The 57,671-nt window shown below is 59.4% G+C and carries 52 protein-coding genes and 1 tRNA gene (1 of these 53 running past the window's edge); 33 read left to right on the forward strand and 20 right to left on the reverse strand.

All coding sequences use genetic code 11. From position 1 onward, the window contains the following. Positions 1-1,323 (forward strand): chromosomal replication initiator protein DnaA, encoded by a 1,323-nt coding sequence (dnaA, locus tag I5P96_RS00005; RefSeq protein ID WP_005929139.1) that lies wholly within the window; start codon positions 1-3, stop codon positions 1,321-1,323. Positions 1,324-1,543: 220 nt separating this feature from the next. On the opposite strand, the gene I5P96_RS14155 is transcribed toward dnaA, so the two are convergent. After that, positions 1,544-1,675: a hypothetical protein gene (locus tag I5P96_RS14155; protein ID WP_255535672.1), complete on the reverse strand. Its 132-nt coding sequence runs from the start codon at positions 1,673-1,675 to the stop codon at positions 1,544-1,546. A 49-nt stretch (positions 1,676-1,724) separates the two neighbouring features. On the opposite strand from I5P96_RS14155, the gene dnaN reads away from it, so the two are divergent. The 8 genes from dnaN to I5P96_RS00045 all read left to right on the forward strand — a co-directional run bounded on the left by dnaN (position 1,725) and on the right by I5P96_RS00045 (position 11,201). Then, positions 1,725-2,831: a DNA polymerase III subunit beta gene (dnaN, locus tag I5P96_RS00010; RefSeq protein WP_097791276.1), complete on the forward strand. Its 1,107-nt coding sequence runs from the start codon at positions 1,725-1,727 to the stop codon at positions 2,829-2,831. A 10-nt stretch (positions 2,832-2,841) separates the two neighbouring features. Further along, a complete protein-coding gene (locus tag I5P96_RS00015) occupies positions 2,842-3,057 on the forward strand; it encodes an RNA-binding S4 domain-containing protein (protein ID WP_097791275.1) in 216 nt (71 codons plus the stop codon). A 3-nt stretch (positions 3,058-3,060) separates the two neighbouring features. Beyond that, on the forward strand, positions 3,061-4,182 hold the full coding sequence (gene recF, locus I5P96_RS00020; protein ID WP_223382644.1) for a DNA replication/repair protein RecF: 1,122 nt from the start codon (positions 3,061-3,063) through the stop codon (positions 4,180-4,182). Between the two features lie 45 nt (positions 4,183-4,227). Next, the gene (gene remB, locus I5P96_RS00025) at positions 4,228-4,479 is read left to right on the forward strand and encodes an extracellular matrix regulator RemB (RefSeq protein ID WP_223382645.1); all 252 of its coding nucleotides are present in this window, start codon (positions 4,228-4,230) and stop codon (positions 4,477-4,479) included. Positions 4,480-4,623: 144 nt separating this feature from the next. After that, complete coding sequence (gene gyrB, locus I5P96_RS00030) at positions 4,624-6,618, forward strand: DNA topoisomerase (ATP-hydrolyzing) subunit B (RefSeq protein WP_097791272.1); 1,995 nt, start codon at positions 4,624-4,626, stop codon at positions 6,616-6,618. A gap of 157 nt (positions 6,619-6,775) precedes the next feature. Continuing rightward, positions 6,776-9,349 (forward strand): DNA gyrase subunit A, encoded by a 2,574-nt coding sequence (gyrA, locus tag I5P96_RS00035; protein WP_097791271.1) that lies wholly within the window; start codon positions 6,776-6,778, stop codon positions 9,347-9,349. Positions 9,350-9,676: 327 nt separating this feature from the next. After that, positions 9,677-10,258 carry a manganese efflux pump MntP family protein gene (locus tag I5P96_RS00040; RefSeq protein WP_223382646.1) on the forward strand — a complete coding sequence of 194 codons (582 nt, stop codon included), beginning with the start codon at positions 9,677-9,679 and terminating at the stop codon, positions 10,256-10,258. Positions 10,259-10,598: 340 nt separating this feature from the next. After that, a complete protein-coding gene (locus I5P96_RS00045) occupies positions 10,599-11,201 on the forward strand; it encodes a hypothetical protein (RefSeq protein WP_223382647.1) in 603 nt (200 codons plus the stop codon). Positions 11,202-11,319: 118 nt separating this feature from the next. Here I5P96_RS00045 and I5P96_RS00050 read toward each other — a convergent pair whose 3' ends face one another. From I5P96_RS00050 to I5P96_RS00060, 3 genes are all read right to left on the reverse strand, one after another. Next, entirely contained in the window at positions 11,320-12,003 is a 684-nt protein-coding gene (locus tag I5P96_RS00050) for a GntR family transcriptional regulator (protein WP_223382648.1), read from the reverse strand. 85 nt (positions 12,004-12,088) lie between these two features. Next, on the reverse strand, positions 12,089-12,775 hold the full coding sequence (locus tag I5P96_RS00055) for an RluA family pseudouridine synthase (RefSeq protein ID WP_223382649.1): 687 nt from the start codon (positions 12,773-12,775) through the stop codon (positions 12,089-12,091). Next, positions 12,772-13,323, reverse strand: coding sequence for an NUDIX domain-containing protein (locus I5P96_RS00060; RefSeq protein WP_097791266.1), 552 nt, complete (start codon positions 13,321-13,323; stop codon positions 12,772-12,774). The genes I5P96_RS00055 and I5P96_RS00060 overlap by 4 nt, the downstream gene beginning before the upstream one ends. Positions 13,324-13,691: 368 nt before the next feature. Here I5P96_RS00060 and nifJ point away from each other — a divergent pair, with 368 nt between their 5' ends. The 5 genes from nifJ (at position 13,692) to I5P96_RS00085 (ending at position 21,988) form a co-directional block, all read left to right on the forward strand. After that, positions 13,692-17,237, forward strand: a complete 3,546-nt coding sequence (nifJ, locus tag I5P96_RS00065) for a pyruvate:ferredoxin (flavodoxin) oxidoreductase (RefSeq protein WP_223382650.1) — start codon at positions 13,692-13,694, stop codon at positions 17,235-17,237. A gap of 961 nt (positions 17,238-18,198) precedes the next feature. Next, positions 18,199-19,770 carry a magnesium transporter gene (gene mgtE, locus I5P96_RS00070; RefSeq protein WP_223382651.1) on the forward strand — a complete coding sequence of 524 codons (1,572 nt, stop codon included), beginning with the start codon at positions 18,199-18,201 and terminating at the stop codon, positions 19,768-19,770. A 6-nt stretch (positions 19,771-19,776) separates the two neighbouring features. Then, positions 19,777-20,079 (forward strand): hypothetical protein, encoded by a 303-nt coding sequence (locus I5P96_RS00075; RefSeq protein ID WP_223382652.1) that lies wholly within the window; start codon positions 19,777-19,779, stop codon positions 20,077-20,079. A 274-nt stretch (positions 20,080-20,353) separates the two neighbouring features. After that, positions 20,354-20,992: a rhomboid family intramembrane serine protease gene (locus I5P96_RS00080; protein WP_118553910.1), complete on the forward strand. Its 639-nt coding sequence runs from the start codon at positions 20,354-20,356 to the stop codon at positions 20,990-20,992. Between the two features lie 33 nt (positions 20,993-21,025). Further along, positions 21,026-21,988 carry a hypothetical protein gene (locus I5P96_RS00085; RefSeq protein WP_223382653.1) on the forward strand — a complete coding sequence of 321 codons (963 nt, stop codon included), beginning with the start codon at positions 21,026-21,028 and terminating at the stop codon, positions 21,986-21,988. 42 nt (positions 21,989-22,030) lie between these two features. Here the strand turns inward: I5P96_RS00085 and I5P96_RS00090 are convergent, their stop codons facing one another. Beyond that, a complete protein-coding gene (locus I5P96_RS00090) occupies positions 22,031-23,317 on the reverse strand; it encodes a D-alanyl-D-alanine carboxypeptidase family protein (protein WP_223382654.1) in 1,287 nt (428 codons plus the stop codon). A 25-nt stretch (positions 23,318-23,342) separates the two neighbouring features. Beyond that, the gene (locus tag I5P96_RS00095) at positions 23,343-24,317 is read right to left on the reverse strand and encodes a D-alanyl-D-alanine carboxypeptidase family protein (protein WP_223382655.1); all 975 of its coding nucleotides are present in this window, start codon (positions 24,315-24,317) and stop codon (positions 23,343-23,345) included. A 108-nt stretch (positions 24,318-24,425) separates the two neighbouring features. Between I5P96_RS00095 and I5P96_RS00100 the strand changes: the two genes are divergently transcribed. After that, positions 24,426-24,974, forward strand: a complete 549-nt coding sequence (locus I5P96_RS00100) for a gamma carbonic anhydrase family protein (protein ID WP_223382656.1) — start codon at positions 24,426-24,428, stop codon at positions 24,972-24,974. A gap of 303 nt (positions 24,975-25,277) precedes the next feature. Here I5P96_RS00100 and I5P96_RS00105 read toward each other — a convergent pair whose 3' ends face one another. The 6 genes from I5P96_RS00105 to I5P96_RS00130 form a co-directional block, all read right to left on the reverse strand. Then, a complete protein-coding gene (locus tag I5P96_RS00105) occupies positions 25,278-26,045 on the reverse strand; it encodes a biotin--[acetyl-CoA-carboxylase] ligase (protein WP_223382657.1) in 768 nt (255 codons plus the stop codon). Further along, complete coding sequence (locus I5P96_RS00110; RefSeq protein ID WP_223382658.1) at positions 26,042-26,530, reverse strand: YfcE family phosphodiesterase; 489 nt, start codon at positions 26,528-26,530, stop codon at positions 26,042-26,044. Before I5P96_RS00110 ends, I5P96_RS00105 begins: the two co-directional genes overlap by 4 nt. Positions 26,531-26,552: 22 nt before the next feature. Next, complete coding sequence (rsmI, locus tag I5P96_RS00115) at positions 26,553-27,404, reverse strand: 16S rRNA (cytidine(1402)-2'-O)-methyltransferase (protein WP_097791255.1); 852 nt, start codon at positions 27,402-27,404, stop codon at positions 26,553-26,555. An 18-nt stretch (positions 27,405-27,422) separates the two neighbouring features. After that, the gene (locus I5P96_RS00120; protein WP_223382659.1) at positions 27,423-28,100 is read right to left on the reverse strand and encodes a tRNA1(Val) (adenine(37)-N6)-methyltransferase; all 678 of its coding nucleotides are present in this window, start codon (positions 28,098-28,100) and stop codon (positions 27,423-27,425) included. A 134-nt stretch (positions 28,101-28,234) separates the two neighbouring features. Next, positions 28,235-28,405 carry a DUF362 domain-containing protein gene (locus I5P96_RS00125; protein ID WP_097791253.1) on the reverse strand — a complete coding sequence of 57 codons (171 nt, stop codon included), beginning with the start codon at positions 28,403-28,405 and terminating at the stop codon, positions 28,235-28,237. 286 nt (positions 28,406-28,691) lie between these two features. Continuing rightward, positions 28,692-29,630, reverse strand: coding sequence for a stage 0 sporulation family protein (locus tag I5P96_RS00130; RefSeq protein ID WP_118553918.1), 939 nt, complete (start codon positions 29,628-29,630; stop codon positions 28,692-28,694). A gap of 291 nt (positions 29,631-29,921) precedes the next feature. Between I5P96_RS00130 and I5P96_RS00135 the strand changes: the two genes are divergently transcribed. The 6 genes from I5P96_RS00135 (at position 29,922) to I5P96_RS00160 (ending at position 40,335) form a co-directional block, all read left to right on the forward strand. Next, positions 29,922-33,857, forward strand: coding sequence for an efflux RND transporter permease subunit (locus tag I5P96_RS00135; RefSeq protein WP_223382660.1), 3,936 nt, complete (start codon positions 29,922-29,924; stop codon positions 33,855-33,857). Positions 33,858-34,111: 254 nt separating this feature from the next. After that, positions 34,112-35,185, forward strand: coding sequence for an aldose epimerase family protein (locus tag I5P96_RS00140; RefSeq protein ID WP_118553920.1), 1,074 nt, complete (start codon positions 34,112-34,114; stop codon positions 35,183-35,185). 261 nt (positions 35,186-35,446) lie between these two features. After that, positions 35,447-36,472, forward strand: a complete 1,026-nt coding sequence (galE, locus tag I5P96_RS00145; protein ID WP_097791249.1) for a UDP-glucose 4-epimerase GalE — start codon at positions 35,447-35,449, stop codon at positions 36,470-36,472. Between the two features lie 153 nt (positions 36,473-36,625). Next, positions 36,626-38,971 carry a ferrous iron transport protein B gene (gene feoB, locus I5P96_RS00150; RefSeq protein ID WP_223382661.1) on the forward strand — a complete coding sequence of 782 codons (2,346 nt, stop codon included), beginning with the start codon at positions 36,626-36,628 and terminating at the stop codon, positions 38,969-38,971. Positions 38,972-39,110: 139 nt separating this feature from the next. Next, positions 39,111-39,554 carry a MarR family winged helix-turn-helix transcriptional regulator gene (locus I5P96_RS00155; RefSeq protein WP_223382662.1) on the forward strand — a complete coding sequence of 148 codons (444 nt, stop codon included), beginning with the start codon at positions 39,111-39,113 and terminating at the stop codon, positions 39,552-39,554. A 1-nt stretch (position 39,555) separates the two neighbouring features. Further along, positions 39,556-40,335, forward strand: coding sequence for a sulfite exporter TauE/SafE family protein (locus I5P96_RS00160; RefSeq protein WP_223382663.1), 780 nt, complete (start codon positions 39,556-39,558; stop codon positions 40,333-40,335). A gap of 75 nt (positions 40,336-40,410) precedes the next feature. Here the strand turns inward: I5P96_RS00160 and tig are convergent, their stop codons facing one another. Next, on the reverse strand, positions 40,411-41,712 hold the full coding sequence (tig, locus tag I5P96_RS00165; RefSeq protein ID WP_223382664.1) for a trigger factor: 1,302 nt from the start codon (positions 41,710-41,712) through the stop codon (positions 40,411-40,413). A 184-nt stretch (positions 41,713-41,896) separates the two neighbouring features. Here tig and sdaAB point away from each other — a divergent pair, with 184 nt between their 5' ends. The 3 genes from sdaAB (at position 41,897) to I5P96_RS00180 (ending at position 43,663) form a co-directional block, all read left to right on the forward strand. Beyond that, positions 41,897-42,580 (forward strand): L-serine ammonia-lyase, iron-sulfur-dependent subunit beta, encoded by a 684-nt coding sequence (gene sdaAB, locus I5P96_RS00170; protein WP_097791244.1) that lies wholly within the window; start codon positions 41,897-41,899, stop codon positions 42,578-42,580. Between the two features lie 3 nt (positions 42,581-42,583). Continuing rightward, a complete protein-coding gene (gene sdaAA / locus I5P96_RS00175; protein ID WP_223382665.1) occupies positions 42,584-43,459 on the forward strand; it encodes an L-serine ammonia-lyase, iron-sulfur-dependent, subunit alpha in 876 nt (291 codons plus the stop codon). Between the two features lie 127 nt (positions 43,460-43,586). Further along, a tRNA-Arg gene (locus I5P96_RS00180) sits at positions 43,587-43,663 on the forward strand. Between the two features lie 150 nt (positions 43,664-43,813). On the opposite strand, the gene xerC is transcribed toward I5P96_RS00180, so the two are convergent. The 5 genes from xerC to I5P96_RS00205 all read right to left on the reverse strand — a co-directional run bounded on the left by xerC (position 43,814) and on the right by I5P96_RS00205 (position 48,694). Next, positions 43,814-45,202, reverse strand: coding sequence for a tyrosine recombinase XerC (gene xerC, locus I5P96_RS00185; protein WP_223382666.1), 1,389 nt, complete (start codon positions 45,200-45,202; stop codon positions 43,814-43,816). 15 nt (positions 45,203-45,217) lie between these two features. Continuing rightward, positions 45,218-45,511 (reverse strand): helix-turn-helix domain-containing protein, encoded by a 294-nt coding sequence (locus tag I5P96_RS00190; protein ID WP_223383765.1) that lies wholly within the window; start codon positions 45,509-45,511, stop codon positions 45,218-45,220. A gap of 24 nt (positions 45,512-45,535) precedes the next feature. Next, on the reverse strand, positions 45,536-46,510 hold the full coding sequence (mobV, locus tag I5P96_RS00195) for a MobV family relaxase (RefSeq protein WP_223382667.1): 975 nt from the start codon (positions 46,508-46,510) through the stop codon (positions 45,536-45,538). A 191-nt stretch (positions 46,511-46,701) separates the two neighbouring features. Next, on the reverse strand, positions 46,702-48,018 hold the full coding sequence (locus I5P96_RS00200; RefSeq protein WP_223382668.1) for a phage/plasmid primase, P4 family: 1,317 nt from the start codon (positions 48,016-48,018) through the stop codon (positions 46,702-46,704). Between the two features lie 73 nt (positions 48,019-48,091). Then, a complete protein-coding gene (locus I5P96_RS00205; RefSeq protein ID WP_223382669.1) occupies positions 48,092-48,694 on the reverse strand; it encodes a CHC2 zinc finger domain-containing protein in 603 nt (200 codons plus the stop codon). 416 nt (positions 48,695-49,110) lie between these two features. On the opposite strand from I5P96_RS00205, the gene I5P96_RS00210 reads away from it, so the two are divergent. The 9 genes from I5P96_RS00210 (at position 49,111) to I5P96_RS00250 (ending at position 56,612) form a co-directional block, all read left to right on the forward strand. Further along, positions 49,111-49,926 carry a helix-turn-helix domain-containing protein gene (locus tag I5P96_RS00210; RefSeq protein WP_223382670.1) on the forward strand — a complete coding sequence of 272 codons (816 nt, stop codon included), beginning with the start codon at positions 49,111-49,113 and terminating at the stop codon, positions 49,924-49,926. A gap of 439 nt (positions 49,927-50,365) precedes the next feature. Next, on the forward strand, positions 50,366-51,094 hold the full coding sequence (locus tag I5P96_RS00215; RefSeq protein WP_117950076.1) for a GntR family transcriptional regulator: 729 nt from the start codon (positions 50,366-50,368) through the stop codon (positions 51,092-51,094). A 265-nt stretch (positions 51,095-51,359) separates the two neighbouring features. After that, the gene (locus I5P96_RS00220; RefSeq protein ID WP_181966900.1) at positions 51,360-51,782 is read left to right on the forward strand and encodes a PTS sugar transporter subunit IIA; all 423 of its coding nucleotides are present in this window, start codon (positions 51,360-51,362) and stop codon (positions 51,780-51,782) included. Next, positions 51,779-52,246, forward strand: coding sequence for a PTS sugar transporter subunit IIB (locus tag I5P96_RS00225; protein ID WP_117476614.1), 468 nt, complete (start codon positions 51,779-51,781; stop codon positions 52,244-52,246). The genes I5P96_RS00220 and I5P96_RS00225 overlap by 4 nt, the downstream gene beginning before the upstream one ends. 31 nt (positions 52,247-52,277) lie before the next feature. After that, positions 52,278-53,087 (forward strand): PTS mannose/fructose/sorbose/N-acetylgalactosamine transporter subunit IIC, encoded by an 810-nt coding sequence (locus tag I5P96_RS00230; protein WP_117476613.1) that lies wholly within the window; start codon positions 52,278-52,280, stop codon positions 53,085-53,087. Between the two features lie 15 nt (positions 53,088-53,102). Beyond that, positions 53,103-53,939: a PTS system mannose/fructose/sorbose family transporter subunit IID gene (locus I5P96_RS00235; RefSeq protein ID WP_055186627.1), complete on the forward strand. Its 837-nt coding sequence runs from the start codon at positions 53,103-53,105 to the stop codon at positions 53,937-53,939. 87 nt (positions 53,940-54,026) lie between these two features. Further along, positions 54,027-55,010, forward strand: a complete 984-nt coding sequence (locus tag I5P96_RS00240) for an SIS domain-containing protein (RefSeq protein ID WP_015565013.1) — start codon at positions 54,027-54,029, stop codon at positions 55,008-55,010. Positions 55,011-55,090: 80 nt separating this feature from the next. After that, positions 55,091-55,717, forward strand: coding sequence for an HAD family hydrolase (locus I5P96_RS00245; protein ID WP_223382671.1), 627 nt, complete (start codon positions 55,091-55,093; stop codon positions 55,715-55,717). A 1-nt stretch (position 55,718) separates the two neighbouring features. Beyond that, positions 55,719-56,612, forward strand: a complete 894-nt coding sequence (locus I5P96_RS00250; protein WP_117950069.1) for a YitT family protein — start codon at positions 55,719-55,721, stop codon at positions 56,610-56,612. A gap of 212 nt (positions 56,613-56,824) precedes the next feature. On the opposite strand, the gene I5P96_RS00255 is transcribed toward I5P96_RS00250, so the two are convergent. Both I5P96_RS00255 and I5P96_RS00260 read right to left on the reverse strand, forming a co-directional pair. Then, positions 56,825-57,073, reverse strand: coding sequence for a DUF6061 family protein (locus I5P96_RS00255; protein ID WP_223382672.1), 249 nt, complete (start codon positions 57,071-57,073; stop codon positions 56,825-56,827). A gap of 568 nt (positions 57,074-57,641) precedes the next feature. After that, on the reverse strand, positions 57,642-57,671 hold the end of the coding sequence (locus I5P96_RS00260) for a hypothetical protein (protein ID WP_223382673.1). It continues 267 nt past the right edge of the window; the window shows 30 of its 297 coding nt (coding positions 268-297); its start codon lies beyond the right edge, outside the window; it ends in the stop codon at positions 57,642-57,644.

The following is a 57,671-nucleotide window of genomic DNA, read 5'->3' on the forward strand; positions in this document are numbered from 1 at the left end:
ATGGATTCTTTCAAGGACGTTTTAGAGGCCGCGCAGGCGTACTGCAAAACGCAGATGGCCGAGCCGACCTATAATCTCTATATCGATGGCCTGGAGCCCATCAGCTTCGAGGACTCAAGCCACATCACCCTTTCGGTGCGGAACGACTTCATCTGCAAGATCGTGACGGACCGCTACCTCGGCCTGCTCAAGGAAGCCTTCAAGACCGTGCTGGGCTTTGATGTGGACATCACCCTCGTGGTGCCCAGCACCCCGCCGCATGAGGTCGTGCTGGCGCAGCAGTACGAGGCGAACCCCGCCTCCCCGCAGGGCAACTACGAGTTCACCTTCGAAAACTTCATCAAGGGCCCGTCCAACCAGTTTGCGTTTGCTGCTGCGCAAGCGGTCGCGGCCAACCCTTCCGGCGCCTACAACCCGCTGTTCATCTACGGCGGCTCCGGTCTGGGCAAGACCCATCTGCTGACAGCCATCCAGACCGAGATCAAGCGCACCCACCCCGATTTCGTCATCATGTACGTGACCTGTGAGCAGTTCACCAACGAGCTGATCGCCGCCATCCGCGCGGGCAGCACCGAGGACTTCCGGATGAAGTACCGCGTGGCCGACCTGCTGCTGGTGGACGATATCCAGTTCATTGCGGGCAAGGAGTCCACCCAGGAAGAGTTCTTCCACACCTTCAACTCCCTGCACGACGCCCACAAGCAGATCGTCATCGCATCCGACCGCCCGGCCAAGGAGATCAAGAGCCTGGAAGAGCGCCTGCGCACCCGCTTTGAGTGGGGCCTGACCGCCGATGTCCAGCCGCCGGATTTCGAGACCCGCGTGGCCATCGTCAAGCGCAAGGCCGAGCTGCTCCACCTTGACCTGCCCGAAGATGTGGCGGAGTTCATCGCCAACCACCTGAAGAACAACATCCGCCAGCTGGAAGGCGCAGTGAAAAAGCTCAACGCCTACTACATGCTGGAGGGCATCCAGCCCGTCATCAGCGTGGCGCAGAATGCCATCAAGGACATCCTGAACGAGACCCAGCCGGTGCCCGTGACCATCGAGAAGATCGTGGGAGAGGTGTCCCGCACCTTCAACGTCTCCCCCGCCGACATCCGCGGCACCAAGCGGAACGCCAACGTCGCTTCCGCCCGCCGCGTCGCCATCTACATCCTGCGCGAAGTCACCGGCATGAGCATGGAGGAGATCGGCCGCGAGTTCTCCGGCCGGGACCACTCCACCATCGTCTACTCCCTCAAGACCATGGAGCGGGACATGAAGAACGACCAGCACCTGCGCGAGACGGTCAGCGACATCATCAAAAACGTCAAGGCGTAAACCCGAAGAATACTGCAAAAGTCATACTATTTCAGGCGGCAAACCACCAAATAAGGGAGAAAAAGGGGCCTTCCGGGGAAAACTGGAACAAGATGTTGTGGCAAAGGGGCGGATCTTTCCACTCTTTCCACAGAGTTTTCAACATTTAACACCCACAATCCACATCGGATGTGGAAAGAAACCGCCGACCACACGATTCAACACTTCTTCCACGACCCATTCACAACCCCGTGGAAAACCCCTGCCCCGCATGAAACCAGACACTTTCCGACTTTTCAACATCTTCCCCACCCCCTACTACGGTTACTACAACAAGTTCAATATACAGAAGACGGTTTTGCAGCCATTCCATGCGAAAGACTTCCTGAATACACGAATCCAAAATAAGGAGAGACGATAGATTGAACATCATCTGCGATAAGACCCTGCTGAGCGCAGCCATCGACGGCGTTTCCAAAGCCGTCACCCTCCGCTCCACCATCCCCGTGCTCGAAGGCATCCTGCTGAAAGCCGAAGGTTTTCAACTGACTTTGACCGGCTACGACCTCGAAATGGGCATCGTGACCACCATCGAGGCCAATGTCAAGGAGCCCGGCGAGATCGTGCTGAATGCCAAGCTGCTCAGCAGCATGGTCAGCCGGATGCCCTCCGGTCAGATCACGATCCAGTCTGCCGAAAACGGCAAAACCACCATCCAGAGCGGTGTGGCCCAGTTCGAGATCCAGTCCATGTCGGCCACCGATTTCCCGGAGCTGCCCAACACCGGCGCCGAGGAGACCCTGAACATCCCCACCGGCGTACTGCGCGATATGATCGACCGCACCCTCTATGCCGTCAGTCAGGATGAGAAAAAACCTGCGCATACCGGTGAATTATTCGAGATCCTGCCCGATAAACTGACCGTGGTGGCCCTGGACGGCTACCGTCTGGCCATCGTCGAGCGCCCGGTCAAGGCCGTGAAGGACATCCGGATCATCGTGCCCAGCAAGACCATGAACGAGGTCTCCCACCTGCTGGCCAACGACGACGAGGAAGCCGTCCACATCTGTGCCAACCGCCGGTATGTCGTCTTCATGACCGCCGGTTACACCATCATGAGCCGCCTCATCGAGGGCGAATTCCTCAACTATCACAATGTCATCCCGGACGGCAGCCGCACCCGTGTGACGCTGGACACCAAGGAATTTATCGAGACCATCGAGCGCGCGTCCCTGATTATTACAGAGCGTCTAAAAAATCCCCTCCGCATCAGTTTTACAGAGGGTAAAGTCGTGGTCCGCTGCCAGACCAATCTGGGCCGCGTTGTGGACGAGTTCAATGCCAAATGCGAAGGTGACGATGTGGAAATCGGCTTCAACAACCGCTATCTGCTGGATGCGCTGCGGAATGCCCGCACCGAGCAGGTCCGGCTGGAGATCAGCGGCCCGCTGAGCCCGGTCAAGGTCCTGCCCGCCGAGGGGAACGACTTTTTGTACCTCGTCCTGCCCGTCCGTTTCAAGAACGATTGAGAGGCGTAATATGCAAAAAATTCTCATCCATACGGAATTTATCAAGCTGGATGCCCTGCTGAAATATGCGGGCCTGTGCGAGACCGGCGGCGAAGCCAAGGAGCTGGTGCAGAACGGTGCCGTCAAAGTGAACGGCGAAGTCTGCACCATGCGGGGCAAAAAGTGCCGCGCCGGAGATGTCGTCGAACTGGACGGCCAGAGCGTGACCATCGGCCAGGGACAGTAAACCATGCGTCTGCTCTCACTGGAAGTTCAAAATTATCGCAACATCGCCTCGGCCAGCCTGACGCCGGGCCGGGAGCTGACCGTCATCTGCGGCAACAACGGCCAGGGTAAGACCAACCTGCTGGAAGCCATCTGGCTACTGACCGGCGGAAAGAGCTTCCGGGGCGGCAAGGACGCCGAACTGGTGCGGCGGGGCGAACCCTTCGCCGTGCTGGAAGCGTCCACCCTCCGGGCACAGCAGGAAGAGCAGGAACCGGACACGCCGAACCGCGTCCGGATGACCATCGGAATGCCGGATTCCGCCCGGCCGGGGCGGTACGCCGCCGTGAACGGTGCCCCGCCCAAACGGGCGGCGGCATTGGCAGGCAGCTTTCCGGCCGTCGTCTTTGACCCCGGACACCTGAGCCTTGTCAAAGGTGCCCCGGAGGGACGCCGGAAATTTCTGGATGCTGCCTTGTGCCAGCTCTACCCCGGTTACCTGACCATCTACCGCCGCTATGTCCGGGCATTGCAGCAGAAAAATGCGCTGCTGCGCCATTCCAGCACCACGCCGGAACGGCCCTACGCCGAAAAGACGGCCCTGCTGGAAGTGCTCAACACCGAGCTTGCTATGCAGGGCGAGGCCATCCAGCGGCGGCGGCGGGCCTACCTGGAACAGCTGGGCCCCCTCGCCTGCGCCAACTACGCCGAGCTTTCCCATGGAGCGGAGCGGATGGAGCTGCGCTATGCGGCCCAGTTCGAGCCGGGCGGTTTGGCCGCTCTGCTGCGGGCCCGGCAGAACGAGGAACTGCGGGCCGGGCAGAGCCTTTGCGGCCCCCACCGGGAGGACCTGGAACTTCTTCTGGACGGTCAGCCTGCCAAAGTGTTCGCCAGTCAGGGACAGCAACGCAGCGTGGTGCTGAGCCTGAAAATGGCCGAAGCTGCTGCCGCAGCGTCCATCACCGGCGAACACCCGGTGCTCCTGCTGGACGATGTGCTCAGCGAACTGGACGACGGCCGCAAGCAGTATCTGCTGACCCGGATGCGGGAAAAGCAGACCTTCGTCACCAGCTGCGACGATACCGCCTTCCTCAAGACGGACGGCGAGGTCTACCGCATGAACGGCGGGGTGCTGACCAAACTGTAATTGGCACTCTCACAATCACAGTGCTGAAACTGGAGATAATACGAAATGTATATTCATCTGGGGCGCGACTATGTCCTGAACGACCGGGACGTCATCGGCATCTTCAATCTGGAGACGACCACCATCTCCCCCCGCGGGCGGGAATTTCTGAACTACGCCCAGAAGAACGGCGCGGTGGTCAGCCTTTCGGAAGAACTGCCCCAGTGCTATGTGCTGGCCGATGCACCGGTGGATACCGTGTATCTTTCGGAGCTGTCCAGCGCTGCGATGAAAAAGAGAACGGAAGCGCCGTTCTGAACGGCCCGGCTGTGAAAATGAGCCGAAGGCAAAATGAAATCAACGAATCCGGCCTGCCGGAGGCTCCCGCTTTGGGGAGCCGGCATTGCAGTGCAATGCCGGAAAAGCAGGCCATTCAAATCTAACGATAAAGGGAGAAAGGATATGGCAGAGGAAATCATCACCAGCACCAACGCGGAAACCGCAACGGACCACGAGTATAACGCCAGCGAGATCCAGGTCCTGAAGGGCCTGGAGGCTGTGCGCAAGCGCCCCGGCATGTATATCGGCTCGACCGGTGAGCGGGGCCTGCATCATCTGGTCTACGAGATCGTGGACAACGCCATCGACGAGGCTCTGGCCGGTTACTGCGACCACATCGAAGTCAAGATCCTGAAGGACAACATCATCCAGGTCACCGACAACGGCCGCGGCATCCCCGTGGATATCCAGGCGGATACCGGCCTGCCCGCTGTCACCGTCGTCTATACCATCCTCCACGCCGGCGGCAAGTTCGGCGGCGAGAACTCCGGCTACAAGGTGGCCGGCGGCCTGCACGGCGTCGGCGCATCGGTCGTCAACGCCTGCTCTGAGTGGCTGACCGTCAACGTCCGCCGCGACGGCCACGAATATGAGCAGACCTTCCGCCGCGGCGACCCGGACGGCCCCCTGAAGTGCATCGGTACCGTGGAGCCGGGCGTCACCGGCACCCGCGTCACCTTCAAGCCGGACCCGGAGATGTTCAAGGATACCACCGTCTACAACTTCGAGACACTGGAAAAGCGTCTGCGTGAGGAGAGCTTCCTGAACGCCGGTGTCAAGATCACCCTGACCGATGAGCGCGAGCTGTACACCCCCGTTCTGGAGGACGGCCAGGAGGGCGACCCCTGCTACCGCACCGAGGTCATGTGCTACGAGGGCGGCATCAAGAGCTTCGTCACCTACCTGAACGAGAAGCGGAACCTCGAAGTTCTGCATCCCAACGTCATTTATCTCAAGGGGCAGACCGACCGCGGCATGGCCGAGATCGCATTGCAGTACAACTCCAGTTACAACGAGCTGGTGCTGAGCTTTGCGAACAACGTCAACACCCCGGACGGCGGCACCCACGAAGAGGGCTTCCGCACCAGCCTGACCCGTGTCTTCAACGACTACGGCCGCAGCCACGGCCTGCTGAAGGACAAGGATGAGAACCTGTCCGGCTCCGATGTCCGCGAGGGCCTCATCTGCGTCATTTCGGTCAAATTGCAGGAGGCCGAGTTCGAGGGCCAGACCAAGGCGAAGCTTGGCAACACCGAGATCCGCACCCTCGTCTCCAACATGGTCTACACCAAGCTGATGGAGTTCTTTGAGGAGAACCCCGGCGTGGCCAAGGCTATTTTCGAAAAGGCCACCCAGGCCGCCCGCGCCCGCGCCGCTGCCAAAAAGGCACGCGAACTGGTCCGCCGCAAGAGTGCGCTGGAGACCAGCCGGATGCCCGGCAAGCTGGCCGACTGCCGCGAGAAAGACCCCTCCCGCACCGAGATCTTCATCGTCGAGGGCGACTCTGCAGGCGGCTCGGCCAAGATGGGCCGGGACTCGGCCATCCAGGCCATCCTTCCCCTCTGGGGCAAGATGCTGAACGTCGAAAAGGCCCGTGCCGACCGCATCTACGGCAACGATAAGCTGATGCCGGTCGTGCTGGCGCTGGGCTGCGGCATCGGCGAGGAATTTGATATCTCCAAGCTGCGGTATGACAAAGTCTTCATCATGGCCGATGCCGATGTCGATGGTTCGCACATCTGCACCCTGATGCTGACCTTCTTCTTCCGCTATATGCGCCCCCTCATCGAGCAGGGCCATGTCTACGTTGCCCAGCCGCCCCTGTTCAAGGTGCAGAAGGGCAGCACCATCAAGTATGCCTACAACGACGCCGAGATGGCCGTGCTCTCGCAGGAAATGCCGGGCGCAAAGGTCAACCGCTATAAGGGCCTTGGTGAGATGAACCCGGAACAGCTCTGGGAGACCACCATGAACCCCGACAACCGCGTCATCGTGCAGATCACCATTGAGGATGCCGAAAAGGCCGACGAAGCCTTCACCATCCTGATGGGCGACCAGGTCGAGCCCCGCCGCCGCTTCATCGAGGCGAATGCACAGTATGCAAAGCTGGATGTCTGATATCCCTCTCAGGCGCTGACGCGCCAGCTCCCCCTAAGGGGGGGAGCTTATCGGCAAAAGATAAACGTTCCCTTCTCACGCAAAAAAGCTCGCCCTTTGGGAGAGCTGTCAATGCCGCAGGGCATTGACTGAGAGGGTTGATCCTACGGAGGAAAAAATGGAAGAAGATTTTGTGATGATACCGGGCAGCGGTACCAAAAAGATCATCCGCGACGTCAAGAAAGAGATCGAGACGGCGTTCCTGGACTACTCCATGTCGGTCATCGTGTCCCGTGCGCTGCCCGATGTGCGCGACGGTCTGAAGCCGGTCCACCGCCGCATTCTGTACACCATGCACGAGCGCGGCAACGACCCCAGCCATCCCTACCGCAAGTCGGCGGATACCGTCGGTGCGGTGCTGGGCTCCTACCACCCCCACGGCGACGCATCGGTCTACGATGCCATGGTCCGTCTGGCGCAGGATTTCTCGCTGCGCTATCCGCTGGTGGACGGTCAGGGCAACTTCGGTTCCGTGGATGGCGACCCCCCGGCTGCTTACCGTTACACCGAGGCCCGCATGAGCCGGATGGCCGTCGAGATGCTGACCGATATCGACAAGGATACCATCAACTGGGACCCCAACTTCGATGAGACGAAGAAGGAACCCAGCGTTCTGCCCTGCCGCTTCCCGAATCTGCTGGTCAACGGCAGCCAGGGCATCGCGGTCGGCATGGCCACCAACATCCCGCCCCACAACCTGAGCGAGGTCATCGACGGCTGTGTGGCATATATCGAAGACCCGGACATCGACCTGCCCGGCCTGATGGAGCATATCAAAGGCCCGGACTTCCCCACCGCCGGCATCATCATGGGCCGCAGCGGCATCCGTGCTGCCTACGCCACCGGCCGCGGCAAGATCACCCTGCGCGGCCGTGCCACCATCGAGGAAAAGAAGAACGGCCGCGCCCAGATCATCGTGACGGAGATCCCGTACATGGTCAATAAGGCGCGCCTCATCGAGAACATTGCAGACCTCGTTAAGGACAAACGGATCGAGGGCATCAGCGACCTGAACGATGAGACCAACCGCAAGGGAATGCGCATCGTCATCGACGTGCGCAAGGACGCCAATCCCCAGGTCGTCCTGAACCAGCTGTACCAGTACACCCAGCTGCAGGATACCGTGGGCGTCATCATGCTGGCCATCGACCACAAGGTGCCGAAGGTTCTGACCCTGAAGCAGATGATCCAGAAGTACGTCGAGTTCCAGGATGAGGTCGTCCGCCGCCGGACCCAGTATGACCTGAAGAAGGCACGGGAGCGCGCCCACATCCTCGAAGGTCTGAAGAAGGCCACCGACATCGTGGACGAACTGATCGCCACCATCCGCGCCTGCAAGGGCGGCATGAGTGAGGCCAAGACCGCCATCATGGAGCGCTTCGGCTTTGATGACCCGCAGGCCGACGCCATCGTGAAGTTGCAGCTGGGCCGTCTGGCCGGTCTGGAGATCCTGAAGATCGAGGAAGAGCTGGGTGCTTTGCAGGCTAAGATCCGGGATTGGGAGGACATCCTGTCCAATGACGCCCGTGTGCTGGAGATCGTCAAGAATGAGCTGCTGGAGATGAAGAAGCGCTTCGGTGACGAGCGCCGCACCGAGATCGAGACCGTGAACGGCGAAGTGGACATCGAAGACCTCATTGCCGAGGAGCAGTGCGTCTATACCCTGACCGAAGCCGGTTATATCAAGCGCCAGCTCAAGGCCACCTATCAGGCCCAGAAGCGCGGCGGCCGCGGCATTTCCGGCATGACCCGCAAGGAAGAAGACATCGTGCAGGAGATGTTCGTCGGTTCCACCCACGATTATGTCCTGTTCGTCACCGACCGGGGCCGTCTGTTCCGCATCAAGGGCTACACCATCGCCGAGGGCAGCCGCACCAGCAAGGGAACCAACATCGTGAACCTGCTGCAGCTGGCGGAAGGCGAAAAGGTCACGAACATGATCTGCCAGAGCAAGGACGCAGAACAGGAGGGCGGCTTCGTGACGATGGTCACCAAGCAGGGCCTCATCAAGCGCACCCCGCTGGAACAGTACGCCAACATCCGCCGTTCCGGCCTGATCGGCATTGCCCTGAACGAGGGCGATGCGCTGGCCTGGACCCGCCTGACCACCGGCCACGATATGCTCATCGTCGCCACCCGCAACGGCCAGGCCATCCGCTTCAACGAGGAGGATGCCCGCCCGATGGGCCGCAGCGGCCACGGCGTCCGTGCCATCAAGCTGGCCGAGGGCGACGAGGTCGTCGGCGTCTGCATCTGCCGCGAGGGCGCGACTGTCCTGACCGTGACCGAAAACGGCAAGGGCCGCCGCTCCGAGATCGACACCTACCGCATCACGGCCCGCGGCGGCAAGGGCATCCGCAACTACGATGCGTCCAAGGATAAGGTCGCAGCCGTCAAGATCGTCGATGATGTGGACGATATCCTGCTGAGCAGTCAGGAGGGCATCATCATCCGCTTCCATGCCGACTCCATCCCGGTGCAGAGCCGCTATGGCTCCGGCGTCCGCGTCATGCGCCTGGGAGAGAGCGACAAGGTCATGGTCCTGGCCCGTACCGACCACGACGACGAGGCCCAGACCGCAGCCATTGAGGCGGAGGAGGGCGATGAACCCACCGCCGAGCAGCTGGCCGCGATGGAAGCTGCCGACGAGGCCTCGGCTGCGGAGACCCCCGAAGCAGACCCTGAAAATTGAGCACGAAGCCCGGAAGGCTTCGGCCTGAGAGGGAAAGTTAGTCTGGACTTCGCCCAGAACGTGTGATAAAATAACCAAACAATCACAAATCCCATGGGGGAGTAGCAGGCGCTGTTTGCAGACGGCGCAGCAAGTCAACACAATGGCCGCCGGTCGCGGTCTGGCTTGCTTTCATTTGCGAGACTCATGTGTTTTGGTGCGAGTACCACGCCCAACACATGGAGTCCGGAAGTAGAAAATGACCCGGAATCGGACGTGTACGCGCACCGATTCCGGGTTTTGTTTTTGCCGCACCAGATTCCGGTCCGATTTAGGAGGCATGTTTGTATGGAATGGAATTTCTTGTTTTTCTTCAACAGTGTATTGCTGGGCGTGGGCCTTGCCATGGATGCGTTCTCGGTCTCGATGGCGAACGGCCTGCACGACCCCAAAATGTCCGTCAGGAGGATGTGCATCATCGCGGGCACCTTCGGTGTGTTTCAGGCAGTCATGCCCATGACGGGCTGGGTCTGCGTCCACACCATTGTCGAGCTGTTCTCGTCCTTTGAGATGTTCATCCCATGGATCGCCCTCATCCTGCTGGCGTACATCGGCGGCAAGATGCTGTTGGAGGGCATCAGGGGCGAAGAGACCGAGGAGGCCATTGAGCTGAGCGCCGGTGCCCTCTTCGTGCAGGGCGTGGCCACCAGCATCGACGCCCTTTCCGTCGGCTTCACCATCTCGGAGTACGACTGGACGATGGCGCTGGCGGCATCTGTTATCATCGCCGCAGTCACCTTCGTCCTCTGCATGGCCGGTCTGCACATCGGCAAACAATTCGGCACCAAGCTGGCCGGCAAGGCATCCATTCTGGGCGGCGTCATCCTCATCGGCATCGGTCTGGAGATCTTCCTCACCGGCGTCCTTTGACGGAAACGTTTTCACTGAGCCTTGTGTTCGTAAAAAGATCTTTCGCACAGGCGCCGCAGCACGGCCTCCTGCATTTTCGGCACAGTGGCCAAGAAATGCAGGGGGCCTTTGGATGAGCTGCTGTGTTTTTTGCCGGTTCGTGCGCAATTTCTGCGGCTTTGAGAAAACGGCAAAGTTTCTTTGCTGAAATTTCGTACAAAGAAACGCAGCCCGGCCGTTTTTTGGTGCAGATTTCGCTTGCAAAACCTCCGGAGATTTGATATGCTCAGGGCAGAGAACAACATTTCCAACAATGGTTGGAAATGTTGAAATACCAGACCGTTCAAAGGAGGTACCGAATATGGCAACCAATATGAGCCGCCGCGTTTTTCTGAAGTGTGCAGGTGCTGCTGCGCTGGCTGTGACTGCATCCGGCATCTTCGCAGGATGCTCCCCATCGGGCGGGGGATCGAAAGACACCGTATACGGTGTGGGTGAGTCCACACAGATCAATGGAGTGAACGTAAAGCTGCTGGGCTATCGCCAGGATAAGATTTCGGGCATGGTCGGGAACTATGCAGGAAAAACGTTCATCACCGTGTGCATCGGGCTGGAAAATCAGTCGGAGCAGACGGTCAAGATGGGAAATACCACGGAGACCGAACTGGCCGAGGTGCTGAAGGCAATCTATAACAACCAGTATGAGACGCTGGGCAAGAGCGATTTCAAGATGACGTCGGACAGCGGCAAGATCGGCCATGCGGAGATCGGTTATCTGACGGACGAGACCGGCCTGAAGAGCTACGGTGTGCGGGATAACCTGAACCCGAAGGAGACGGGCTGCATCAAGATCTATGCGGTCGTTCCGAGCAACTGGGAGCAGATCGGCATCCAGTATACGCCGTACTTTGCCCAGCACGAGACCCGCAGCTTTGTGCTGAACCGCGCCAACGACAAACTGTAACCATGCCTACGGCCCTTCCCCCAGGGCCAGGCGTTTTCTCCGACCCCACAGAAAAAGGACCCGCGCCGCAGAGTGAATGCCCTGCGGCGCGGGTCCTTTTGTGGTTGAAGCGCAAGTTTTATGGTTCCGGTTCAAAATAGTCGGCGTATTCCTCGGTGAGCTTGGAGCCAAGCCGCCGGATGCCGCCGTAGAGGTGCCGCTCCACCAGCGGCTCAAATGCGGCCATGTCGCAGCGCTCAATGGCGTCGATGAGGTTGGTGTGGTCTGCGATGACCTCGGCCAGCCCGCCGCTGGTGATGGTGTCCAGCATCCGGAACCGGCTGTAGTCGGCGTGGGCGTTCTGCAACGTCCGCCAGAGGTACATCTTCCCCATGGCGGCAAACCAGGTCTCGTGGAGCAGGCGGTCGGCCTCGTACAGACGGTTGAAGTCCGGGTGCTCGGCATGGGCCAGAGCCTCGTAAGCAGCGGCCCGCTTCCGGATGAGCGCCCGCTGTTCCGGAGTGCACCGGGGCGAAAAATCCCGCAGCACACGGGCCTCCACGGCGGTGCGCTCGTAGATCAGCTCCTCCACGATCTCGCGGTTCAGCCGGGTGACGGTGGTGCCCTTGTAGGGCACGATCTTCACCAGCCCGTTTTCCTGCAATTTCTGCAAAACGACCCGGATGAGCGACCGCGGTGCCCCGAACCGGGTGCAGAGCGGGTTCTCGCTCAGCGAGCTTCCGGGGCGGATGGTCAGGTCGATGATCTCCCGCTCCAGCACATCATAGATCGCGGCGTCTGTTTTGTACGTTTGTTGTTCCATAGCTTCGTTCCCCAGACAACAAGGCCCGGCTGTGTTCAAGCCGAAGGCGAAAAAATAGAGTGGACCGACCTGCCAAAGGCGGATGCTAAATGTTCCATGGCGCGGTCTCCGGCTTTTCCAATGCGAACTCCATCGGCTCCCCGGTCTCCGGGTGCAGAAAACAGAGCCGTGCGCTCTGCAGTGCAATGGTTCCCTTGAAATGACTGCCGTATTTGCCGTCGCCCCAGAGCGGATGCCGCCGGGAGGCGAACTGCACCCGGATCTGATGGGTCCGCCCGGTGTGGAGGGTGATGTCTGCAAGGCTCAGGGTTCCGTTCGAGGCGGTGATGCGGTATTCGAGCACGGCTTCCCGCACCCCTTTGCGCGGGCGGCTGACCGGGAAGACCCGGCCCTTCCGGCTGTCCTTGAACAGATAGTCCCGCAGGATGCCGTGTTCCGGCAGCGTTTCGTCCGGTGCTCCGGCAAGGACGGCCCGGTACTGCTTGGTGAAGACCGGTGCGGGCAGCGTATTTTGGGTGGGTGCAGCCCGGCCGTCCAGCACGGCGTAGGCTTCCTGGCTCTGGGTGATCTGCCGTGTCAGCGCGGCGGCGGCCTTCGGAGTCCTGGCACAGACCATCAGGCCGGACACACCGGTGTCCAGCCGGTGCACGATGCCCACATAGGCGTCCGGCTGCCCCCACAGTTCCCGCAGCCGGGCGGGCAGGCCGGCCTCACTGGACAGGCCTGCCGGTTTGTTCACGACCACAAGGGCCGCATCCTGATAGAGGATCACAGTCTGCCCTCGTCCAGCAGGGCCTTCAGCTTGAGCACGCCTGCCACAGTCTTGCCGTCCTTGATCTCGCCGCTCATGACCATCTCATAGGCTTTTTGCAGCGGCACACGGTCGGGCGTCAGGAACTCGTCGGCGTCCAGGTGCATGTGGGTCTCCTTCAGGCCGGTGGCCACCCAGGTGTAGATGACCTCGGTGTCGTAGCCCACGGTGGGGTAAAATTCGCCCAGCGAGGTGTAGTGCTCGGCGGTCAGGCCGCATTCCTCTTCCAGTTCGCGCCTGGCGGCTTCAAAGGGGTCTTCGCCCGCTTCCAGCTTGCCGGCGGGCAGCTCCCACAGCTCCTGCTGCATGGCATAGCGGAACTGGCGCACCATGCAGATGGTGCCGTCCTCAAAGTAAGGCACGATGCAGGCACCGCCGTGGTGATGCACCACTTCGCGGGTGGCGGTCTTCCCGTTCTCCAGCAGGGCGGTGTCCTTAGTCAGGGTGATGACCCGGCCCTCGAAGAGCACCTCGCTGGTCAGTTTCTTCTCAAAATGTGCTGCGTCCATCGTTTCTGCGTCCTTTCTGAACGAGCCGGAGCCTGCTCCGGCCCGGATAAATCACTGGTTCCAGTTTACGGCATTTCCTGTACGATTGTCAATTCAAAATTAAGGAAAAGTTAAGAAAAAATCGCTCCATTGGCCAAAAACTTAAAATTCTGCAAGAATGAATCCCACCAAAAACACAAGCGTAAAAAACCAACAAAAAAAATCGTGAAATTTTGTTGCGTTTTGCCAGTGGGTTTGCGTTTACTTTAGAAGCGGAATTTGTTATTATAGTATACGAGCAATAGTGCCTTTTGGGGTTCTCCGGCCCCGCCGGGGCGCTTATTGCCCCGCGCAAAAGGTACCAAATTCTGAACAATGGAGGAAGAAAAATGCCTAGAGCAAAGCAAACCATGGATGGCAATACCGCTGCCGCTCATGTAGCATATGCCTACACGGACGTGGCTGCCATCTACCCCATTACCCCGTCTTCTCCGATGGCTGACTCTGTGGACCAGTGGTCCGCAGCTGGCCAGAAGAACATCTTCGGCAACCAGGTCAAGGTCGTCGAGATGGAGTCTGAGGCCGGCGCTGCCGGCGCTGTGCACGGCTCTCTGGGTGCAGGTGCTGTTACCACCACCTTCACCGCTTCTCAGGGCCTGCTGCTGATGATCCCCAACATGTACAAGATCGCTGCAGAGCAGCTGCCCTGCGTGTTCGATGTTTCGGCACGTACCGTTGCTACCCAGTCCCTGAACATCTTCGGTGATCACAGCGACGTCATGGCATGCCGCCAGACCGGCTTCGCAATGCTGGTCGAGAGCAGCGTGCAGGAAGTCATGGATCTGTCCCCGGTTGCCCATCTGGCAGCAATCGAGGGCAAGGTCCCCTTCCTGAACTTCTTCGATGGCTTCCGTACTTCTCACGAGTACCAGAAGATCGAGAAGTGGGATTACGCTGATCTGAAGGAAATGTGCAACATGGAGGCTGTTGAGGAGTTCCGCGCCAAGGCACTGAACCCTGAGCACCCCAAGATGCGCGGTTCCCACGAGAACGGCGACGTGTTCTTCCAGCATCGTGAGGCCTGCAACTCTGTCTACGACGCACTGCCCGCAGTCGTCGAGAAGTACATGGCCAAGATCAATGCAAAGCTGGGCACCAACTACGATCTGTTCAACTACTACGGCGCTCCCGATGCAGACCGCGTCATGATCGCTATGGGCTCTGTCTGCGACGTTGCAGATGAGGTCATCGATTACCTGAACGCCAAGGGTGAGAAGGTCGGTATCGTCAAGGTCCGCCTGTATCGTCCCTGGGTCTCTTCCGCTCTGCTGAAGGTCCTGCCCAAGACTGCAAAGAAGGTCGCAGTTCTGGACCGCACCAAGGAGCCCGGCTCCCTGGGCGAGCCTCTGTACCTGGATGTTGCTGCTACCCTGCGTGAGGCCGGCATGAACGATGTCGTCCTGACCGGCGGCCGCTACGGCCTGGGCAGCAAGGACACTCCCCCGTCCTCCATCTTCGCTCTGTTCAAGGAGCTGGAGAAGGATCAGCCGAAGGAGCGCTTCACCCTGGGTATCACCGATGATGTCACCGGTCTGTCCCTGCCCGAAGTCAAGCCCGCTCCCATCACCGCAGCTGCTGGCACCAAGGAGTGCAAGTTCTGGGGTCTGGGCGGCGACGGCACCGTCGGCGCAAACAAGAACTCCGTCAAGATCATCGGCGACCATACCGACAAGTATGTTCAGGCATACTTCCAGTATGACTCCAAGAAGACCGGCGGCGTGACCATCAGCCACCTGCGTTTCGGCGACAAGCCCATCCGCAGCCCCTACTACATCAACCAGGCTGACTTCGTGGCCTGCCACAACCCCGCTTACATCCACATGGGCATGAAGATGGTCCAGGATGTCAAGCCCGGCGGCGTGTTCATGATCAACTGCCAGTGGTCCGATGAGGAGCTGGGCCAGCACCTGAACGCTGAGGCCAAGAAGTACATCGCTGACAACAACATTCAGCTGTACACCATCAACGCCATCGATAAGGCCATCGAGATCGGTATGGGCAAGCGCACCAATACCATCCTGCAGTCTGCTTTCTTCAAGCTGGCAGACGTCATGCCCATCGAGGACGCTGTCAACTTCATGAAGCAGGCCGCTCAGAAGAGCTACGGCAAGAAGGGCCAGGACGTCGTCGAGATGAACTGGAAGGCCATCGATGCTGGTGTTGACGCCATCCACAAGGTGGACGTCCCCGCTTCCTGGTCCAACCCCGAAGCTGATCCCGCACCCAAGGCTCTCACCGGCCGTCCGGAGCTGGTCAAGCAGATCCGCGACGTCATGGAGCCCATCGCTCGTATGGACGGCGACAGCCTGCCCGTTTCCGCTTTCGTTGCAAATGCAAACGGCGAGTGGGAGCAGGGTGCTTCTGCATATGAGAAGCGCGGCACCGCTGTCAACGTTCCGGAGTGGGATGCTTCCAAGTGTGTTGGCTGCAACCAGTGCGCATTCGTGTGCTCTCACGCAACCATCCGTCCCTTCCAGCTGACTGCTGACGAGCTGGCTGCTGCTCCCGCACAGACCAAGAGCCGCGACAACAAGCCCGCAAACGAGTACAAGTTTGTCATGGCTGTGTCTCCTCTGGACTGCATGGGCTGCGGCGAGTGCGTCACCGTCTGCCCCACCAAGGCCATCAGCATGGTTCCTCAGGAGAGCCAGGCCGACCAGCAGGCAGTCTTCGACTACTGCGTCGCCAACATCTCCAAGAAGCCCGGCAAGTTTGCTGACGACACCGTCATCGGTTCTCAGTTCAACCAGCCGCTGCTGGAGTTCTCTGGCTCCTGCGCAGGCTGTGCCGAGACCTCTTATGCTCGCCTGATCACCCAGCTGTTCGGCGAGAAGATGTACATCTCCAACGCTACCGGCTGCTCCTCCATCTGGGGCGGCACTGCTTCCATCTCTCCGTACACCGTCAACAAGGACAGCGGCCATGGTCCTGCATGGTGCAACTCCCTGTTCGAGGATAACGCTGAGCATGGTCTGGGCCTGTACCTCGGCCAGAAGACCGTCCGTGAGAACCTGATCAAGCGCATCGCTGAGGTCGCTGGTTCTGACAAGGCTTCCGCTGAGCTGAAGGCTGCATTCGACAAGTTCATGGAGACCAAGAACAACACCAAGGCCAACGACGAACCCGCCAAGGCTCTGATCGCTGAGCTGGAGAAGGCTGCTGCCGCTGGCTGCACCGAGTCCGCTGAGATCCTGAAGAGCAAGGAGTTCATCGCGAAGAAGTCCGTCTGGATCTTCGGTGGCGACGGTTGGGCATACGACATCGGCTTCGGCGGCCTGGATCACGTCCTGGCTTCCGGCGAGGATGTCAACGTCATGGTCTTCGATACTGAGATGTACTCCAACACCGGTGGACAGGCATCCAAGGCTTCCAACATTGGTGAAGTCTGCCAGTTCGCTGCTGCTGGTAAGGAGATCAGCAAGAAGAGCCTGTCCGAGATCGCAATGACCTATGGTTACATCTACGTCGCTCAGATCGCTCTGGGCGCCAACATGAACCAGGCTGTCAAGGCGATCGCCGAGGCTGAGGCTTATCCCGGCCCGTCTCTGATCATCGGCTACGCTCCCTGCGAGCTGCACGGTGTCAAGGGCGGTATGACCAACTGCCAGAACGAGATGAAGAAGGCTGTCGAGGCTGGTTACTGGAACCTGTTCACCTTCAACCCGGCCAACAAGGCTCAGGGCAAGAACCCGTTCACTCTGACCTCCAAGGCAGTCGATGCCGAGAAGTACCAGGCTCTGCTGGCAAACGAGACCCGTTACAGCCGCCTGACCCGTGCCTTCCCGGAGCGCGCAAAGCAGCTGTTCGCACGCAACGAGCAGGTCGCAAACGATCGTTACGAGCATCTGACTCGTCTGGTCGAGCTGTACAAGTAATCTTTCTCCCCTGTTTTGGGCCGGAACGCGCCGCAGCGGCACCCTAGTCCGAAAGGCGGCTGCTCCGCACTGGCGGTTACTGCGCAACGCAGCAGTGCGAAACTGTGGCTGATCTGGCCCCGGCAGCGGTAAAAGAAGAACGTGCACAAAAGCGACAACGCTTTCCGCACAACAAGTCTCTGATTTCATTTTCCCACGCCCTTGTTGCGGCAGTGATCCGCAGCGGGGCCGGGTGTTTGAAATACCAAAGCGCCCGCGAGGGTCCTTGAAAGCACACCCCGCGTGTGTCAGGAACATAAGGTCTGTTCGCAGATACCTTGTTCCGCCTGAAGCATAAGACCTGCCTTGCAGGGATCTTGCCTCAGTCAAAAACGGATCTCGTTTTTAGCGCCCCGCTCACCGGCAACGGTGACCGGGGCGTATTTTTTGTGTGCGGCGGGCTATTTTACACTTTCTTCATAGGTTTTTCATGAAAAACCGCGCATTCGGTGCTATACTACGAACATAAGGAACCGGGGCCGCAACCGATTCCTTGTACATGATTCCTCCTCACACCAAGGCAATATCCGAACAGAAAGTCCTTTCCAGTGTTCCGCAAGCGCTGGAAAGGGCTTTCTGCGTTTTTGACGGAAATTTCCCTCTGCTTTCGGCGGTTTTAGGGTTGACCGGCCTTTTTGCGGACGCTATAATAAAAAGTGGATAAGATTTTTAGGAGGTGAACGCAGGACAATGGACCCGGATCATAGTCGAAGACACGGATCAACTGCGGCACAGCAGAACGAAAAAGCAGCTGCGTTCGCCTTTTTTGCCCGGTAAGAGGTGCTGTGTGGGCACTTCTCAGCGGGGAGAAAGGGCGCAGCCTGGTGCGCGCAGCGGGCAGAACGGCTCGCTGCGGGAAGCAGGCGGCGCTTTTTGTTTTGTGTGCTGTCCGATCCGCCGGAAACGGTAAGGAGGAACACAAATGGAACTGGAAGAAAAAAAGAGCGCGGCCCCGGAAGCATCGCTCCCGGTGCCCGAACTGCCCGCAGATATCCCTGCGGAAGTCCGCCGGAAGCTGGCCGAGGACCTGAACGAGGAGGCCACCGAAGACCTCAAGCAGGATGTGCGGGACGCCGAAGAAGAAGAGGCCCGCGACGAAGAGGTCAAGGCCAACCCCGAAATGCTGACCAAGAGCCGCCTGCTGAAAATGCTGGTGAAAAAGCAGTATGTCAAGCTGCGCGAAGTCACTGAGGAAGAGCAGCCCGCCGACCTGGCCGAGCTGCTGGAAGAACTGGACGAAAACAACCGTCTGGTGGTCTTCCGCCTGCTGAAAAAGGAAGTGGCGACCGAGGCCTTTGCCTATATGTCCGATGAGGCCCGCGATGACCTCGTCAATGCGTTCTCGGATGTGGAGTTGGTCAGCGCCATCGAGGAGATGAGCCTGGACGACGCCGCCGACCTGCTGGAAGATATGCCCGCCGGTGTTGTGAAACGGGTGTTGGAGAAATCTTCCAAGCAGACCCGTGAGAGTCTGAATAAGCTGCTGAACTACCCCGAAAGCTCGGCCGGCAGTCTGATGACGCCCGAATACGTCCGTCTGCGCAAGGAGATGAACGTCAGCGATGCGTTGGCCGCCATCCGCCGTCAGGGCGAGAACGCCGAGACGGTCTACACCAACTACGTCGTCGAGCGGAACCGTCTGCTGGGCGTTGTGTCTGCCCGCAGCCTGCTGCTGGCAGACCCCCAGACCCCCATTGCCGACATCATGGACGACAACGTCGTTGCCGTGAAGGTCACGGACGATCAGGAGTATGTGGCCCGTGAGATGCAGCGCTACGACTTCACGGCCATGCCGGTCCTGGACAACGAGGGCATGTTCGTCGGCATCATCACCATCGACGATGCAATCGACGTTCTGACCGACGAGTCCACCGAGGATATGCAGAAGATGGCGGCCATTCTGCCGGATGACGATGCAACGACTTATTTCGGCACCAGCGTCTGGACCCACGCCAAGCAGCGCATCCCCTGGCTGCTCATCCTGATGCTGTCGGCCACCTTCACCGGCATGGTCACCACCCACTACGAGGAAGCCTTCGTCAGCCTGCCCCTGCTGGTCTCCTTCATGCCCATGCTGATGGACACCGCCGGCAACTGCGGCAACCAGATCAGCACTCTGATGGTCCGCGGTCTGGCGCTGGGTGAGGTGGAACCGGCCGACTTCCTCCGCGTTCTGGGCAAGGAGATCCGCGTCTCTGCCATCGTGGGCGCGGTGCTGGGCATCGTGAACGGCCTGCGCATCTATCTGATGTACACCTTCCTCTTCCCCGGCCAGTACGAAAATGTCATCGGTTACGCCATCGTGGTCAGTGTATCGCTCTTCTTCAGCGTCATCCTGGCCAAGCTGGTGGGCGGTATGCTGCCGCTGGCTGCCAAGAAGCTGGGTGCCGACCCGGCCATCATGGCAACGCCGTTTATCACCACCATCGTCGATGCGTGCAGCCTGATCCTGTACTTCCAGATCGCGCAGATCGTGTTCCGGAATATGATGTGAGAAAACTTGAAGAGCGGCTGCATCTGCCGGGACTCCGCAGATGCAGCCGCTCTTTTTCTGTGGAAAAGTCGGGTTTTCCAACGGTTTTCAACACGAAGAAAATCCGCCCCATCCGATGTGGAAAACTTGACCGCCCTGCATTCCAGCGGGGAGAAAGCACTTTACAGCTGGGAAGAGCCGGTGAAAAAAGAAAAGAAAACGGCTCGACTTTCTTTTGGAAAAAAGAAAAAGCTCCCGCATTTCTCCCCAGAAACCACCATGGAAAATGCCGGGAAATACTTCACGTATAAAAACCAAACGGTGGAGTAGTGGAAAACTCGGTGGAAAAAGTGGAAAACATCGTGGGAAACTGGCCCTCTTTTTCACAAATTCAGTGGAAAACCCGGTGGAAAAAGTGGATAAGTCCATTTGGAAGGCACAAAAATGGATACAACCGGCTGTTTTAGCAGAAGGCGGCAGCGACAGCCAGCCGCCTTTTGTTCACAGGGATTTTCTTGAATGGCCCTGCCAAACATGATACAATGAGAAAAACAGCGGCCCCCAAGCCGGGGCCGGAATCTTACGAGCATGGAGGCGTTCCCCTATGAACTGGCTAACCAAACTGGAGCGGAAGTATGGCCGCATCTGCATCCCGAACCTCATCTCGATCCTGGTGGGTGCACAGGTCCTGGTCTATGCTGTGGAACTGTTCGTCAATCAGTATGTCTCGCTTTATCTGAGCCTGAGCCGCACGGCCCTGCTGATGGGGCAGGTCTGGCGGGTCATCACCTTTGTGTTCGTGCCGTTTTCGGGCGGCGGGCCGCTCAGCGTCATCCTGGGCATCTACTTCACCTGGTTCATCGGGAGCGCACTGGAAAAAGAGTGGGGCGACTTCCGCTTCAATCTGTATCTCCTGCTGGGCATGGTGGGCGCAGTGGCGGCCTGCCTGCTGACGGGCTATGCCGATACCTACTGCCTGTCGCTCTCGCTCCTGCTGGCCTTTGCGATGCTGTATCCGGAGGTGCAGGTGCTCCTCTTCTTCGTCATCCCCATCCGGGTCAAGTACTTCGGCTGGTTTGCGGCGGCGCTGTGGGCGCTCAGCTTTCTGGGGTCCGGCATGATGGGAAAACTGAACTATCTGCTCTGTATGCTGAACTTCGTCGTCTTCTTCGGCCCGCAGGCCTGGCGCAGTGTCCGTGCCTGGGTCCGCCGGGAGCAATGGAAACGGAAGAACCGCCGCTGAGTGCGGGAGAAAACAGGAAAGACAGAGGACAGCATGTTAGAACGCATTGCGGGAAATGAAGAACTGAAGTCCAGCATCCGCCGGATGCTGGAGGGCCGGCGTCTGACTCACAGCGTCCTGCTGGTGGGCGAAGCGGGCCTGGGAGCCGGTTTTGCGGCCCGCTGTGTGGCGGCGGATTACCTCTACCCCCAGGGCGGTGCGCCCGCAGAAGCGCTCCTGCGGGGCGAATGCTGCCGCGCGGTGGCCAAGGCGGGCAAACGGGACAGCGGCCAGATCGAGACCGGCATCGTGCGGGAGGCCATTTCCGTCACCGGCATGGGGTCCGGTGGGCGGTATCTGGTCGGTCAGGTCACGGCCATGCGGTCGGAGATCTTCAACACCAGCCTTTCGGCAGAGGGCCGTGCCGTCCTGCTCTACCATGTGGAGCGGATGAACGAGGAGTCGGCCAATGCGCTGCTGAAGGTCATGGAAGAGCCACCGGAGGGTGTGCTCTTTCTGCTGACGGCGGATTCGCTGGCAGACGTCCTGCCCACCATCCGGAGCCGCTGCATCAGCTTTGCCGTGGCCCCGGTCTCCCCGGAGGACTGCGCCCGCTACTGCACCGCGCAGGGCGTGGGCGCAAAGGATGCGGCCCTGTACAGTGCGCTGTTCGATGGGCACATCGGCACCGTGCTGGCCGCTGCGCGGGACGAAGCCCGCCGTGAGCAGGTGGACCGGGCGCTGGCGCTGGCCAAAGCCGCGGCGGCCAGAGACAGCTATGCGGCAGCGGTGCTGCTGGCCGCTTATGAAAAGGACAAAGCCGGTGCATCGGCCCTGCTGGCCGATTTCCGGGCCGTAGCCGCCGCCGGGCTGCGTGGCAGCTCTCATTCCCCGGTGGAGGGTGAGACCGCCCGGAAGGCCCTCGGAGCCGCCGATGCGGCGATGCAGCAGATCGGCGCGCAGGTCAACCCCAAGATCGTGCTGTCGGTGCTGGCGGCGAAGTTCCGGACGTTCTGAAAAAACAAAAGCAGCCGCAACGCGGCTGCTTTTGCATCGTTCTCATTTTCGATTGGCTCTCCGCCTGCGGTTCCGGTTCAGGGAGCTGCCGCCGGAGACGAGGGTGACACAGCTCAGAACGGCGAGGAGGAGCACGAGTGCGGCCATCAGGAGCAGGGTGCTCTTGAGGTCGGTGCGGAAATCCGACACGTATTCCTGATGGGTCACAAGGTCTACGGTGCCGACCTCGTAGCCGTCCAGATAGACGGTGGCCTGGCCGAGGACTGCATCGGCCTTGACGGTGGCGGAGACGCGCTCCGGCAGCGCAAAGCTGTAGGTGACTTTGTCATCGGCGTGGCCGTAGCCGCTGACCGGTTCGGCGGCGTAGAGCTCGACGGCCTCCGCACTGCGGCACTTGGTCAGGGGCACGGTGGTCAGCGGGGTGGTGGTGTCCACCAGTCTCCGGTCTGCAAAGCTGGCGAAGGCCCAGTCCAGCAGCTCGGAGGCTTCTTTGTAAATGTTGTCCAGGTCGGAGCCGAGGATGACCAGACCGTAGGTGTGGCCGTTCTTCTGGGCAAAGGTGACATAGCAGCGGCCTGCCAGCGTGGTGAAGCCGGTCTTCATGCCCCGGATGTAGTCGCGATAGTAGGAATATTCGGGGTTCAGCATCAGGTTGGTGGAGGTGATGCTCCGCTCGTTCTGGTGCAGGTTGGTGGCCGGGAGGGTGTAGCTCAGGGTGTTGGCGACCTTCATATAGGTCTCGTTGGCGGCGCAGGCCGAGGCGATGAGCGCGAGGTCACGGGCCGAGGAGACGTTGCCGTAATCGTACAGTCCGTGCACACAGGTGAAGCTGGTGCTGGTGCAGCCCAGCTCCTGGGCCTTCTGGTTCATCATCGCGACAAAATTGGGCAGGCTGCCCGCCACATCGTTGGCGATGACGCTGGCGGCATCGTTGGCGCTGGCCACCAGCAGGCCGTACAGCAGGTCGATGCGGCGCACGGTCTCGCCGATGCGCAGATTCATGGTGCTGCCGTTGGCGTTCTGGATGTCCTTGAACTCCTGCGTCAGGCTGGTGGGGATGGTGATCTCTTCGTTCAGGTCTTTGCCGCTTTCGAGAAAGAGCAGGGCCGTCATCATCTTGGTCAGGCTGGCGATATACCGCTGCTGCCCGGCGTTCTGGTCCAGGATGGGCTTGTCGATGTCTGCGTTGAACAGATAGACCGACTCGCCCTCGTTGGCGGTCTGGATGGGCATCTCGTACACAGCCAGACCGGGCAGCGCGGTCGAGACGGCCAGCACGACCGTCAGCAGCAGAGCCGCCATCCGGCGGAAGAGCGTAGTGTTTTGCATGAGCGTATCCTCCCAAAATTTCAAATCAGCTGAACAGGAGCTGCCAGAAGGTCAGCGGCTTTTCGGGCTGGGCCGGGGCGGCGGCTTCCGGCTGCGTGGTGGTCTGCACGGGGTGCAGCTCCGGGCTGGTGAAGGCCCAGTCCAGCAGCTCGGAGGCTTCCCGGAAAATATTCTGGCTGTTTGAGCCAAGGATGACCAGACCGTAGGTGTGGCCGTCCTGCTGGGCAAAGGTGACGAAGCAGCGCCCGGCCTTGGTCGTGAAACCGGTCTTCATGCCGTGGGCGTAGCTGCGGTAGGCCGTGCTGCCCGGCTGCAGCAGCTTGTTCGTGGTGGTGATGGTCCGGGCTTCATGTACATTGGTGGCGGGCAGCTGGTAGAGTACCGTGTCGGCTACCTGCCGGTAGGTCGGGTTCGCGTAACAGGCCAGCGCGATCTTCGCCAGGTCCCGCGCGGTGGAATAGTTGTTGGCATCGTACAGGCCGTGCGGGCAGGAGAAATGGGTGGTCGTGCAGCCCAGCTGGCGGGCGCGGGCATTCATCCGGGCCGCAAAGGCGGCCAGGTCTCCCCCGGCGGCATCGCTGGCCAGCACACTGGCCGCGTCGTTGGCACTGGGCAGGAGCATGGCATACAGCAGGTCGATGCGGCGCACGCTCTCCCCTGCCTGCAGGCCGATGGTATGGCCCCGATTGGCCTTGATGGACTGGAACTCCGGTGTCAGACGGTCCGGGATGGTGATGCTGGCGTTGAGGTCTGACCCGTTCTCGATCACGAGCAGGGCCGTCATCATCTTGGTCAGGCTGGCCACATGCCGGACCATATCCGGGTTCTGTTCCACGATGGCCTCGCCGGTGTCGGCATCGAAGAGGTAGATCGACTCCTGCGGATAGGCGGTCTGGATGGGCATGGCGTAAACGGCAAAGCCGGGAAGCGCTGCGGCCACCGCCACGGCGGCGGTCAAAACCAGCGCGAGCACCCGGCGTACAAAAGCAGGATGGTTCATGAAAGAATGCTCCTTTGGAAGTTTCGGGCTTCCCTGATCCCCAAAATCAAAACGAACTATTAAAAGAATACCATAAATGAGCGAAAAGAGAAAGGTGGTTTTTCAACAATGATGATCCAATTTCGTGGAAAAACGCCACAGGACTGCGGTGCAGCCTTTGTGGCCCCCAACGCAACGGTGCTGGGCGACGTGGTGCTGGAGAAAGGCTCCAGCGTCTGGTACGGAGCCGTGCTGCGGGGTGACGACGGCACCCTGACCCTTGGTGAGAACACCAACGTGCAGGACAACGCAGTCCTGCACTGCGACCCCGGCGGCGCGGTGACGCTGGGCAAAAACGTGACGGTGGGGCACAGCGCGCTCGTTCACGGCTGCACCGTGGGCGACGGAAGCCTCATCGGGATGCACGCGACCCTGCTCAACCACTGCGTCGTCGGCCGGAACTGCATCATCGGCGCGGGGGCGCTGGTGCCGGAAGGAATGGTCATCCCGGACGGCTCGGTGGCGGTAGGCGTCCCGGCGAAGATCATCAAGACCATCCGCCCCGACCAGGCTGCGCACAACATCGAAAATGCCGTCCACTATGTCGGCGATGCCGAGGCACATGCCGAGGCGGTGAAACAATGCGAAATCATCGAAACGGAAGCGAAAACGAAATGAACTTTCATCGAACCGGCTCACACCGGATGATTTTTCGGAAAAGCGACGAAATTTCAGGGCCGGATGCTTAACAAAATTTTCACAAGATTTCACAAGAATGTAATGACTTTTGTTCGGAAATCGGGTATACTATGAATTACAAGGGAGCGGGGCCGCAACCGTCTCCCTTGCACATGATTCCTCCTCACACCAAAGCAATACCCCAAAACAGGAACCCCCTCCGGTGTACCGCAAGCGCCGGAGGGGGTTCCTGTTTGTTTTCAAAAAGATATTCTTACGACACTCCCGCCCTTTGGGAGAGGGTCATACAGCGCCGTAGATGCCGTGCACCGAGACTTCACCGGTGAAGACATGCTCTTCGCCGCTGTCGGTGCGGACGACCAACCGGCCGTCCTCGTCCACGTCGATGGCCTCACCGGCACCCTGCCCGCCGCCCGGCAGGTCAAATGTCACGCGGCGGCCGATGTTGATGCAGGCGGCCTTGTATTCGTCCCGGAAGGGTGCAAAGCCGTCCCGCGCAAAGACGTACATCGGGCGGTCGAAGCCGAAATCGGTCAGCCCCTCGGCCAGCCATTCGGAGTCGGTGGAAAGGTCCACCTTGGCCCCCTGCAGCTCCAGCGAGGTGCCGTGGGGCAGGTCGGCTGCGTCAAAATAGCTCTGCGGCTGGGCCAGGTTGATGCCGATGCCGCACAGGATGCCCCGGCCCTGCTGCTCGTAGCCGTAGGACACGCTCTCGCAGAGGATGCCCACGATCTTTTTGCCGTTCAGCAGCAGGTCGTTGGGCCACTTGATCTGGCAGTCTACGCCGTAGCGCAGCTTCAGCTGGTCGCGCACGGCCAGACTGGCCAGCAGCGGCAGGGTGGCGGGCTGCGCCAGCGGCTCCCGGATGGCGACGGTGTAATAGAGCGCCCGGCCCTCTGCGTTGACCCAGGTGCGGCCCAGACGGCCCCGCCCGGCGGTCTGGTTGGTGGTGTAGACCGCGCCCACCGGGCCGAATTCTTCAAAATGCTCTTTCACATAGGCGTTGGTGCTGCCGCATTCGGTCAGATAGCGCACTTCATTGATGCTCATTGATGCGGTACCTCTTTGTGTTCATGGTGGACGATCCTGCCCTTGTCCAGCGTCAGGATGCCGTAGGTGTTGGGCCCGGTGTAGCACCGGCCGCAGGAGCCGGGGTTGAACAGGAACACCGATCCGTGCTGTTCGGCCACCGGGACGTGGGTGTGGCCGAACAGGGCCACCTCCGCGCCGCGGGCCTCGGCGGCATCGGTTAGCGTGTCCAGATCGTATTTTACACCGTACATGTGACCATGTGTATAGAAAATGACGACCTGATCGAAGGCGGCCAGGCCGTCCAGCGGTTCCAGCGCACCAAAATCGCAGTTTCCGGCCACGGCGTAGACCTTCATCTTCGGGTAGAACGTCAGCGCTTCTTCCAGGTCGCGCAGGCCGTCGCCCAGAAAGATGACGGCGGTCGCATCGCTCTCCGCGTGAAGGATGCGCTCGACTGCGCCGGTGCTGTTGTGGCTGTCACTCAGGATCAAAAGTTTCGTCACGGGACCAAGTCCTCCTCAAAATTTATTCTTCCGTTTCGCCGGCCTGCAACGCCAGCATCTGTTTGTAGACTTCGCTCTTGGAGTAGGGGGTGCCCTGCGCGGCGGCCTTGGCGGCAGCCGTGGGGCCGTAGCCCTCCCCGGTCAGCTCCAGTGCCCGCTGTGCGGCCTGTTCCAGCGTCAGGCTCTCTTCAGCCTCGGCAGCGGGCGCTCCGGCCATGACCAGAACGTATTCGCCGCGCGGCTCGTTCCCGGCGTAGTGGGCCTGTGCCTCGCCGAGGGTGGTCTTCCAGATCTCCTCATGCAGCTTGGTCAGTTCCCGGCAGAGGGTGATGCTCCGCTCGGTGCCAAAAGCCGTCGTGAGGTCGTCCAGCGTGGTGCGCAGCTTGTGGGGTGCTTCGTAGAAGATGACTGTCCGCTTCTCGCCCTGCAGCTCGGCCAGCCGCTCCCGCTTCTGCTTTTTGTTCACGGGCAGGAACCCCTCGAACACCCAGCGGGAGGTATCCTGGCCGGAGACCGCCAGCGCCGTGACGCAGGCCGATGCGGCCGGCACCGGCACCACCCGGATGCCACGCGCCAGCGCATCCCGCACGATGACCTCGCCGGGGTCGGAGACGCAGGGCATCCCGGCGTCCGAGCAGAGGGCGCAGTTCTCGCCCGCCTCGATGCGGCGGAGGATGCCCTCGCCCTTTTGCAGGGCATGTTCGTAGTAGCTGACCATCGGTTTTTTCAGGCCGAGGAAGTTGAGCAGCTTCATGGTCACGCGGGTGTCCTCGGCGGCGATGAAGTCCGCCGCGCCGAAAGTTGCCGCCACGCGGGGCGGCATGTCATCCAGGTTGCCGATGGGGGTCGCGACGATGTATAAGGTTCCTGCCATGGGGAGTACCTCCAAAATTTATTGTTTCCCGTACAGGGCTGCTCCGGTCGAAAGGAGCACGTCCGGCTCAATGCGCAGGCCGGTCTTCCGGTTCTTCTGCGCCTCCACCAGAAAGAGCCAGGGCGCGGCATCCGGCTGATTTTTCACAAAGGCCAGTCGTTTGGGCTCCAGGCGGTGGGCCCGCAGCACGGCCAGCACCTCGGCCAGCCGTTCCGGCCGGTGGCACAGCGCGAGCCGCCCGCCGTCTTTGAGCAGGCGGAACGCGCAGCGGCAGACGTCTTCTAGGGTGCAGTCCGTCTCGTGGCGGGCCGTGGCGCGGGCGGGGTCGCTGCTCTGGAAGCCCGCCGTGAAATAGGGCGGGTTGCAGGCGCACAGGTCAAAGCTGCCCTCCCCTTCGCGGAAGGTGCGCAGGTCGGTGCAGCAGGGGTTGATGTGGTCGATGTTCTGGGCCGCCAGCGCCTCGGAGAGCAGGGCGCTGGCTTCCGGCTGCAGCTCGATGGCTGCGCAGGGGCCGCGGTGGCCCCGGTCGTGCCATTCCAGGCTGACGATGCCGCAGCCGGAACACAGGTCTGCCGCGCGCTGGAGCCGCTTTGGCTCGGCAAAGCGGGCCAGCAGCAACGCGTCTGAGCCGAACCGGTGGACCGCAGAACAGAAGACTTCTGTTTTATTATACAAAATCTCGGTGGAATGTTCCATATCTGCAAGCTGCATCCTTTACCAAAATATCGGGGCCGAAAAGCCGGGAAAATTGTGCATGAAAGAAAAGCAGCAGACCCGCTTTTGACAGGTCTGCTGCTTTTGATGCGTTTTTACGGATCTCGCCGCGAAACTTATTCAGCGGTGATCGCACCGGTGGGGCAAGCGCCCTCGCAAGCGCCGCAATCGATGCAAGCGTCTGCGTTCACAACTGCAACGCCACCCTCAACGGTGACTGCACCAACGGGGCAAGCGCCCTCGCAAGCGCCGCAGCCAACACATGCGTCAGAAACCTTGTGTGCCATAATAAAACTCTCCTTTATTCCCGTGCCAATGTTTAGGAGACGCCTGCCCTCGCACGGTACCAGCATGCCTCTCCGGAATTCTTCCTTGTCTGCATTCTAGCAAACCAAAAATGAAAAGGCAAGACTAACCGTGCCAACGAAAAGACGTTTTTTTGTTTTTTGTGGGGTTGCACAAAAGCAAAGGCTAACTTTGGGGGAAAATTGAGAGAGATTTTTAGCGAAAATCACGAAATACGGTTAGTTTTACGATACTAACCACTGTGATTTCCCACTGTTTTTCTGGGAATTATTTCTCTTTTTTGGGGCAGTTTCCACAGCCGGTGCGGCCATTGGCGTCGGCTGCGGCCACCACGGGGGCCGGGTTGCGCACACCGGAATAATCGTCATCCGGGTCGGGGCGGCGGGGGGCGCGCTTGCCGCCGCTGACGTACTCGCAGACGCCCACTTTGTAGTACCGCGGGGTCAGGGCCTCGGTGCCGCAGCGCACCCGCAGGTAGCCGGACACCGGGTTCACTTCCAGAACGGTGCCTAGGCCGTCCGGGGTGCGCACGGTGCTGCCCACCATGGGCATGATGCTGTTCAGATACTCGTAGGCGCTCTCCTCATAGGCCAGGCAGCACATCAGGCGGCCGCAGGCACCGCTGATCTTGGTGGGGTTCAGCGAGAGACCCTGCTCCTTGGCCATCTTGATGGAGACGGGCTGAAAGTCCTTGAGGAAGCGGGAGCAGCAAAACGGCTGGCCGCAGATGCCCAGGCCGCCGATCATCTTGCTCTCGTCGCGCACGCCGATCTGGCGCAGCTCGATGCGGGTGTGGAAGATGCCGGCCAGGTCCTTGACCAGCTCGCGGAAGTCCACGCGGCCGTCGGCGGTGAAGTAGAACATGATCTTGGAGCGGTCGAGGGTGTATTCGGCCTCCACCAGCTTCATTTCCAGGCCGTGGCGCGCGATGCACTCCTGGCAGGTGTGGTAGGCGCGCTTCTCGTCCTCGCGGTTCTGGCGCATCCGGCGCACATCCACGCTGTCGGCCATCCGGGTGATGGGCTTGAGCGCCTTGGGCACGGCGGCGTCGGTCAGTTCCCGGACGCCCTGCACCACCTCGCCGCACTCGATGCCGCGGGCGGTCTCCACGATGACGTAGTCGCCGGTCCTGATCTCGGCCCCGGCAGGGTCGAAATAGTAGCTTTTTCCGTTTTCCTTGAAACGGACAGAGATCACTTGTTTCATAGTTGTCCTCGTTCTATTTTCTGAAACGCTCAGAGATCTGAGCCTGAAGAGCCATTCTTGAAACAGTATAACATACTTGAGTGCAATTTTCTATGAAAAATCAAATTCCTCTGCAACAATCCCGGCGGCTGAGCCGTATCTCTAGCGAAAACTGACTAAATTTTGCAAAAGATTCACCCTGCACCCTTGCAACCCCTCAGACCTTGTGTATAATAGGAATCATGTAAGATTGCCCTTTTGAGGGCGCTGGCCGTGGAGCGCACGGCGCAAGCAAAGAAACGGTAGGATAAAATGGAAAAATTCAGTGTCAAAAAACCGTTCACGGTGCTGGTGGCGGTCATCATGGTGCTGATGCTGGGCTTTGTGTCCATCAGCAACATGCAGACCAACCTTCTGCCCGACGTGAATACACCGTACCTGATGGTGGTTACGGTCTACCCCGGTGCAAGCCCGGAGCGTGTGGAGAGCGAAGTCTCCGACGTGATGCAGAACGCATTGGGCACCGTGGCGGGTGTGGAAAAAGTCACCGCCACCTCGGCGGAGAATTACAGCCTTCTGCTGATGCAATTCTCCGATGATACGGATATGAACAGCGCCATGGTCAAGGTGTCGAACAAGGTGGATCAGACCACGGCCAGCCTGCCGAGCAGCTGTCTGACCCCTTCGATCATCGAGTACAGCCTGAACATGAATGCCTTTATGACTGCGGCCGTCAGCCGCGAGGGCAGCGATGTGTATGACCTGTCAGAGTTCGTCAGCGACACCCTTGTGCCCTACGTGGAGCGCAAGGGCGGCGTTTCCAGCGTGTCCGCCAACGGCCTGATCGAAAAGATGGTGCAGGTCCAGCTCAGCCAGGAGAAGATCGACGCCATCAACGAAAAGCTGCTGGAAGTGATCGACGTCCAGCTGGCCGATGCGCGCAAGCAGCTGGAGAGCGCCGAGGCTCAGATCGAAGCGGGCCGCAAGGAATACGACCGCCAGTTCAAAAATTATAATAAGACCGTTTCGGATACGGTGATGCAGCAGTTCAGCGGCCAGGTCGGCGAGGCGGTCGAGACCGTCCGCAAGCAGGCACAGGCCCTGCTGGACAGCGTGAACCAGCTCATCGCCGTGGTGCAGGAGCCGGAGATCCAGCAGGCCCTGATCGACGTCCGCGACGGCCTGCAGCGGGTCATGGACAAGTTCAACGAGACGGGCATGAAGGACATCGACTCCCTCATTGAGATCGTGGCCGAGCTGCGCGATATCACCGATAAACTGACCGGCGCACTGCAGCAGCTGCAGCAGCGCCTGAACACCGAGTCCGGCACGGAGGGCAGCACGGCGGCAGATCTGGCCGATGATCTGCAGGTGCAGCAGAGCCTGAACACGATCTACAATACCCTGAACGACGTCATCAAGGCCATGGACGATGTCCCCGGCCTGATGAGCACCTTCTCGGATGCACTGGGCACCTACTCGCAGCAGCAGATGCAGGCTTATATGAAGTTCACCGAAGCCCGCGAGATGCTGAACGAGTACGAAAAGCAGCTCGCCGAGGCAAAGCAGACCTACGCGGACGCTGAAGAAAAGGCGATGGCCAGCTCCGACGTCTCCAAGCTGCTGGACATCGACACGCTGGCACAGCTCATCTATGCCCAGAACTTCTCGATGCCCGCCGGTTACGTCAAGGATTCCAGCGGCAAGAGCTGGCTGCTGAAGGTCGGCGAGGAATACGACAGCATCGAGGATATCTCCGGTGCCCTGCTGCTCCATGTGGACGGCTTCGGGGATGTCCGCCTGTCGGACGTGGCCGACGTTGAGGTCATCGACAACGCCGAGGCCAGCTACACCCGCCTGAACGGCGAGCGCGCAGCCGTGCTGAAGATCTACAAGGGCGCCACCTCCAGCGCCAGCGAAGTGTCGGACAACTGCCTGTCCGCCTTCCAGGAGTTGGAAGCCCAGTACGACGGCCTGCATGTGGTCGTTCTGTCCAACCAGGGCAACTATATCACCATCATCGTCAAGAGCATCCTGAGCAGCATGGTCATCGGTGCGGCACTGGCCATCATCGTGCTGGCCCTCTTCCTGCGGGATGTCAAGCCCACCCTCGTCGTCGGCTTCAGCATCCCGCTGTCGGTCCTGTTCGCTGTGGTGCTGATGTACTTCACCGGCATGGACCTGAACGTCATGACGCTGGCCGGCCTGTCGCTGGGCATCGGTATGCTGGTGGATAACTCCATCGTCGTCATCGAGAACATCTACCGTCTGCGCGGCCGGGGCGTCCCGGCGGCCCGCGCCGCCGTGCAGGGCGCAAAGCAGGTGGGCATGTCGGTCGTGGCGTCTACCCTGACGTCCGTCTGCGTCTTCCTGCCCGTCGTCTTCTCGTCGAGCATCGTCAAGAGCCTGATGCAGCCCATGTCCCTCTGCATCGGCTACTGCCTCATGGCCTCGCTTATCGTGGCCCTCACCGTTGTCCCGGCGGCTGCTTCCACCGTGCTGAAAAAGGCTGAGCCCAAGCAGCTGAAGTGGTTCGACAAGATCCAGGACAAGTACGCCAAGAGTCTGGAGTGGTGCTTCCGGCACCGCGCCCTGCCCCTGCTGGCAGCGGTGGTGCTGCTGGCCTTCTGCGGCTGGCGGGTCTTCTCCATGGGTGTGGAGCTGCTGCCCACCATCACCAGCAACGAGGCCATCGTGACCCTGAGCACCACCAAGGACCTCAGCAAAGAGGATTCCTACGCCATCGCTGGCAAGGCCGTGGAGGCCATGCTGGAGGTGGACCATGTGGAAGAAGTGGGCATCACCACCGACACCCGCGTGGCCGGGATGGACATCGGCCAGCTGGGCCTGCCCACCACCATCACCGACCTGCTGAACGCCGCCAACAGCTACGGCACCTATCAGGTCAACGTCATGCTGGATGAATCCCTCTCTTCTTCCGAGATCGAGACGGCCCGGCAGGCGCTCGAAGATGCCCTTTCCGGCATCGAGGACTGCACCGCCAAGGTCGAGATCAGCGGGATGCAGGAGCTGACCAGCCAGCTGGCCAGCGGCCTGAGCGTGAAGATCTACGGTGCCGATTCCGAGACCCTTTCCCAGCTGTCGGAGAAGGTCGTGGACATCGTCAACGATACCGAGGGCTTTGCCAATGCGACCAACGGTCTGGGCAGCGGCGACGCCACCATCAACCTGCAGATCGACCGCGACAAGGTCCGCTCCTACGGCCTGACCGTGGCCCAGGTCTACCAGCAGATCGCTGCCAAGCTGACCACCACCACCACGGCCCAGACCCCCGTGACCGTGGACGGCAGCACCATGAGCGTCCAGATCAGCAACAATCTGGACCCCGTCACCAAGGAAAACATGATGGACATCACCTTTGAGACCACCGTCATGTCTGCCGACGGCACCACCAGCACCGGCACCTGCACCCTGGCCGATATGGCCACCTGGGACACCGGCAGTGCGCCGGACTCCATCACCAGCGAGGATCAGACCCAGTACGTCAGCGTCACGGCCGACACGCTGGACGGCTACAACACCACTGTGCAGGCCCGTGTTCTGGAAAAGAAGCTGAACGAGTTCGCCCTCTCCGATGAGATGCCGGAGGGCTGCTCCTTCTCGATGGGCGGCGAGTCCGACTCCGTCAACTTTATGGTCAACGAGATGGTGCAGTGGCTGGCCCTGGCCCTGCCCTTCGTCTATCTGGTCATGGTGGCCCAGTTCCAGAGCCTGCTCTCTCCCTTCATCGTCCTGTTCACCATCCCGCTGGCCTTCACCGGCGGCCTGCTGGGCATGCTCTTCACCGGCCAGCAGCTGACCATGATCTCCCTGATGGGCTTCATCGTCCTGATGGGCACCGTCGTCAACAACGGCATCGTCTTCGTGGACTACGCCAACCAGCTGCGTCTGGGCGGTATGGAGCGCCGTGCGGCCCTGATCGCCACCGGCAAGACCCGTATGCGCCCCATCCTGATGACCACCCTGACCACCGTGCTGGCCATGCTCCAGCTGGTGTTCAGCAACGATATGGCGAGCCAGCTCATGAGCGGCATGGCCATCGTCATCATCTGCGGCCTGAGCTATGCCACCCTGATGACCCTGTATATCGTGCCCATCCTGTACGATATCCTCTTCAGGAAGCCGCCGCTGAACGTCGATGTCGGCAGCGACGATGAGCTTGACGACATCCCCGACGATGCCGCCGAGTATATCGCCCAGGCCTCCTCCGCACAGCCGGAGGGCTGAACCTGAAGTTCCCCAGAGCCGTCCGCCGTTCCAGGCGGGCGGCTCTTTTGCTGCCTGCGGCCCGGCCGACCGGGGCATTCCCCCTTCGGATCCGCCGGAGCGGGTCATTTTCACCAAAAAATATCTCGAAATATTGGCTGATAAACCTAAAAAGATGTCCACACAGAAGATGCAAATTGTGATATAATCATAATAATAAAGGATATAACCGAGAGTGTGGTATCCAAACATTTCGAAAAAGGAGGCGAAGCCCTATGGCACAGTTTCGCTCCAGGCCCTTTGGTGTGACCAGAGACGGCGAGAAAGTCAATGAATACATCATGTCGAATCCCGGCGGGCTGGCGGTCAGTGTGCTGAATTACGGCTGCGTGATCAAAAACATCTTTGTCCCCACAAAACAGGGTCCGGTGGATGTCGTGGTGGGCCACGATACCTTTGCCGACTACGAACAGGATTTCAATTCTTCCAGCAGCACCTGCTGCGGCGCCTTTGTGGGGCGGTACGCCAACCGCATCGAGAACGCGGAGTTCAGCGTGGGCGGCAGGAAATACCAGCTGGAGCCCAACAACGGCAGGAATCATCTGCACGGCACCTTCCCCAAAAAGATCTACGACGTCAAGGCCTTCGGCGATACCCTGCTGCTGGAGACCGAGAGCCCGGCGGGCGAGGACGGCTTCCCCGGCAACCTGAAAGTTTCGGTGCGGTACATCCTCACCGAGGACAACGCCCTGCGGATGGACTACCGCGTCTCGTCCGATGCCGACACCATCCTGAACCTGACCAACCATACCTATTTCAACCTCGATGGAGGCGGGGACGTGCTGAACCAGAAGCTGCGCCTCTATGCGTCCCGCTATCTGGAGGGCAACAACGAGACCTGCCCCACCGGCAACATCCTGCCGGTGGACAATACGCCCATGGATTTCCGGGCGGGCAAGATCATCGGCCGGGACATCGACACCGGCTTTTCTCAGACTACCATGGCGGGCGGCGGCTACGACCACTGCTTCGTCATCGACCGGGGCCGCGGGGCCAGCCAGAGCCTCTGCGCCTGGGCTTCCAGCGATCAGACCGGCATCAGCATGAAGGTCTACACCACCCAGCCCGGCGTCCAGCTCTACACAGCCAACTTCCTGCAGGACTGCCCTGCCCCCGGCAAGGGCGGCATCCCGATGCAGAAATACGGCGGCTTTGCGCTGGAGACCCAGCACTTCCCCTGCAGCCCCTCTCACCCGGAGTTCCCCTCCACGGTCCTGCGGGCCGGAAAAGTGTTCCGCGCCAACACGACCCTGCGGTTCTTCACCGGCAAACAGTGCGGGAAGCTGTAACCAGCAGAGCGTCCGGCCTGCATAGAAGGCCCGACGCTTTGTTTTTGCTTTTCTCCTATTTGCACAAAGTGCGGCGTCTCTCCATGGGCAACATGCGAAAAATCATGCGTCATCAAAAAGTCAAAAACTGTCAGGCAACAAAAATCCAGAGGAATAGAAAGATGGATACTTGATTCTGCCCGCAAAACGCGGTATGCTTTAGGCAGATGGAGACGGGGAAACGCCCCGCTCACAATACGGTGAGAAGTGAGGTATTTTGCTATGGCAATTCTGGTTTCCGGCGGTGCCGGTTATATTGGCAGCCATACCTGCATCGAGCTGCTGAACGCAGGCTACGATGTGGTGGTGGCAGACAACTACTACAATGCTTCCCCTGTGGTGCTCGACCGCGTCAAGCAGATCACCGGGAAGGACTTCCGCTTCTACAATGCGGATATGACCAGACACGAGGACGTGGAGAAGATCTTCACCGAGTGCCCGGACATCGACGCCGTCATCCAGTTCGCCGCCTACAAGGCCGTCGGCGAGAGCGTCTCCAAGCCCATCGAATACTACTACAACAACCTGAACTGCACGCTGGTCATTCTGGACGTGATGCGCCGCCACAACTGCCACAACTTCGTGTTCAGCTCTTCGGCCACCGTCTACGGCGACCCCGCCTCTGTGCCCATCACCGAGGATTTCCCCGTTGGTGCCACCACCAACCCCTACGGCACCACCAAGGCCTTCACCGAGCGCATCCTGACCGATGTCTGCAAGGCTGACCCGGAGCTGAACGTGGCCCTGCTGCGGTACTTCAACCCCATCGGTGCCCACAAGTCCGGCCTCATCGGCGAGGACCCCAACGGCATCCCCAATAACCTGATGCCCTACATCGCCAAGGTCGCCATTGGCAAGCTGGAAAAAGTCCACGTCTTCGGCAACGACTACCCCACCCCCGACGGCACCGGCGTGCGCGACTACATCCACGTCGTGGACCTGGCCCGCGGCCATGTCTGCGCCATCAAGAAGCTGGAGACCAAGTGCGGCCTCTTCATCTGCAACCTGGGCACCGGCCACGGCTACAGCGTGCTGGATGTCATCCATGCCTTCGAGAAGGCCTGCGGCAAAAAGATCCCCTATGTCATCGACCCGCGCCGCCCCGGCGACATCGCCGAGTGCTACGCCGACCCCTCCAAGGCCAAGCGTGAGCTGGGCTGGGAGGCCGAGTACGGCATCGAGGAGATGTGCGCCGACAGCTGGAACTGGCAGCAGAAGAACCCCGACGGCTACCACACCGTGAAGTAAAAAACCAACGAAAACGCAAGGCCCGCTTCGTCCGCTCCATACCGGATGAGGCGGGCTTTTTTTCGCTGTCTGCCTTGACAATGCCGGGCAGTTAGCATATATTAAAACTGTTTCTACGAGCTAACAATCTGTCGAAACAGAAAGGCATTGGCCATGACATTAAAAGAACTGAAGATCGGCGAAAGTGCCGTTATTGACGCAGTGGGCGGGGCGGGAGCCCTGCGGCAGCATTTTCTGGACATGGGGCTGATCCCCGGCGAGAAGGTCACGCTGGTGAAGTTTGCACCCATGGGCGACCCCATGGAGCTGCAGATCCACGGCTATGAACTGACCCTGCGCCTGGACGACGCAGCGCAGATCGAGATCACCCCGGCCGCGGCCGCGCCCACCGCTGCACCCGCCCGGCGGGAGAACAAGATGGTGGAGCATCCGGGTCTGGGCGAAGGCGGACGCTACCACACCAAACAGGGCGAGCATCCCCTGCCAGAGGGCAAGACCCTGACCTTTGCGCTGGCGGGCAACCAGAACTGCGGCAAGACGACCCTGTTCAACCAGCTCACTGGCTCCAACCAGCATGTGGGCAACTTCCCCGGCGTCACGGTGGACCGGAAGAGCGGTGCCATCAAGGAGCACCCGGAAACGGAAGTCACCGACCTGCCCGGCATCTACTCGATGTCGCCCTATTCCAGCGAGGAGATCGTCACCCGCCAGTTCATCATCGGCGAAAAGCCGACCGGCATCATCAACATCGTGGACGCGACCAACATCGAGCGCAACCTGTATCTGACGATGCAGCTCATGGAGCTGGATACCCCCATGGTGCTGGCCCTGAACATGATGGACGAGGTGCGCGGCAACGGCGGCACCATCCGCATCAACCAGATGGAAGCCATGCTGGGCATCCCGGTGGTGCCCATCTCGGCGGCTAAGAACGAGGGCGTGGACGAACTGGTGGACCATGCGATCCATGTGGCCAAGTACCAGGAGCGTCCGGGCCGGCTCGACTTCTGCGGCGAGGAGGACCACGGCGGCGCGGTGCACCGCTGCATCCACGGTATCATCCACCTCATCGAGGATCACGCCAGAGCGGCCGGCATCCCGGTGCGGTTCGCGGCCACCAAGCTGGTGGAGGGCGACGCCCGTATTGAGGAAGCCCTCAAACTGGACCAGAACGAAAAAGAGATGATCGAGCACATCATCGTGCAGATGGAGCAGGAGCGCGGGCTGGACCGTGCCGCCGCCATTGCGGATATGCGGTTCCACTTTATCCACCAGCTGGTGGATCAGACCGTGGTGAAGCCGCATCAGAGCAAGGAGCAGGTGCGCAGCAGCCGGATCGACCAGTTCCTGACCGGCAAATACACGGCCATCCCGGCCTTTGTGGGCATCATGGCGCTGGTGTTCTACCTCACCTTCGGCGTCATCGGCGCAGGTCTACAGAGCCTGCTGGAGATCGGGATCGAGAACCTGACCGTCTTTGTGGACGATGCCCTGACCTACTGGAACGTCAACGAGACGGTTCACTCGCTGGTCATCGACGGCATCTTCACGGGCGTGGGCAGTGTGCTGAGCTTCCTGCCCATCATCGTGACCCTGTTCTTCTTCCTCTCGCTGCTGGAAGATACCGGCTACATGGCCCGCGTGGCCTTTGTGATGGATAAGCTGCTGCGCCGCATCGGCCTTTCGGGCCGCAGCATCGTGCCGATGCTCATTGGCTTCGGGTGCACGGTGCCGGGCGTCATGGCCAGCCGCACCCTGCCCTCCGAGCGGGACCGCAAGATGACCATCCTGCTGACCCCCTTCATGAGCTGCTCGGCCAAGCTCCCCATTTACAGCCTGTTTGCCGTGACCTTCTTCCCGGATCATGCGGCACTGGTCATGGTGGGGCTGTATTTCCTGGGCATTGCGGTGGGCATCCTGGCGGCATTTGCCCTCAAGGGGACCCTGTTCCGCGGCGAGGCGGTGCCGTTCGTCATGGAGCTGCCCAACTATCGCCTGCCCGGCCTGAAAAATGTGATGCAGCTGCTCTGGGAAAAGGCGCGGGATTTTCTGGAGCGCGCCTTCACCGTCATCTTCATGGCGACCATCGTCATCTGGTTCTTGCAGAACTTCGATCTGCAGCTCAGCCTGACCGCGGACCCGCAGGAAAGCATCCTGGCCTTTGTGGCCAGCGGCATCGCGCCCCTGTTTGCCCCGCTGGGCTTTGCGGACTGGCGGGTCTCCACGGCCCTCATCACCGGCTTCATGGCAAAGGAGAGCGTCGTTTCGACCCTGACCATCCTGTTCGGCTCGTCCGCTGCGCTGGGTGCGGCGCTGTCCCCGGCGGCAGCGGCCCCGCTGCTGGTGTTCTGCCTGCTCTACACCCCCTGCATCGCGGCAGTGGCTTCCGTCAAGCGGGAGCTGGGCGGCCGCTGGGCAGCCGTCATGGTCCTGAACCAGTGCGTGGTGGCATGGGTGGCAGCCTTCATCGTCCGGATGCTCGCGCTGGCGCTCGTGTAAAACATCTGTTCTTTATAATAAGAGCCTGTACCCGAAGCGATTTGGGCACAGGCTCTTTGTTTGTGTGAGGCTCTTGACAAGGCACAAAAATCGTGCTAAAATACTTCAAAAATGAACGATTCAAAAATGGAGCGATAAAATGAGAGAGAAAAACCCCAGCATGGAATTTGCAAACAAGACGGCGCTGGCCTACAGCGCGGTCTGCAAGCCGCTGTGCCAGGAACTCGGCCTGCCCCAGACGGCGTTTGATATCCTGCTGTTCCTGGCCAACAACCCCACCTACAAAACGGCCAGCGACATCGTAGAGGTGCGCCACATCAAAGCGAACCTCGTCTCGGTGAATGTGGACAAGCTCGTGCACGAGGGCCTGCTGACCCGCTGCCAGGTGCCGAACGACCGCCGCAAGACCGAGCTGCTCTGCACCGAAAAGGCTCAGCCCATCATTCAGCGGGGCCGGGCGCTGCAGGAAGCCTTCTTTGACCGACTGCTGAACGGCATCGACGAAGCCCGGCTGAATGTGTTTTATGGGACCCTGGAACAGATGGGCCGGAACCTGGATGAAATTCTGGAAGGAGAACTGTAAGATGAATGGATTGTTTACGATCGTTGTGACCTTTTTTGCCGGGATGGGCGCAGGCCTGGGCACCGGCTTTGCCGGTATGAGCGCCGCTGCGGTCATCAGCCCGATGCTCATCACCTTCCTCGGCATGGACCCTTACATGGCCGTCGGCATCGCTCTCTCGTCGGACGTGCTGGCCAGTGCGGTGTCGGCCTATACCTACCATAAGAATAAGAATCTGGATATCAAGAATGGCCTCATCATGATGGCCAGCGTTCTGGTGTTCACGGTCGTGGGCAGCTACCTTGCCAGCCTGCTTCCGTCGGCCACCATGGGCAGCTTTTCGGTCTTCATGACCTTCCTGCTGGGCATCAAGTTCATCGTTCGACCCGTCATGACCACCAAGGAGGCCATGCAGGGCGTCTCCGCAAAGAAGCGCGCCATCCAGTCCGTCGTGTGCGGTGTCTGCATCGGCCTGATCTGCGGCTTCGTGGGCGCTGGCGGCGGTATGATGATGCTCCTCATCCTGACCAGTGTGCTGGGCTATGAGCTGAAGACTGCCGTCGGCACCAGCGTTTTCATCATGGCCTTCACCGCCCTGACCGGTGCCGTTTCCCACTTCGCCATCGGCGGAATGCCCGATCCCTTCGTTCTGGCGCTCTGCGTGGTGTTCACCCTCCTGTGGGCCCGCATTGCAGCCGTGTTTGCCAACAAGGCAGACCCCAAGACCCTGAACCGTGCCACCGGCATCGTTCTGGTCGTGCTGGGCATCGTGGTCATGGGCTTCAACTTCCTGACCAAGTAACGCACAAGACCCCCTTCGGAGCGGCAACTCGGAAGGGGGTCTTTTTTGTATGAATGGAATACGATTTTGAAAAAATCAGGCGTCTTTTTCCTCAATGGTGGAGTGCTCAATGACCCAGTCGGCAGCGCGGCGGATGGCCTCATTGCGCTGAATCATCGGGATGTTCATACCGGTCTTGACCTCTTCGAGGGTCTTCTTGGTGCGGTCTGCACGCTCCTGCAGGTTCTTGTTGATCTCCTCATCGGTGGGGACGAGGTTCTCGTTCTGGGCGACCTGCAGCAGGGCCATCCGGGCGCGGGTGTTCTTCTCGGCGGCAGCGTGCACGTTGGCCGTGAAGGTCTCGCGGGTCTGGTGGATCTGGCTCAGGTAGCGGTCCAGGCTCATCCGCTGCATCTGGAGCTGCTGCTGGATGTTCTCCATCTCGTGCTGGTAGGTGCTCTCCACCAGAACACTGGGCAGCTCACCCTCAGCGGCGGCAGCCAGCTGGGTCAGGATCTGGTCCTTGGCACGGTTCAGGGCACTGGCGTGTTTGCCGTCGTACAGCTGCTTGCGGACCTGTTCCCGGAAGGCTTCCATGGTGTCCACCTTGCCGATCTTCTTGGCGAAATCGCTGTTCAGGGCAGGCAGCTGGCGGACGCAGACGTCGAGCAGCTTGATCTTGAAGACGACCGGCTTGCCTGCCAGATCCTTGGCGTGATAGCGTGCCGGGAAGGTGACGTTGATCTCAAACTCCTCGCCGCCCTTGTGGCCCAGGATGCCGTCCTCAAAGCCGGGGATCATCCGGCCGCTGCCCAGCTGCAAGGTCTGGTTCTGGGCGGTGCCGCCTGCAAAGGCCTTGCCGTCCAGCAGACCCTCGTAGTCGATGTGCACGATGTTGCCCTTGACGGCCGGGCCTTTGTGGGGCACCAGCTCCGCCGCCGCGGCACGGCGGCGCTCCAGCACGGCGTCGATCTCCTTGTCGGTGACAGCCGGGGTGACGCACTCGGACTGGAAGCCGGTGGTCTGGGCCAGCTTCAGTTCCGGCTGCAGGGCGGTGGTGGCGGTGGCCACAAAGCCCTCGTCCTTCTTGACGCTGACCAGATCGTAGCTGGGCTCATCCACGGCGTGGAAGCCGTGCTCCTGCATCGCAGCATCGTACAGGGCGGGAACGTCCCGGTCCATCAGATCGTTGATGGCGTCATACCAGAAGGTGTGCTCGCCGCGGTCAGCTTCGATCTGCGCACGGTCGGCCTCGCCCTTGGCAAAGCCCTTGATGGTGTAGGAAGCGCGGGTGCGCTCATACACCGCATTGGATGCGGTCTCCAGCTCCTCAGCGGTCGCGCTGAAAGTCATTTTGCAGACACTCTTTTCGGGAGTTTCCACGCTTACCAGTTTCATAGAAATCGAACCTCCGTGTTGCCCCAAAAGGAGCGAATTCAAACATTAGTAAAGTTATTATAGCACAAGTGGGGCAAAAGCGGTATAATAAAACAGAGAAAAAGTGCGAAGAGAACACTTTTGCCGGCCGGAACGGGCCGGAATGAGGGGCTTTTTGCAGGGAATACGAAAGGATGTGCATCGTATGCGCTTGTTTGACGTTCTGGGGCCGGTCATGATCGGGCCCTCTTCCAGCCACACGGCGGGTGCAGCCAAAATTGGATACACGGCACAAAAGTTGCTGGGCGATATCCCGGTGGATGCCGACATCGGTCTGTATGGCAGCTTTGCCACGACGGGCCGAGGCCACGGCACCGACCGTGCGCTGGTAGCCGGTCTGCTGGGCCTCCGCCCGGATGATCCCCGCCTGCCGGACAGCTTCGGGCTGGCCAGAGAGCAGGGCATGAAGTTCAGCATCCACCCGGTCGAGCTGCGCTCGGCCCACCCGAACACCGCTGTGCTGCGGCTGACGAGCCGGACCGGCCGGGTCCTTTCGATGAAAGCGGCCTCGGTGGGCGGCGGACGCATCCGCGTCACCGAGATCGACGGTGTGCCCGCCGATTTCGGCGGCGACAGCAACACCCTCATCATCCATAACGAGGACACCCCCGGCTGCATCGCAGAGGTCACGACCTCGCTGGCGCTGCGGCGGATCAACATCGCGTCGATGCAGGTGTTCCGCGCCGGGACGGGCAGTTACGCCGTCATGGTGCTGGAATGCGATTCTCACATCCCCCACCCGCTGGAGCAGCAGCTTGCGCTGATGCCCGGCATCCTGAAAGTGACCTGCCTGAACGTAGACGAACCCGAAGAAAATGCGGAGGACTGAGCGATGGCTTTTTTATCCTGTGAAGAAATGCTGGCAGCAGCCCGCACCCAGAACATCTCGCTGGCCGAGGCGGTTTTGCGCAGCGACCTGGCGGAGAGCCGCCTGACCGAGGAGCAGAGCCGCCATGGGATGCGGCATCTGTGGCACGTCATGGAGGCCACCAGCCGGGATTACGACCCTGCCCAGCGCAGCCGCAGCGGCCTTTCCGGCGGCGACGCCGCCAAAGTGGAACAGGCGCATCGGGCAGGCCGGAGCTACGGCGGCGATTACCTGGCCGAGGTGACGGCCGAAGCGCTCAAGACCGCCGAGTGCAATGCCTGCATGAAGCGGATCGTGGCCGCACCCACCGCAGGCAGCTGCGGCGTTCTCCCGGCGGTGCTGCTCCCGCTGGCCCGCGCGGGCGAAGCCGATGAGACCGCCATCTGCGAAGCGCTCTACGTGGCCGCAGGCTTCGGTCAGGTCATCGCTGCTCGCGCAACGCTGGCCGGTGCCGAGGGCGGCTGCCAGGCCGAGGTCGGAGCCGCCAGCGCCATGGCTGCAGCAGCGCTTTGCCACCTCAAGGGCGGCACACCGGAACAGTGTTCCGCAGCGGCCGCCATGGCGCTGGGCAACCTGCTGGGCCTGGTCTGCGACCCGGTGGCGGGTCTGGTGGAAATCCCCTGCATCAAGCGGAATGTCGTTGGCGCAGTGAATGCCGTCTCCTGCGCCAATATGGCGCTGGCCGGGGTGGACTACGCCATCCCCTGTGACGAGGTCATTGACGCCATGGGCCGCGTCGGAAGCCTGCTCTCCCCCGACCTCCGCGAGACCGGCCAGGGCGGCCTCGCCGCAACGCCCACCGGCATCCGCATTGCCGAGCAGCTGGCGGAAGAAACGTAAAAACGAAAAGACGTACTTTTTTCAAAAGCGAAAATAAAATTCTGAAAAATCCAAAGAAAATTTCAAAAAACCGTTGACAAAACCCCTCCTCAGTGATAAAATACATCATGTTCCGACCGGAACGTATGCGTTGGTAGCTCAGCTGGATAGAGTGACTGACTACGAATCAGTAGGCCGGGGGTTCGAGTCCCTTCCATCGCACCAGAAAATGCCGTGAAATCGAAAGATTTCATGGCTTTTTTGTTTTGTAAGCCATGGCTGCACGGTTTCTGCACGGTTTTTGCACGGTCGGTGTTTTCCATGTCCGATTATGTAGGGCGCTGTATTGCATTGCAATCAGTGCCCTTTTTTGCATCAGGTGAGCAGTGCCAGGCGGAGTTTTGCCTTCATTTCCGGGTCGGCATCCTTGAGCAATTCCAGCAGAGCCGTCATGGAGATGGTGGGTTCGCCTGCGGCGGGTACAGCCTGCGGGCTGGAGGTGTCGGTCTTGGCATAGAAGCCGCTTTCAAACTTCTTGCCCAGCTCCACACGGGAGGACTGCTGGATATGGGCGTAGGTGTTCACCAGCATATCCGCACTGGCGTGACCAGTGGTCCCCTGCACTGCCTTGATGTCGCCGCCGGAGATCATCAACTGGTAGGTGGCACTGGAGTGCCGCAGACCGTGAAAGACGATGCGTGGGAACTCCGGGTGTGCGTCCTGCCATTTCAGGAACTTCTTGCGGATGAGCACCGGCTCCACCGCCAGACCGTTGGGGAGCCGCAGGAGCATCCCACTGTTGCGGTACCGCTCCGAGTCGAGGGCTTCTTCCCTTTTCAGGCGTTCCAGCCACTGTTTCAGCTCCTCCCGCAGGGCGGCGGTCATAAAGATGGTGCGGCAGGAGGCTTCGGTCTTGGTGTCCTTCAGGATGAGAGAGGTCTTGCTGCCCTCCAGCTTGTCCGGGAAGATGCGGAGGATGCAGCCCTTGTCCACCTGTGCCAGCGTGTCCTTCTGCACCCGCTGCATGGAACGGTTGACGGTGAAGGTGCCCATGCCGTTGGCGGCATCAAAGTCGATGTCCTCCGGGGTCAGACCTGCCACCTCCCCTTCCCGCAGCGCGCCCACCAGCGTCAGGTGCACCGCCAGATGCAGGATGGGGTCCTCCATGCTGTCCAGTGCTGCCCGCATCTCCTCCACCTCCCAGATGCTGCGCTCTTGGGTGGTCTTTTTGGGTGCTTCCACCGGGACGGGGCTTTTGATGAGGATGCCCCACTCCACCGCCAGCAGAAAGGAATTGTGCAGCAGTTGGTGGACCTCATGGAGGGTAGTGCCGGAGAGGGTGCGCTTCTGCTGCTTGGGCGAGAGGTCTCGCCGCTTGCCGCCCACATACTGCCCACAGGGGGTCTTGCTCAGGGTGTCGTATAGGGCTTCGATGTGGTAGGGCCGCAGCTTCTGCATCTGCATCTCCCCGATATAAGGGATGATGAGGTTTTGGATGAGCGCCAGATTGGACTGGTAGGTCTTGGGTGCCCACTTGTGCTTGCTGCACTGCTTGGGCAGCCAGTCCATCAGGAACTCTGCCACCGTCACGGTGGACGGGATCAGGAAATTGCCGGTCGCCAGTTCATGCTCGATCTGCTTCTGGCGTTTGACCGCCTCCTCTTTGGTGGGAAAGCTTTCCCATTTGTCGCAGCTCTTGCCGTGCTCGTCCTGATAGGTGTAGCGGACGCTGTAAGAGCTGCCACGTTTCGTGATATATGCCATAGATTTGCCTCCTTATCAAGCTGCCCGGTAGAGCCACGCATCGAAGCTGTCTTTCGGGACGCGGATGCTTCCGCCTGCCCGCAGGACACGGAACTCGGTGGTGCTGTTGCACAGGTTGTAGGCGGCACGCTGGCTGATGGCCAGCATCTGTGCGATTTCCTTTACCGTGTACACCAGCTTCGGGGCTTTCGGGCTGTCAGTCGGAGACTTGACGGCATTGGTTCGAGTGACCACCTCCATTGTAGCCGGATTAGAGTCCGACTGCAAGAACTTTTTCGTATAATCTAAAGATTTCACATTCTCGTACATTTTATCACACATAGGCAGTTCTCCTTACTTATCGTGGCGCATCACAGGCTCCTGCGTGCGGTTCTCATAAAATCTGATGACTTCCGGCGGGATGCTGTCCAGCGTTTTCAGGGCGGCTTCATAATCCTGCCGCAGCTTGGCATCCTCCAGACGCTTCAAGACGCTCCCTTCCTTCGCTTTGTCCAGCGAGGCAGAGAGCGTCTTGTTTTTCTTTTTCAGTTGTCTGTTCTCGGCGGCGGTCTCCGTAAAGGCGACCTGATAGCGGTTCAGTTCGGTGCGCATTTTGGACACTGCTGGGATATAGCTGTCCAGCACCTTGCCAATCTCCGCCGCACGGCTCTTGCCGTTGAAGGGGTTGATGCCCACCAGTAGGGCATCCAACTGCTCCTTCTGCTTGGTCAGTTGGGTCATCTCCTTGAAGATGCGGGGCGGGATGTGCTCCCGCCCGGTCTGGCTGGCGCTTTCACCCCGTTCCAGCTCCGGGTACTGCTTGACCATGTGCTGCCAGAACTCGTCCTGCCACTTCACAAGGTTCTTGCGGTTGCCAATGATCTCTTTCGCGCTCAGCCGTCCGTCAGGGGTCAGTGGCACGAAGCAGAGGTGCAGGTGGGGCGTTTTTTCGTCCATGTGGATAACAGCAGAGAGGAAGGTATCCGGGCGCTGTCTGCCCTCCAAAAATTTCAAGGCGTACTCGAAATACGCCTTGATCTCGCTGCGCGACTTGTCCTTGAAAAACTCCGGGCTGGCGGTGACAAGAGCCTCCACCACACGCACGCTGTCCTTGCGGACACGGCAGTGAGCGGCAGCTATCATGCGGTCGACTTCTTCCCGGTACCTGCCCTGCGGCTGCACCAGATGGAGGTTGTAGCGGCTCCGGATCGTATCAATATCCGGGTTGCTGGCGTACTGCTCTTTGGTGCGCTCGTTGTGGGCTTCGATGGGGCTGATGGCAGGCCCTTTGTACTTTTTGAACCTTAAAATGCCGTATTGGGCTTTCATAGATCACGCTCCTTTTTGGGGTGTACAAAAAATCTGTACGGACTTCAAATAACCTGTACGGTCTGTACGGTGTACGAATAAGCAAAATACAAACGATAACACGCTTTAATTTGACTCTGCTTGCCGTACAGGTGCGTACAAGTACAGACCGTACAGGTTGTACGAACTTCTTCCGTGAAAAAATGCACTTTTTACGGGCAGGGGTGGACAAGCGGCTCGATGCCTACAAAACCCCGCACCCTGCGGCCACCGGGCAGATAGATGTTGTTGGTGGCTTCAAGGTTATAGCGGCGGTCGTTCTGTCGCAGTTCTGCGCTGAAACGGATCGCCGATACGCTGTGACAGGTGTTGTCCTCGCACCACAGTTTGTAGATTTCATAGAAGTCCTTGGAGCTGATGGAATAGTCCGCCTTGAAGCGGAAGTAACCCTCGGACTCCATGAAGTCGATGACATTGTTGCTGCTGCGCTTGATGGTGTCCACGTTGGCGGCGGCTCGTTCGCTGACCGTGAAGCGGAAATCGTTCTGCACCAGCCGGTGCAGCCCTTCCAGACACCACAGCAGGATGCCCTCCAACTCGGCACACATCTTTTCGACAAGGAAAGGGTCATCCGTGCGGTCGGCAGGCTTGTCTTTGGTGGTCAGGATGAGCTGGCGGCGAAAGAAACCGTCCGAATGGTCATACAGCGAGGTCAACGCACCGTTGCCAAAGCAGAGGAACCGGGCGTAGATGTCCCGCTGATAGCTCTGGACACCTTTGCGCTCCAAGTCCAACTTGGCTTCGGCAGTCACGATGGTCTTGATATAATTCGTCTTGGGCAGGGCGTTCATGTCCATGTCGTCGTCGATCATCAGCAGGCGGCGTTCCAGATCGGCACGGGCAAAGCGGTTGTTCTCGACTTTCTGGACGCTGCCGTTGCTGGCGGCATCTCCCATGAGCCGTTTCAGCACAAGCCCGATGCGGGACTTGCCCTCGCCGCCCTTGCCGACAATGAGCATCATCTTCTGTCCCTTGGTGCTGGGGATGAGGCAGTAGCCCAGATACTCCTGCAAGGTGGGGACGTCAGCATCGTCCAGCAACTCGTGCAGGAAGGTCAGCCAGCGGTCAGGGGTGGAGGCTTTGGGGTCGTACTTCACCGGCAGGCGATTCTGGCAGAACAGGCGGCTCTCCTGAAAGGTGCCGTCCGGCAGATGGTACACGCCGTTCTGGAGGTGGATGCAGTCCTGCTCGATGGGAAACGGGTCGGAAAAAGCCAGCAGCTTGATGGTCTCCAGAATGTTGGTGACCTTTTTGGACAGGCCGGAGGTGACGTATTCCTCGATGTTCTCCAAGATGCGCTGCTTGATCTCGCTTTCGTCCTCTACCGGGCCGTCCAGCGTGTACAGTGTTCCGTTGACGCATTTCAGCGGCCACTGTTCCAGAAAGGCACGGCCAAACTGGACTTCGTCAATTTTCTTGCCGTTGTACCAGTCCGGCCATAAGGGGTTGCGGGAAATGTTTTTCTTCATGTGGTGGTTCTCCTTTCAAAAAGTAAAGTGGTGATTATCATAATGATAAACACCACTTTAGGTGAATGAATCGTCAGGCGCACTTTGCCAGAGCAAGGCGGTCGGTGCGATCCTCCAGCATCAGCAGGTACGACCCGGACAGCAGCCGTGCGGCGGCATCAGCCTTCTGCTGGGGTGTTCCAAATGCAACGCAGTCCGTCAGATGCTCGATGGTCTCGGTCATGTGGAGGGCTTCCACGAACCGCTCGTCCAGCGGTTCTTCCGGGCTGGCGGGCTTGTAACGCTCTCGCCAGTCGTGCAGCAGGTCGAGATAATCGGTCAGCACCCGCAGGCAGTAGGCGATGTCTGCCCACTGCTCGTCCGTCAGGCCACGCTTGGGCGGCGGCAGGGCGATGGCATTGGCGGGCGGCTTGTCCGGGTCAAGCCCGAAATCATGGATGAGCTTCTCGGCGGATTGCCGGGGGTTCAGGTCGAACAGCTTGGCGGTGAGGTCGATGGCATCTCCATTGGCCCCGCAAGCGAAACAGTAATAGTAGGATTCGTTCAGCATCATACTGGGGTGGTTGTCGGAGTGGAACGGACAGCACACCATGCCATGGCGGTCGGGTCCCATGCCGTACATCTCTCCCACCTGCCGAACGGTGATAGCGGACTTGATCTTTTGATATAAACTCAAAATTTCTCCTTTGCTCAAAGGTTTTGGCACGGATCATTTTAATCCCTGCCACGTTCAAAGCCGGTCTCCCTTGCTGCCTCCCGACAGGAAATCTTTTTGGACTCTGTGTCGGCCCCATGCAGGGCGCTCGCTCCCCCGATGGGAGGTCTTGGCGGTCTGGGCAGTTCGGACGGTCATTCTGTTGTCAAGGTCCTGTTATGAAAGATATTTCAGAGGGCTTTCGCGGGAAGCCCTTAATATGTTCGCTGCCGGGGAGTTAATATGTTTTCTTTCTGTCTATAGGATAGCACCTCCATGGCCGCTGTGCCGTATATCCATAATGTCGGAAAACAGGTGCAGAAACTGCAAAATTCCACGCTTATGGACAGGAACCGCCGGAAGTGGTATACTGTGCAAAAAACATCGGAGGTGCGACCATGAACATCAAGCTGACACTGGGGGAACGGCTCAAAGACCTGCGTGTGGAGCGGCAGTTGAAGCTGGAAACGCTGGCAGAGCAGACGGGTCTGTCCAAATCGGCACTGTCGAAATATGAGAGCGACGATGTGACCGACCTCAGCATTTATGCGGTGACAACGCTGGCTGAGTTCTATGGTGTGACCACGGACTATCTGCTGGGTGTGACGGAAAACAAAAAACGCCCAGATGCAGTCCTTTCGGACTTGCATCTGAGCGATGGCGCAGTGGACGTATTAAGGAATGGAAAATTCAATCATCGGCTGCTGTGCGAGCTGATCGTGCATGAGAATTTCCGGCGGTTCATGACCGATCTGGAGATCTATGTGGATGGATATGTCAGCGCAAACATTCAAAACCTCAATGCCGGTCTGGAAGCAACGCGGCAAATGCTGAAAAAGAAGTATGCAGCAGATGAAAACGATCTATACATGAGCACCTTGAAGCTGGGGCAGATCGATGAAGATGAGTACTTTGGTCGGGTCTTGTATGACGAGTTGGTGGCTATCCTGAAGAACATCAAGACGGAACACCGCAAGGACAAGACCACTTCGGATGGTGCAATGGTCGATAACTTGATAAAGGAACTGGAGGATGCACAGAAACTTGAAGGGTCTGCGGATGAAAAGAAGATCCGAACGGCATTGAAGGCAATCGGCATCAACTACGATAAGCTGACAGAGGATGAAAGAAAGCTGATAAAGAAGATTCTTTATAAAACGGCAATGCTGAAACCGAGGACACTTGCAGGCAACCGGGGCAAGCACAGACGCTGATTATTTTTACATTGCGGCTTACAGGGGAAAAACGCTGCTGCGGCAGGACGGGAGAACGTACACCATTGGTTCCTCTGAAAGCCTGCGCTGGGTGGGCAGAGACCGTCAACTGCCACGCCCATCCGCGCATCCTTCTGCCACAGAACAGGTGCTTGCCGGAGCCGCTCGCAGCCCCTTTTCCGCATCAGCCGGAACCAAGGTGTAACACACTAGACTTTGCAGGCAAAGTCGTGTGCCAACGAGCGTTCCGCCGCTCTTTGGATTCTTCCCGGCAGGGCACTGGAAAATGAGGTGCCCTGCGCAGCGCGGCACGTCCGTCACCTCGCACAAAAAACGAACCGCAAGTTTTACTTGACAATTCGCAGAATATGCACTATCATAGCCATAAGATGAATATAATGTTTATAACGATATACTCAATTTGAGAGTGAGGTATTTCATGGCGATCAATGATAGTGCTGTCGTCCCGCTTTACCAGCAGGTAAAGGATGACATTCGTGCCGCGATCGAGAGCGGCAAGTACAAAACCAACGAGAAAATCCCCCCGGAGCCGGAACTGAGTGCAGAGTACTCGGTCAGCCGCATCACGGTGCGCCGTGCCGTGGAAGAATTGTGCGCCGAAGGGTATCTGATCAAAATGCAGGGGCGCGGCACCTTTGTCAGCAAGCCCCGCATCCACCGCAAGTTTACCAGCGGCAGAGGAACTGCCAGCTTTACGGAGACCTGCAAGGAGTACGGCATGGTGCCGGGCGCCCGGCTGCTGAACCGTCAGATCGTGCCGGTGCGCAAGGATGAAGAAGCCTTCTTCCATGTGGGCCCGGATGCCCTGCTCATCTACATCCAGCGTCTGCGCACTGCCGATGGCCAGCCGGTATTTCTGGAGAACCTGTTCCTGCCCTACGAGCCCTACAAGAGCCTGATGAGCGAGAACCTCAATGATGTTTCCATGTTTGACACCATTGAGCGCATCTCCGGGCTGCGCCCTGCGACGACCTCCTGCCAGCGTATCGAGGCGGTACGGGCTTCGGCAGAACAGGCACAGCTGCTCAACCTTTCGCTGGGCGAGCCGCTGCTGTATCTGAACGCCTACTTCCATGACCAATATGACCACCCGCTGTGCATCGGGCGGCAGTATTACATTGGAAGCCGGTATATGTTTGAGTTTTAAGGGCAGGATTCTGTCCCCCAAGAGCGTCTTTTCCACCCGGAAAAGACGCTCTTTTTGTCGTTCCAAGGAGAATTGTTGGTGAAACTGCTAAAATATAGGGGAAGTGCTTTGTGCACTTTACCAAAGTAAAGATTTTTTTAGAAAAACCTCTTGACGTCTGTGCAAAATGTGGTACTATGTACATGACGATTATGACGTCTATAACGAATAGGACGATACAGACGCCGAAGAGATGAAGGAAACACAAGAAAGGTCGTGGATGCGTATGAACCGAATCATTCTTGCTTCGCACGGAGGGCTGTCCGCCGGAATGAAGGACACCGTGCAGATGATCCTTGGCGAGTTGCCGAACCTTTATGCCCTTGCTACCCTGCGGGATGAGACCGAGCCGATCACGGTGGCGGCACGCCGGCTGCTGGACGGCTTTGCGGCAGAGGATGCTGTGTACATCGTGACCGATGTGATGGGCGGCAGCGTGAACAACGAGATGCTGACCCTGCTGCCGGAGTATCCGGCGGTGCACCTGATCTGCGGCATGAACGCTTCTCTGGTGCTGACCCTTGCTTCCAACGACGAAGCCCTGACACAGGACGAACTGGCCGAGTGCATTGCAGATGCCAAGGCGCAGATCATTGATTGCAACCTGCTGCTGAAAAACGCAGCCCAAGATGAGGAGGATGACCTATGATCAAATTAGTACGTCTGGACTACCGTCTGCTGCACGGTCAGGTGGTATTCTCGTGGACCGGCCATGTGGGCGCACAGCGCATCATCGTGGTGGACGATGACGCCGCCAACGACGAGATGAAAAAGTCCGCCCTGCTGCTGAGCAAGCCCGCCGGTGTCCGGGTGAACATCTTCACGGTGGACAAAGCCATCGCCAAGATGCCCAAGGTGGAGCAGCTGGACGAGAAGATCATGATGATCTTCGGCAACACCGCTGCGCTGCTCAAGTTCTGTCAGGCATACCCCAAGATCAAAGAGATCAACTACGGCGCTGTGGCAAACAAGCCCGGCTCCGTGGCCTTTGACCAGTCGGTATTCCTGACCCCGGAGGAGCAGGCCGACACCCAGAAGCTGCTGGATATGGGCATTAAGATCTACAGCCAGCAGACCCCCACCTTTAAGGTAGTACCCATCGATCACATCTGATCGTAAGGAGATAAGAAGGAGGAATTGACCCATGTTTGTTACCGCACTGCTTCTGGGTCTGGTTGGCGTGTTCTGCATTCTGGACTCGCGCATTCTGGGCCGCATGAACTTCGAGCGTCCGCTCATCACCTGCACCATCGTCGGTGCGCTGCTGGGTGATCTGCAGACCGGCCTGACCCTTGGCGCATCCATCGAGCTGATGAGCCTTGGCATCGTGAACATCGGCGCAGCAGCACCCCCGGACATGAACATGGCTGCCATCATCTGCGCAGCCTTTGCCATCCTGACCGATGCTTCTGCCGAGACTGCACTGGCACTGGCTATCCCCATCGCTGTTCTGGGCCAGATGCTGGGCGTGCTGATGCGCACCATCCTGTCCAACCTGACCCACGTTGCCGACCACGCTATTGCAGAAGGTAAGTTCCGCAAGGCATGGAGTATGCACATCGTCTGGGGCACACTGCTGTACAGCCTGATGTACTTCATCCCCATCTTCCTGTCCGTCTACTTCGGCACGGATCTGGTGCAGAAGATCGTGGCTTTCATCCCCGCATGGCTGACCGATGGCCTGAACCTCGGCAGTAAGTTCCTTACAGCTTACGGTATTGCCCTGCTGCTGTCCACCATGCTCAACCGTGATCTGACCGTTTACTTCCTGCTGGGCTTCTTCTTTGTAGGCTATCTGGGTCTGGATGTCACCGCTGTGGCCATCTTCGCCGCAATTCTGGCTGTGATCCTGACCGGTCTGAAGTATGGCAAGGGCGCACCTGCCGCAGCCGCTGCCGGTGCAGCTGCTGCCAACCCGGACTACGACCCGCTGGAAGATGACGATGATCTTTGATAGGAGGAAGCTGAAATGAGCAACGCAACCAAGACTGCAAAGCGCAGCGACTTCAAGAAATACTTCCAGTTCATGTGGCGCTCCCTGAACATTCAGGCCTCCTGGAACTACGAACGTCAGATGAACATGGGCTTTTTGTACGGCATCGCTCCCACGCTGGACGAGCTGTACCCCAACGAGAACGACCCCGAGCAGCTGGCGCACAAAAAGGAAGCCTACGAGCGCGAGATGGCGTTCTACAACTGCACCCCGCAGACCAGTGCCTTTACGCTGGGTCTGGCTGCCTCCATGGAAGAGCAGTACGCCGCCGACCGTGAGAACTTCAACCCGGAGACCATCAACGCCGTCAAGACCTCGCTGATGGGCCCCCTGTCCGGTGTGGGCGACTCCTTCTTCCAGGGCACTGTCCGCCTGATCGCTTTTGGTCTGGGCATCTCTCTGGCACAGCAGGGCAGCGTTCTGGGCCCCATTCTGGCTATGATCATCTCCATCGTCCCCTCGGTGCTGGTCACATGGTTTGCCGGTAAGCTGGGCTACACCATGGGCAGCAAGTACCTGACCAAGCTCAACGGCGGCATGATGGACAAGCTGATGTACGTCTGTGGCATCGTAGGCCTGATGGTCATTGGTGCCATGGTGGCAAGCATGGTGGGTCTGACCACCCCCATCACCTTCGCAAGCACCGGTCTGGTGCTGCAGGATGTGCTGAACAGCATTCTGCCGAACCTTCTGAACCTTGGCATCGTGATGCTGATGTACACCCTGATCCGCAAAAAGGTCAAGACCGGCTGGCTGCTGGGCATCTGCATCGTGGGCGGTGTTGCCATCAACGCCCTTGGTCTGTTGGTGTAACCGGGTTTCCGGCTTACATAGATATCCGTACGCCTGTAATTTGTGATTCATCAGAACAAAAAGAAAAATAATTTGGAGGATTGCATTATGTATAACATTGATCTGGCAAACGTCAAGTCCATCGTGGCAGACATCGTGGCAAAGCACAACGTGGAGAACGTGGCCTTTGTTGGCTGCGGCGCTTCCAAGGCAGAGCTGTACCCCGCAAAGTACTTCCTGGCAAACTGCAGCAAGAAGCTTCGTGTGGCACACTACACCGCCAACGAGTTCAACTACGATACCCCCGATTGGCTGGGCGACACCACCGTGGTCATCACCGCTTCTCTGGGCGGCAGCACCCCTGAGACCGTCAAGGCCAACAGCGTGGCAAAGGCCGCCGGTGCAACCGTTGTCAGCGTTACCCACGCTGCCGGTTCTGCCCTGACCAAGGAAGCTGACTACACCATCGTCCACGGCTTTGAGGCAAACTACGCCGCCAAGCTGGAAAAGATGGGCTACGTTCTGGCACTGGCTGTGGAGATCTTGCAGCAGGTGGAAGGCTTCGACAAGTACGACAAGATGATCGAGGGCCTGACCAACGTGTTCGAGGCTGCCGAGAACGCTGCCAACTCTGCCCGCAAGTCTGCCAAGGAGTTCGCTGAGAAGTACAAGGACGCTCCCGTCGTTTACGTCATGTCCAGCGGCGCTTCCATGGAGGTCGCTTACTCCACCTCCATCTGCCTGATGATGGAGATGCAGTGGGTCAACTCCGGCTCCTTCCACAGCGGCGAGTTCTTCCACGGCCCCTTCGAGATCGTGGACAAGGACGTGCCCTTCATCCTGCTGATGAACGACGGCAAGACCCGTCCCGTGGATGCCCGCGCACTGACCTTCCTGCACCGCTTCGATGCTCTGACCACCGTGGTGGATGCAAAGGATTACGGTCTGGGCAATGCTGTGGACAGCAGCGTCATCACCTACTTCAACCCGCTGATGCACACCGCTGTCTTCCGTGTCTATGCTGAGGAGCTGTCCTACGTCCGTCAGCATCCGCTGACCCTGCGCCGCTATATGTGGAAGCTGGAGTACTAAGCGGTCATCCGGGATCCATAGACCCATGCTTGGGGGAGGGGCTTGCCCCTCCCCCTTTTTGATGAAGAGGGAAATGAAGAATGATTGAAGCAGTGATTTTTGATATGGATGGGGTGCTGGCGGATACGGAATACTACTACGAGAACCGCCGTAAAAACTTTCTGCTGGAAAACGGCATCCCTATCCCGGAGGGCAACTTCATCGGCTCCAACGAAAAAGCCATCTGGGAAGCGCTTGTTCCCAACGACCCTGTGCGCCGTCAGGAGATGCTGATGGCTTACCGGGAGTACCGCAAGGTTCGCCCCACCCCCTATGACAAGCTCACCGACCCGCAGGCAGAGCCACTGATGAATGCGCTCCGCAGCCGTGGGCTGAAGGTGGCGGTGGCGTCCTCCAGCGCAGCACCAGATATCATGAAGATGCTCACGGAGGGCGGGCTGAAAGCCATGGTGGATTTTGCTTTCAGCGGCGAGGACTGCGCCGCCCATAAGCCTGCGCCGGACATCTATCTCAAGGCGCTGAAGGCACTGGGGCTGACGGCAGACAAGGCCATTGCGGTGGAGGATTCTCCCACAGGCATTGCCTCCGCAAAGGCAGCAGGACTGAAGGTGCTGGCGCTGAAACCCCGCCACGGCGAGCCGCTGGACCAGTCCGCCGCAGACTGCATCATCACCCAGCTGATGGATGTGGCGGAGCACCTGGACTGAGATGGAAGCAATCAAGAACGGTCTGTGCAAAAACCTGACCCCGGCACAGCTGTGGAGCGGCGCACGGTTTTTTCTGCTGCTGAATCTGAGCCTGATCATTTGTGCGGCGGCACTGAACTTTTACTGCGCCCCCAACCACTTTGTATTTGGCGGCACCACAGGTCTTTCCGTTGTGCTGGCTACCTGCTTTCCGGCGTTGAGCGTCAGCACCTTTATGTGGATCACCAATGCGGTGCTGGATGTGCTGGGCTGCGTCTTTCTGGGGATAAAGGCCATGGGATGGACGCTGTACTCCTCCTTCATGCTCAGCTTTTACTCCAGTATGTGCGAAAAGCTGTTTCCCATGTCCCAGCCTTTAACGGATGACACCTTGCTGGAGCTGTGCTTTGCGGTGGCGCTGCCGGCCCTTGCCAGCGGCATCGTATTCAACATCGGGGCATCCACCGGCGGAACCGAGATCGTGGCGATGATCTTACACAAGTACATCAAGGTGGAGATCGGCAGGGCTCTTCTGCTCAGCGATATCGGCACGGTGCTGTTTGCGGCTTGCATTTACGGCCCGCAGACCGGGATGTACTGCGTGCTGGGGCTCATCGGGCGCAGCACCATCGTGGATACCGCCATCGAGAGCCTGAACCTCCGCAAGGTGTGTACGGTCATCACCTCAAGGCCGGAGCCCATCCGGCGTTTCGTTACGGAAACACTGGGGCGCACAGCGACCCAGCAGGACGCCACCGGCGTGTACACCGGCGAGCCCCGCACCATGATCATGGTGGCGCTGACCCGGCGGCAGGCAGGGCTGCTGCGGGATTTCCTGCGCCGGGAGGACCCGGAGGCCTTTCTGACCATTGTTAACTCCAGCGAGATCATCGGCAAAGGATTCCAGTCTGTCTGAAAAGGCAGAATGCCCGCCCACCGTGGTTTTCCACAGGTGGGCGGGCATCATTATATATGGTAAATGGTTATTTACGCTGAAAATACGCTGACTTCCCGGGATTTACGCTGAAAATACGCTGACTTGGCATGGTTTACGCTGAATTTACGCTGAAATTGCGCTGAGAAATACGCACCGCGCGATTAGCAGTTTTTCCGCGCGTTTTCTGTGGCTCAATCCTCCAGCCTGCCATGGTCACATCCCAGCGACAGGTAGTGCTCCATCTCCCCTCTCAGCACCATCTGTGCATATTCCAGCGGCTTGTTGTACAGCAGCCAATCCAGCTCTGCCCGCTGTGCCGGGGTGTTGCCGTACTCGTTCTCAATGGCGATGCAGTCGATGGCAACGGTGGTGCCATCCTTGAACCGGGCTTCCACCCGGTTGCTGTCCATGTTGTAGCGGCAGGAAAGCAATTTCGTCATAGTCGTATCCTCCAAGACTTGATTTTTGGTGTGCGGTCACTCGAACCAATGCCGTCAAGTCGTTGTCGGATGAAGTGGTTTTTAGTTTGTCCGGGAGTAAGTGCACGGTTTCTGCACGGTTTTTGCACGGTTTCAAAACGTGCAAAGAGTGCAAATCGTTGCAAAATCGGACAAAGGGTGCAGAAACTCCAAGTTCAAAATCTGCGAAACATCGTACAAAAACAACGTTAAAACGTAACTTCCAAAAATTGAGGGAATCGCCCGGCGTGCGCTACGAATCAGTAGGCCGGGGGTTCGAGTTCCTTCCATCGCACCAAGTAAAATCCCACGATTGACCGTTGAAAATACGGTGTAAATCGTGGGCTTTCTTGCTTTACATAGGCTTCAAAAGGGCTGGAAAGTGCCTCATTTGTGCCTTACTGCCCCAAAAACTGCCTTGCCGTGTGCCTTACAGAGTGCCTTATGCTGGATGCCCGGCGGGGCGGTTTTGTGCCTGTTTACCGCCTGTTTGATAGCAAAAAAGCCTGTCCGGTGTTGTAGCCGGGCGGGCTCTTGTGCTATATGGGGTTCAGTACCCTTTCAGGATGTTCAGTGCATC

It is taken from the genome of Faecalibacterium prausnitzii (assembly GCF_019967995.1).
GTDB lineage: Bacteria > Bacillota > Clostridia > Oscillospirales > Ruminococcaceae > Faecalibacterium > Faecalibacterium prausnitzii_E.

Coding starts and splice junctions, on each gene's coding strand:
- dnaA (WP_005929139.1), top strand. CDS start 1: ATGGATTCTTTCAAGGACGTTTTAGAGGCCGCGCAGGCGTACTGCAAA.
- I5P96_RS14155 (WP_255535672.1), bottom strand. CDS start 1,675: ATGGAATGGCTGCAAAACCGTCTTCTGTATATTGAACTTGTTGTAGTA.
- I5P96_RS00015 (WP_097791275.1), top strand. CDS start 2,842: ATGCAAAAAATTCTCATCCATACGGAATTTATCAAGCTGGATGCCCTG.
- recF (WP_223382644.1), top strand. CDS start 3,061: ATGCGTCTGCTCTCACTGGAAGTTCAAAATTATCGCAACATCGCCTCG.
- remB (WP_223382645.1), top strand. CDS start 4,228: ATGTATATTCATCTGGGGCGCGACTATGTCCTGAACGACCGGGACGTC.
- gyrB (WP_097791272.1), top strand. CDS start 4,624: ATGGCAGAGGAAATCATCACCAGCACCAACGCGGAAACCGCAACGGAC.
- gyrA (WP_097791271.1), top strand. CDS start 6,776: ATGGAAGAAGATTTTGTGATGATACCGGGCAGCGGTACCAAAAAGATC.
- I5P96_RS00040 (WP_223382646.1), top strand. CDS start 9,677: ATGGAATGGAATTTCTTGTTTTTCTTCAACAGTGTATTGCTGGGCGTG.
- I5P96_RS00045 (WP_223382647.1), top strand. CDS start 10,599: ATGGCAACCAATATGAGCCGCCGCGTTTTTCTGAAGTGTGCAGGTGCT.
- I5P96_RS00050 (WP_223382648.1), bottom strand. CDS start 12,003: ATGGAACAACAAACGTACAAAACAGACGCCGCGATCTATGATGTGCTG.
- I5P96_RS00060 (WP_097791266.1), bottom strand. CDS start 13,323: ATGGACGCAGCACATTTTGAGAAGAAACTGACCAGCGAGGTGCTCTTC.
- nifJ (WP_223382650.1), top strand. CDS start 13,692: ATGCCTAGAGCAAAGCAAACCATGGATGGCAATACCGCTGCCGCTCAT.
- mgtE (WP_223382651.1), top strand. CDS start 18,199: ATGGAACTGGAAGAAAAAAAGAGCGCGGCCCCGGAAGCATCGCTCCCG.
- I5P96_RS00080 (WP_118553910.1), top strand. CDS start 20,354: ATGAACTGGCTAACCAAACTGGAGCGGAAGTATGGCCGCATCTGCATC.
- I5P96_RS00085 (WP_223382653.1), top strand. CDS start 21,026: ATGTTAGAACGCATTGCGGGAAATGAAGAACTGAAGTCCAGCATCCGC.
- I5P96_RS00090 (WP_223382654.1), bottom strand. CDS start 23,317: ATGCAAAACACTACGCTCTTCCGCCGGATGGCGGCTCTGCTGCTGACG.
- I5P96_RS00095 (WP_223382655.1), bottom strand. CDS start 24,317: ATGAACCATCCTGCTTTTGTACGCCGGGTGCTCGCGCTGGTTTTGACC.
- I5P96_RS00100 (WP_223382656.1), top strand. CDS start 24,426: ATGATGATCCAATTTCGTGGAAAAACGCCACAGGACTGCGGTGCAGCC.
- I5P96_RS00105 (WP_223382657.1), bottom strand. CDS start 26,045: ATGAGCATCAATGAAGTGCGCTATCTGACCGAATGCGGCAGCACCAAC.
- rsmI (WP_097791255.1), bottom strand. CDS start 27,404: ATGGCAGGAACCTTATACATCGTCGCGACCCCCATCGGCAACCTGGAT.
- I5P96_RS00120 (WP_223382659.1), bottom strand. CDS start 28,100: ATGGAACATTCCACCGAGATTTTGTATAATAAAACAGAAGTCTTCTGT.
- I5P96_RS00125 (WP_097791253.1), bottom strand. CDS start 28,405: ATGGCACACAAGGTTTCTGACGCATGTGTTGGCTGCGGCGCTTGCGAG.
- I5P96_RS00130 (WP_118553918.1), bottom strand. CDS start 29,630: ATGAAACAAGTGATCTCTGTCCGTTTCAAGGAAAACGGAAAAAGCTAC.
- I5P96_RS00135 (WP_223382660.1), top strand. CDS start 29,922: ATGGAAAAATTCAGTGTCAAAAAACCGTTCACGGTGCTGGTGGCGGTC.
- I5P96_RS00140 (WP_118553920.1), top strand. CDS start 34,112: ATGGCACAGTTTCGCTCCAGGCCCTTTGGTGTGACCAGAGACGGCGAG.
- galE (WP_097791249.1), top strand. CDS start 35,447: ATGGCAATTCTGGTTTCCGGCGGTGCCGGTTATATTGGCAGCCATACC.
- feoB (WP_223382661.1), top strand. CDS start 36,626: ATGACATTAAAAGAACTGAAGATCGGCGAAAGTGCCGTTATTGACGCA.
- I5P96_RS00155 (WP_223382662.1), top strand. CDS start 39,111: ATGAGAGAGAAAAACCCCAGCATGGAATTTGCAAACAAGACGGCGCTG.
- I5P96_RS00160 (WP_223382663.1), top strand. CDS start 39,556: ATGAATGGATTGTTTACGATCGTTGTGACCTTTTTTGCCGGGATGGGC.
- tig (WP_223382664.1), bottom strand. CDS start 41,712: ATGAAACTGGTAAGCGTGGAAACTCCCGAAAAGAGTGTCTGCAAAATG.
- sdaAB (WP_097791244.1), top strand. CDS start 41,897: ATGCGCTTGTTTGACGTTCTGGGGCCGGTCATGATCGGGCCCTCTTCC.
- sdaAA (WP_223382665.1), top strand. CDS start 42,584: ATGGCTTTTTTATCCTGTGAAGAAATGCTGGCAGCAGCCCGCACCCAG.
- xerC (WP_223382666.1), bottom strand. CDS start 45,202: ATGGCATATATCACGAAACGTGGCAGCTCTTACAGCGTCCGCTACACC.
- I5P96_RS00190 (WP_223383765.1), bottom strand. CDS start 45,511: ATGTACGAGAATGTGAAATCTTTAGATTATACGAAAAAGTTCTTGCAG.
- mobV (WP_223382667.1), bottom strand. CDS start 46,510: ATGAAAGCCCAATACGGCATTTTAAGGTTCAAAAAGTACAAAGGGCCT.
- I5P96_RS00200 (WP_223382668.1), bottom strand. CDS start 48,018: ATGAAGAAAAACATTTCCCGCAACCCCTTATGGCCGGACTGGTACAAC.
- I5P96_RS00210 (WP_223382670.1), top strand. CDS start 49,111: ATGAACATCAAGCTGACACTGGGGGAACGGCTCAAAGACCTGCGTGTG.
- I5P96_RS00215 (WP_117950076.1), top strand. CDS start 50,366: ATGGCGATCAATGATAGTGCTGTCGTCCCGCTTTACCAGCAGGTAAAG.
- I5P96_RS00220 (WP_181966900.1), top strand. CDS start 51,360: ATGAACCGAATCATTCTTGCTTCGCACGGAGGGCTGTCCGCCGGAATG.
- I5P96_RS00225 (WP_117476614.1), top strand. CDS start 51,779: ATGATCAAATTAGTACGTCTGGACTACCGTCTGCTGCACGGTCAGGTG.
- I5P96_RS00230 (WP_117476613.1), top strand. CDS start 52,278: ATGTTTGTTACCGCACTGCTTCTGGGTCTGGTTGGCGTGTTCTGCATT.
- I5P96_RS00235 (WP_055186627.1), top strand. CDS start 53,103: ATGAGCAACGCAACCAAGACTGCAAAGCGCAGCGACTTCAAGAAATAC.
- I5P96_RS00240 (WP_015565013.1), top strand. CDS start 54,027: ATGTATAACATTGATCTGGCAAACGTCAAGTCCATCGTGGCAGACATC.
- I5P96_RS00245 (WP_223382671.1), top strand. CDS start 55,091: ATGATTGAAGCAGTGATTTTTGATATGGATGGGGTGCTGGCGGATACG.
- I5P96_RS00250 (WP_117950069.1), top strand. CDS start 55,719: ATGGAAGCAATCAAGAACGGTCTGTGCAAAAACCTGACCCCGGCACAG.
- I5P96_RS00255 (WP_223382672.1), bottom strand. CDS start 57,073: ATGACGAAATTGCTTTCCTGCCGCTACAACATGGACAGCAACCGGGTG.